This window comes from Sulfitobacter sp. THAF37, from assembly GCF_009363555.1.
Classification (GTDB): Bacteria; Pseudomonadota; Alphaproteobacteria; order Rhodobacterales; family Rhodobacteraceae; genus Sulfitobacter.
The window spans coordinates 1-57294 of the sequence record NZ_CP045378.1 but is presented as its reverse complement, the minus strand read 5'-3'; the positions used below and the strand labels follow the sequence as shown (position 1 = coordinate 57294).

General features: G+C 59.3%; 55 protein-coding genes and 1 pseudogene (1 of these 56 only partly in view). 33 read left to right on the top strand and 23 right to left on the bottom strand.

Annotated elements, in window-relative coordinates:
• The 7 genes from FIU94_RS20600 to FIU94_RS20570 form a co-directional block, all read left to right on the top strand.
• A protein-coding gene (locus FIU94_RS20600; RefSeq protein ID WP_009827025.1) for an NAD(P)/FAD-dependent oxidoreductase crosses the window boundary here: on the top strand, positions 1-1161 show its 3' portion. Its footprint begins 477 nt before the window's first position; the window shows 1161 of its 1638 coding nt (coding positions 478-1638); its start codon lies beyond the left edge, outside the window; it ends in the stop codon at positions 1159-1161.
• A gap of 72 nt (positions 1162-1233) precedes the next feature.
• Positions 1234-1989 (top strand): SDR family NAD(P)-dependent oxidoreductase, encoded by a 756-nt coding sequence (locus tag FIU94_RS20595; protein ID WP_037954867.1) that lies wholly within the window; start codon positions 1234-1236, stop codon positions 1987-1989.
• A gap of 76 nt (positions 1990-2065) precedes the next feature.
• On the top strand, positions 2066-2824 hold the full coding sequence (locus FIU94_RS20590; RefSeq protein WP_009827023.1) for an electron transfer flavoprotein subunit beta/FixA family protein: 759 nt from the start codon (positions 2066-2068) through the stop codon (positions 2822-2824).
• The gene (locus FIU94_RS20585) at positions 2824-3750 is read left to right on the top strand and encodes an FAD-binding protein (protein ID WP_009827022.1); all 927 of its coding nucleotides are present in this window, start codon (positions 2824-2826) and stop codon (positions 3748-3750) included. Before FIU94_RS20590 ends, FIU94_RS20585 begins: the two co-directional genes overlap by 1 nt.
• Complete coding sequence (gene pcaF, locus FIU94_RS20580; RefSeq protein ID WP_007120599.1) at positions 3747-4946, top strand: 3-oxoadipyl-CoA thiolase; 1200 nt, start codon at positions 3747-3749, stop codon at positions 4944-4946. The genes FIU94_RS20585 and pcaF overlap by 4 nt, the downstream gene beginning before the upstream one ends.
• A gap of 323 nt (positions 4947-5269) precedes the next feature.
• Positions 5270-5479: a helix-turn-helix domain-containing protein gene (locus FIU94_RS20575; protein ID WP_007120600.1), complete on the top strand. Its 210-nt coding sequence runs from the start codon at positions 5270-5272 to the stop codon at positions 5477-5479.
• Positions 5480-5555: 76 nt separating this feature from the next.
• Positions 5556-5756, top strand: coding sequence for a hypothetical protein (locus FIU94_RS20570; protein ID WP_007120601.1), 201 nt, complete (start codon positions 5556-5558; stop codon positions 5754-5756).
• Here FIU94_RS20570 and FIU94_RS20565 read toward each other — a convergent pair.
• The gene (locus tag FIU94_RS20565; protein WP_007120602.1) at positions 5750-6328 is read right to left on the bottom strand and encodes a hypothetical protein; all 579 of its coding nucleotides are present in this window, start codon (positions 6326-6328) and stop codon (positions 5750-5752) included. The two genes, FIU94_RS20570 and FIU94_RS20565, sit on opposite strands and share 7 nt — an antisense overlap.
• Before the next feature lie 132 nt (positions 6329-6460).
• Here FIU94_RS20565 and FIU94_RS20560 point away from each other — a divergent pair, with 132 nt between their 5' ends.
• The 17 genes from FIU94_RS20560 (at position 6461) to FIU94_RS20480 (ending at position 21978) form a co-directional block, all read left to right on the top strand.
• Positions 6461-6775 carry a hypothetical protein gene (locus FIU94_RS20560; RefSeq protein ID WP_007120603.1) on the top strand — a complete coding sequence of 105 codons (315 nt, stop codon included), beginning with the start codon at positions 6461-6463 and terminating at the stop codon, positions 6773-6775.
• A 79-nt stretch (positions 6776-6854) separates the two neighbouring features.
• Complete coding sequence (locus FIU94_RS20555; protein WP_007120604.1) at positions 6855-7412, top strand: lytic transglycosylase domain-containing protein; 558 nt, start codon at positions 6855-6857, stop codon at positions 7410-7412.
• Between the two features lie 16 nt (positions 7413-7428).
• A complete protein-coding gene (locus FIU94_RS20550) occupies positions 7429-7710 on the top strand; it encodes a TrbC/VirB2 family protein (RefSeq protein WP_007120605.1) in 282 nt (93 codons plus the stop codon).
• Positions 7711-7725: 15 nt separating this feature from the next.
• Complete coding sequence (locus FIU94_RS20545; RefSeq protein WP_038070148.1) at positions 7726-8004, top strand: type IV secretion system protein VirB3; 279 nt, start codon at positions 7726-7728, stop codon at positions 8002-8004.
• The gene (locus tag FIU94_RS20540; RefSeq protein WP_007120607.1) at positions 7979-10372 is read left to right on the top strand and encodes a type IV secretion system protein B4; all 2394 of its coding nucleotides are present in this window, start codon (positions 7979-7981) and stop codon (positions 10370-10372) included. Before FIU94_RS20545 ends, FIU94_RS20540 begins: the two co-directional genes overlap by 26 nt.
• Positions 10369-10578: a hypothetical protein gene (locus tag FIU94_RS20535; protein WP_007120608.1), complete on the top strand. Its 210-nt coding sequence runs from the start codon at positions 10369-10371 to the stop codon at positions 10576-10578. The genes FIU94_RS20540 and FIU94_RS20535 overlap by 4 nt, the downstream gene beginning before the upstream one ends.
• Entirely contained in the window at positions 10575-11687 is a 1113-nt protein-coding gene (locus FIU94_RS20530; protein ID WP_007120609.1) for a lytic transglycosylase domain-containing protein, read from the top strand. Before FIU94_RS20535 ends, FIU94_RS20530 begins: the two co-directional genes overlap by 4 nt.
• Positions 11684-12451, top strand: a complete 768-nt coding sequence (locus FIU94_RS20525; RefSeq protein ID WP_007120610.1) for a type IV secretion system protein — start codon at positions 11684-11686, stop codon at positions 12449-12451. The genes FIU94_RS20530 and FIU94_RS20525 overlap by 4 nt, the downstream gene beginning before the upstream one ends.
• Positions 12452-12459: 8 nt before the next feature.
• Positions 12460-12885, top strand: a complete 426-nt coding sequence (locus tag FIU94_RS20520) for a hypothetical protein (RefSeq protein ID WP_007120611.1) — start codon at positions 12460-12462, stop codon at positions 12883-12885.
• The gene (locus FIU94_RS20515) at positions 12886-13899 is read left to right on the top strand and encodes a type IV secretion system protein (protein WP_007120612.1); all 1014 of its coding nucleotides are present in this window, start codon (positions 12886-12888) and stop codon (positions 13897-13899) included. It abuts the gene before it with no gap.
• Positions 13900-13916: 17 nt separating this feature from the next.
• Positions 13917-14597, top strand: a complete 681-nt coding sequence (locus tag FIU94_RS20510) for a virB8 family protein (RefSeq protein ID WP_007120613.1) — start codon at positions 13917-13919, stop codon at positions 14595-14597.
• Positions 14598-14602: 5 nt separating this feature from the next.
• On the top strand, positions 14603-15325 hold the full coding sequence (locus FIU94_RS20505) for a TrbG/VirB9 family P-type conjugative transfer protein (protein WP_007120614.1): 723 nt from the start codon (positions 14603-14605) through the stop codon (positions 15323-15325).
• Between the two features lie 2 nt (positions 15326-15327).
• Positions 15328-16770, top strand: a complete 1443-nt coding sequence (locus FIU94_RS20500) for a TrbI/VirB10 family protein (RefSeq protein ID WP_007120615.1) — start codon at positions 15328-15330, stop codon at positions 16768-16770.
• A gap of 82 nt (positions 16771-16852) precedes the next feature.
• Positions 16853-17848: a P-type DNA transfer ATPase VirB11 gene (gene virB11, locus FIU94_RS20495; RefSeq protein ID WP_007120616.1), complete on the top strand. Its 996-nt coding sequence runs from the start codon at positions 16853-16855 to the stop codon at positions 17846-17848.
• Positions 17849-18196: 348 nt separating this feature from the next.
• Positions 18197-19054, top strand: coding sequence for a DUF1837 domain-containing protein (locus tag FIU94_RS20490; protein WP_235859527.1), 858 nt, complete (start codon positions 18197-18199; stop codon positions 19052-19054).
• Complete coding sequence (locus FIU94_RS20485) at positions 19051-21672, top strand: DEAD/DEAH box helicase (protein WP_084353841.1); 2622 nt, start codon at positions 19051-19053, stop codon at positions 21670-21672. The genes FIU94_RS20490 and FIU94_RS20485 overlap by 4 nt, the downstream gene beginning before the upstream one ends.
• A gap of 18 nt (positions 21673-21690) precedes the next feature.
• The gene (locus tag FIU94_RS20480) at positions 21691-21978 is read left to right on the top strand and encodes a DCL family protein (RefSeq protein WP_007120620.1); all 288 of its coding nucleotides are present in this window, start codon (positions 21691-21693) and stop codon (positions 21976-21978) included.
• 231 nt (positions 21979-22209) lie between these two features.
• Here the strand turns inward: FIU94_RS20480 and FIU94_RS20475 are convergent, their stop codons facing one another.
• Entirely contained in the window at positions 22210-22485 is a 276-nt protein-coding gene (locus FIU94_RS20475; RefSeq protein ID WP_007120621.1) for a WGR domain-containing protein, read from the bottom strand.
• A 174-nt stretch (positions 22486-22659) separates the two neighbouring features.
• Here FIU94_RS20475 and FIU94_RS20470 point away from each other — a divergent pair, with 174 nt between their 5' ends.
• Positions 22660-23625 (top strand): DUF2235 domain-containing protein, encoded by a 966-nt coding sequence (locus tag FIU94_RS20470; RefSeq protein ID WP_254702718.1) that lies wholly within the window; start codon positions 22660-22662, stop codon positions 23623-23625.
• A 78-nt stretch (positions 23626-23703) separates the two neighbouring features.
• Here FIU94_RS20470 and FIU94_RS20465 read toward each other — a convergent pair whose 3' ends face one another.
• The 4 genes from FIU94_RS20465 to FIU94_RS20450 all read right to left on the bottom strand — a co-directional run bounded on the left by FIU94_RS20465 (position 23704) and on the right by FIU94_RS20450 (position 27922).
• On the bottom strand, positions 23704-24693 hold the full coding sequence (locus tag FIU94_RS20465; protein WP_083545780.1) for a TniQ family protein: 990 nt from the start codon (positions 24691-24693) through the stop codon (positions 23704-23706).
• Positions 24639-25496 carry a TniB family NTP-binding protein gene (locus FIU94_RS20460; RefSeq protein WP_071974414.1) on the bottom strand — a complete coding sequence of 286 codons (858 nt, stop codon included), beginning with the start codon at positions 25494-25496 and terminating at the stop codon, positions 24639-24641. Before FIU94_RS20460 ends, FIU94_RS20465 begins: the two co-directional genes overlap by 55 nt.
• Positions 25474-27102 (bottom strand): Mu transposase C-terminal domain-containing protein, encoded by a 1629-nt coding sequence (locus FIU94_RS20455; protein ID WP_093455154.1) that lies wholly within the window; start codon positions 27100-27102, stop codon positions 25474-25476. Before FIU94_RS20455 ends, FIU94_RS20460 begins: the two co-directional genes overlap by 23 nt.
• A 187-nt stretch (positions 27103-27289) precedes the next feature.
• Positions 27290-27922, bottom strand: a complete 633-nt coding sequence (locus FIU94_RS20450) for a tyrosine-type recombinase/integrase (protein WP_040701957.1) — start codon at positions 27920-27922, stop codon at positions 27290-27292.
• A gap of 384 nt (positions 27923-28306) precedes the next feature.
• Here FIU94_RS20450 and FIU94_RS20445 point away from each other — a divergent pair, with 384 nt between their 5' ends.
• From FIU94_RS20445 to FIU94_RS20420, 6 genes are all read left to right on the top strand, one after another.
• Positions 28307-29158 (top strand): transketolase, encoded by an 852-nt coding sequence (locus FIU94_RS20445; RefSeq protein WP_152467648.1) that lies wholly within the window; start codon positions 28307-28309, stop codon positions 29156-29158.
• An 11-nt stretch (positions 29159-29169) separates the two neighbouring features.
• The gene (locus tag FIU94_RS20440) at positions 29170-30198 is read left to right on the top strand and encodes a transketolase family protein (protein WP_050770463.1); all 1029 of its coding nucleotides are present in this window, start codon (positions 29170-29172) and stop codon (positions 30196-30198) included.
• Positions 30199-30247: 49 nt separating this feature from the next.
• On the top strand, positions 30248-31000 hold the full coding sequence (locus FIU94_RS20435; protein ID WP_007120918.1) for an SDR family NAD(P)-dependent oxidoreductase: 753 nt from the start codon (positions 30248-30250) through the stop codon (positions 30998-31000).
• Between the two features lie 73 nt (positions 31001-31073).
• Entirely contained in the window at positions 31074-32039 is a 966-nt protein-coding gene (locus FIU94_RS20430) for a TRAP transporter substrate-binding protein (protein ID WP_040701884.1), read from the top strand.
• Positions 32039-32611, top strand: a complete 573-nt coding sequence (locus FIU94_RS20425) for a TRAP transporter small permease (RefSeq protein ID WP_007120920.1) — start codon at positions 32039-32041, stop codon at positions 32609-32611. Before FIU94_RS20430 ends, FIU94_RS20425 begins: the two co-directional genes overlap by 1 nt.
• A 12-nt stretch (positions 32612-32623) precedes the next feature.
• Positions 32624-33880, top strand: a complete 1257-nt coding sequence (locus FIU94_RS20420) for a TRAP transporter large permease (protein ID WP_007120921.1) — start codon at positions 32624-32626, stop codon at positions 33878-33880.
• On the opposite strand, the gene FIU94_RS20415 is transcribed toward FIU94_RS20420, so the two are convergent.
• The 11 genes from FIU94_RS20415 to FIU94_RS20365 form a co-directional block, all read right to left on the bottom strand.
• Complete coding sequence (locus tag FIU94_RS20415) at positions 33877-34863, bottom strand: LysR family transcriptional regulator (RefSeq protein WP_007120922.1); 987 nt, start codon at positions 34861-34863, stop codon at positions 33877-33879. The genes FIU94_RS20420 and FIU94_RS20415 overlap by 4 nt on opposite strands.
• Before the next feature lie 404 nt (positions 34864-35267).
• Positions 35268-37181, bottom strand: a complete 1914-nt coding sequence (locus FIU94_RS20410; RefSeq protein WP_007120923.1) for a type IV secretory system conjugative DNA transfer family protein — start codon at positions 37179-37181, stop codon at positions 35268-35270.
• A 15-nt stretch (positions 37182-37196) separates the two neighbouring features.
• Positions 37197-39125, bottom strand: coding sequence for a relaxase/mobilization nuclease domain-containing protein (locus tag FIU94_RS20405; protein ID WP_007120924.1), 1929 nt, complete (start codon positions 39123-39125; stop codon positions 37197-37199).
• Positions 39118-39840: a helix-turn-helix domain-containing protein gene (locus FIU94_RS20400; RefSeq protein ID WP_007120925.1), complete on the bottom strand. Its 723-nt coding sequence runs from the start codon at positions 39838-39840 to the stop codon at positions 39118-39120. Before FIU94_RS20400 ends, FIU94_RS20405 begins: the two co-directional genes overlap by 8 nt.
• A 522-nt stretch (positions 39841-40362) precedes the next feature.
• Positions 40363-40539: a hypothetical protein gene (locus tag FIU94_RS20975; RefSeq protein ID WP_254702717.1), complete on the bottom strand. Its 177-nt coding sequence runs from the start codon at positions 40537-40539 to the stop codon at positions 40363-40365.
• Positions 40540-41175: 636 nt separating this feature from the next.
• Positions 41176-41514: a DUF736 family protein gene (locus FIU94_RS20395; protein WP_027238662.1), complete on the bottom strand. Its 339-nt coding sequence runs from the start codon at positions 41512-41514 to the stop codon at positions 41176-41178.
• 704 nt (positions 41515-42218) lie between these two features.
• Positions 42219-44102: a UvrD-helicase domain-containing protein gene (locus FIU94_RS20385; RefSeq protein WP_152467647.1), complete on the bottom strand. Its 1884-nt coding sequence runs from the start codon at positions 44100-44102 to the stop codon at positions 42219-42221.
• Between the two features lie 2 nt (positions 44103-44104).
• Entirely contained in the window at positions 44105-46072 is a 1968-nt protein-coding gene (locus FIU94_RS20380) for an ATP-dependent endonuclease (protein WP_152467646.1), read from the bottom strand.
• An 85-nt stretch (positions 46073-46157) separates the two neighbouring features.
• Entirely contained in the window at positions 46158-46706 is a 549-nt protein-coding gene (locus FIU94_RS20375; protein ID WP_152467645.1) for a GNAT family N-acetyltransferase, read from the bottom strand.
• Complete coding sequence (locus FIU94_RS20370) at positions 46696-47010, bottom strand: DUF1778 domain-containing protein (protein WP_152467644.1); 315 nt, start codon at positions 47008-47010, stop codon at positions 46696-46698. Before FIU94_RS20370 ends, FIU94_RS20375 begins: the two co-directional genes overlap by 11 nt.
• Positions 47011-47162: 152 nt before the next feature.
• Positions 47163-47378 carry a hypothetical protein gene (locus tag FIU94_RS20365; RefSeq protein WP_152467643.1) on the bottom strand — a complete coding sequence of 72 codons (216 nt, stop codon included), beginning with the start codon at positions 47376-47378 and terminating at the stop codon, positions 47163-47165.
• A gap of 1029 nt (positions 47379-48407) precedes the next feature.
• Here FIU94_RS20365 and FIU94_RS20360 point away from each other — a divergent pair.
• Entirely contained in the window at positions 48408-49349 is a 942-nt protein-coding gene (locus tag FIU94_RS20360) for an XRE family transcriptional regulator (protein WP_152467642.1), read from the top strand.
• Positions 49350-49386: 37 nt separating this feature from the next.
• On the opposite strand, the gene FIU94_RS20355 is transcribed toward FIU94_RS20360, so the two are convergent.
• A complete protein-coding gene (locus FIU94_RS20355; RefSeq protein WP_152467641.1) occupies positions 49387-49986 on the bottom strand; it encodes an SMC-Scp complex subunit ScpB in 600 nt (199 codons plus the stop codon).
• Between the two features lie 2 nt (positions 49987-49988).
• Positions 49989-50873 (bottom strand): DUF1403 family protein, encoded by an 885-nt coding sequence (locus FIU94_RS20350; RefSeq protein ID WP_152467640.1) that lies wholly within the window; start codon positions 50871-50873, stop codon positions 49989-49991.
• A gap of 156 nt (positions 50874-51029) precedes the next feature.
• Here FIU94_RS20350 and FIU94_RS20345 point away from each other — a divergent pair, with 156 nt between their 5' ends.
• Positions 51030-52127: a tyrosine-type recombinase/integrase gene (locus FIU94_RS20345; RefSeq protein ID WP_084353840.1), complete on the top strand. Its 1098-nt coding sequence runs from the start codon at positions 51030-51032 to the stop codon at positions 52125-52127.
• Positions 52128-52224: 97 nt separating this feature from the next.
• On the opposite strand, the pseudogene FIU94_RS20340 reads toward FIU94_RS20345, so the two are convergent.
• From FIU94_RS20340 to repA, 4 genes and pseudogenes are all read right to left on the bottom strand, one after another.
• Positions 52225-53583 (bottom strand): annotated as a pseudogene (locus FIU94_RS20340) (ParB/RepB/Spo0J family partition protein); the annotation flags it as partial.
• Between the two features lie 179 nt (positions 53584-53762).
• A complete protein-coding gene (gene repC, locus FIU94_RS20335) occupies positions 53763-54974 on the bottom strand; it encodes a plasmid replication protein RepC (protein ID WP_037954835.1) in 1212 nt (403 codons plus the stop codon).
• A gap of 213 nt (positions 54975-55187) precedes the next feature.
• A complete protein-coding gene (gene repB, locus FIU94_RS20330; RefSeq protein WP_100161449.1) occupies positions 55188-56117 on the bottom strand; it encodes a plasmid partitioning protein RepB in 930 nt (309 codons plus the stop codon).
• Positions 56101-57294 (bottom strand): plasmid partitioning protein RepA, encoded by a 1194-nt coding sequence (repA, locus tag FIU94_RS20325; RefSeq protein ID WP_009827042.1) that lies wholly within the window; start codon positions 57292-57294, stop codon positions 56101-56103. The genes repB and repA overlap by 17 nt, the downstream gene beginning before the upstream one ends.

Sequence of the window (57294 nt, the reverse complement as noted above, 5' to 3'; positions counted from 1 at the left end):
TTCAAGGGCATCGATGATTTCAAAGGCCGTATCTTACACACAGGTGCCTGGCCCGACGGCGTGGACTTGAGCAACAAACGCGTGGGCATTATTGGCACTGGCTCGACCGGTGTGCAGGTTATTACAGCAACGGCACCAGTTGCAAAACACCTGACTGTTTTTCAGCGCTCTGCACAATATGTCGTGCCGATTGGGAACACCCCGCAAGACGATGCTACCATCGCAGAGCAAAAGGCAAACTACGATAGTATCTGGAATCAAGTGAAGAATTCTGTTGTGGCCTTCGGCTTCGAAGAAAGCGTCAAGCCCGCCGAAACCGCCTCCCCCGAAGAACGGGAGCGGGTCTTCGAAGCCGCCTGGCAGCGCGGCGGTGGTTTCTATTTCATGTTTGGCACCTTTTGCGATATTGCGACCAGCCAAGTGGCCAATGATGCGGCCGCTGACTTCATCAAGGGCAAAATCAAGAAAATCGTGAAGGACCCCAAGGTCGCAGAGAAACTGACGCCGAAGGACCTTTACGCCAAGCGCCCGCTTTGCGGAAACAACTATTACGAGGTCTACAACCGAGACAACGTGACCCTCGCCGACGTTAAGGCCGATCCGATCGCAGAGTTCACTCCGAACGGCATACGTCTCGAAAGCGGCGAGGAGCATGAGCTTGACATCGTAATCTTTGCCACTGGCTTCGATGCGGTCGACGGCAATTACGTCAAAATGGACCTCCGCGGACGCGGAGGCGTGACCATGCGCGACACTTGGAAGGAAGGCCCGCTCGGTTACCTCGGCATGATGGAGGTCGACTTCCCGAACTTCTTCATGATCCTTGGCCCTAATGGCCCCTTCACCAACCTGCCCCCCAGCATTGAGACGCAAGTCGAATGGATCGCTGACACGATTTGCACGGTGGAAGAAGAGGGGGTTCGAAATGTGGAGCCAACCGTGGAAGCGCGCGATGCTTGGGTTCGCACCTGTCGTGAAATCGCCGACATGACACTCTTCCCCAAAGCTGAAAGCTGGATCTTCGGCGCAAATATCCCCGGAAAGAAGAATGCAGTAATGTTCTACATGGCCGGGATTGGCAATTACCGAAATGCCATTAATGCAGTGAAGGAGGAAGGTTATACATCCCTGATCCGCAACCGCACTGCCGAGAAGGTGTAAAGAATTCCGCCGGGCATCAAGAATCCCCGGCGGAACCAATTAAATTTGTTCATGAAAACTAGGGAGAGAGATTTGGGAAGGGTATTCGGAAAAGTCGCACTGGTAACAGGTGGAGCGATGGGCATGGGAAAAGCCCATTGTGAAACGCTGGCACGTGAAGGTGCGCATGTATTTGTAACCGACCGTGACACGGAAGCGGCTGAAAGCGTAGTGAAAGGTATCATTGAAGCCGGAGGGAAGGCGGAATTCATTCAACATGACGTGACGCTTGAAGAAGATTGGAAGAATGTCATCTCTACGGTGCAATCAAGTGCTGGTCGGCTTGATGTGCTAGTGAACAACGCTGGCATTCTCATTCTTAAGCCGCTCCACGAAACCTCGCCTGACGAATTTGACATGACGTTCAACGTCAATGTACGCGGTATTTATCTCGGCATCCGAGCCGCGGTTCCATTGATGAAAGAGGCCGAAAAGGCATCTATTATCAATATTTCTTCAATCTATGGGATTGTTGGAGCCGCTTCGGCGGGAGCCTACATTGGATCCAAAGGCGCCGTACGGATGTTGACGAAATCCTGCGCAGTCGACCTGGCTGAAAGTGGCATACGCGTGAATTCGATCCATCCCGGTGTCATCGATACTCCCATGACAAAAGATCTGCTACACGCCGACGAAGTTACCCGGCAGGCAATTCTGGGGGCGACGCTGCTCAAGCGACCAAGCAAACCTGAAGAGGTTTCGAATGCGGTCCTGTTCCTCGCATCGGATGAGTCATCGTTCGTTCACGGAGCAGAGATTGTAGTAGATGGCGGTTATACTGCGAATTGACAGGGACCCATCCCGAGTAACGGCTCGGAATCCGGGCCGTTACCACCATTGCAAATTTTGAAAACGATAAAAGCCAATGAAAATAATTGCTCCTATAAAACGCCTAATTGACCACAACGTGAAGGTTCGCGTTAAGGCGGACGGGAGCGGAGTTGATCTCGCGAATGTGAAGATGTCGATGAACCCGTTCGACGAGATTGCGGTCGAAGAGGCGATCCGGCTGAAGGAAGCGGGCAAGGCGGACGAGGTTGTCGTCGTCTCGATCGGCGTGAAGCAGGCGCAGGAAACGCTGCGCACGGCGCTGGCGATGGGCGCGGACCGGGCGATCCTGGTTGTGGCCGCCGATGACGTGCACCAGGACATCGAGCCGCTGGCGGTGGCCAAGATCCTGAAGGCCGTGATCGACGCCGAGGCGCCGGGCCTGGTGATCGCGGGCAAGCAGGCGATCGACAATGACATGAACGCCACCGGCCAGATGCTGGCGGCGCTGCTGGGCTGGGGCCAGGCGACCTATGCCTCCGAGGTCGGGATCGAAGGCGATCATGCCGTCGTGACCCGCGAAGTGGATGGCGGGTTGCAGACGATCAAGGTCAAGCTGCCGGCGATCGTCACCGCCGATTTGCGCCTGAACGAGCCGCGCTATGCCTCGCTGCCCAACATCATGAAGGCCAAGAAGAAGCCGCTGGATGAGAAGACCGCCGCCGATTACGGCGTCGATGTCACCCCGCGCCTGGAGATTGTGAAAACCGCCGAGCCCGCCGCACGGTCGGCAGGCGAGATGGTCGGCTCGGTCGACGAGCTGGTGTCGAAACTGAAAGAAAAGGGGATCGTGTAATGGCTGTTCTTCTCCTTGCAGAAATCGCCGGTGGCGCGCTGGCGCTGGACGCCACCGCCAAGGCGGTGACCGCTGCCAAATCGCTGGGCGATGTGACCGTTCTGGTTGCGGGCCCTGCTGCTGCGGGTCAGGCCGCGTCGCAGATCGACGGCGTGGCGAAGGTTGTGGTCGCGGATGACGCGGCCTACGCCAACGGCCTGGCCGAGCCGGTCGCCGATCTGGTGGTCAGCCTGGCAGGCAATTATGAACATATCGTTGCTCCCTCCACGGCAAGCGCGAAAAACATCCTGCCGCGCGTTGCGGCGCTGCTGGATGTGATGGTTCTGTCGGACGTGACGGCCATCCTGGACGGGTCCACGTTCGAGCGCCCGATCTACGCGGGCAACGCGATGCAGACGGTAAAGTCCAACGATTCCAAGAAGTTACTGACCGTCCGCACCACCGCCTTCGACGCGGCTGGCCAGGGTGGCTCGGCCGCCGTCGAGGCCATCGCAGCAGCCGGCAACGCGGGCCTGAGCGCCTGGGTCGAGGACAAGGTCGCGGCGTCGGATCGTCCGGAACTGACCTCGGCCAAGGTCGTGGTCTCGGGCGGGCGCGGCGTCGGTTCCGAGGAAAATTTCGCGATTATTGAAGCACTTGCGGACAAACTGGGTGCTGCCGTCGGCGCCTCGCGCGCGGCTGTGGACTCTGGGTTCGCACCGAACGACTGGCAGGTCGGCCAGACCGGCAAGGTCGTGGCGCCCGAGCTGTATATCGCGGTCGGGATTTCCGGGGCAATTCAACACCTTGCGGGGATGAAGGACAGTAAGGTCATCGTCGCCATCAACAAGGACGAAGAGGCCCCCATCTTCCAAATCGCCGATTACGGCCTCGTCGCAGACCTCTTCGACGCAGTCCCGGACCTGACAAAGGCACTCAAAGAATGACAAACGTCTATATCTGCGATTACATCCGCACACCAATCGGTCGCTATGGCGGCGCGCTTTCTTCTGTGCGAGCCGACGATCTTGGCGCAATCCCACTCAGGGCCTTGGCCAGCCGAAACCCGGGGCTAGATCTAGCGACCATTGACGAAGTGATTTTTGGCTGCGCCAACCAAGCGGGAGAGGACAACCGTAATGTTGCTCGCATGTCGCTTCTACTAGCTGGATTTCCGGATTGTGTACCGGGGACAACAATGAATCGGTTGTGCGGGTCGGGCATGGATGCGATAATCACGGCCGCCCGCGCTATCAAATCAGGAGAGGCCGATCTCATTGTCGCAGGTGGTGTGGAAAGCATGTCGCGTGCTCCGTTTGTGATGCCAAAAGCTACAACAGTATTCTCGCGCGAGAATAGTGTGGAAGACACCACCATCGGCTGGCGCTTCGTCAATAGACTGATGAAGAGCCAATACGGCGTCGACAGTATGCCTGAAACGGCCGAAAACGTGGCTGAAGTCTTCGGCATCAACCGCGCCGACCAAGATGCTTTCGCCCTACATTCCCAGCAAAAGGCGAGCGTTGCTATGGCGAACGGTCGTTTGGCCCGTGAAATTGTCCCGGTAGAGATTCCTCAGCGAAAGGGGGAGCCAAAGATCGTCGTACAGGATGAACACCCTCGCGCGAGTACGACTTTGGAAGCGCTCGCCCAACTGAAAACTTTCGTAAAAGCGGATGGCACGGTAACCGCAGGGAATTCTTCAGGCGTGAACGATGGTGCCGCAGCATTGATCCTTGCCACCAGCGACGTCGCAAAAAAATTTGGCCTCACGCCGGTCGCAAGGGTCTTGGGCGGCGCAACCGCCGGCGTTGCACCGCGCATCATGGGTTTCGGGCCGGCACCGGCGTCGAAAAAGCTGATGGCGCGACTTGGACTGAAACAAGAAGACTTCTCGGTGATCGAACTTAACGAAGCCTTTGCTTCGCAGGGTCTGGCCACACTACGGCACCTGGGGATCGCGGATGATGATGCCCGCGTGAACCCAAACGGCGGCGCTATTGCTCTCGGCCATCCGCTTGGCATGTCGGGTGCCCGCATCACCGGCTCAGCGATGCTGGACCTCAAACCTGGAGAAAAGTCGTTGTCGACCATGTGTATTGGCGTGGGACAGGGAATTGCAATCGCACTCGAAGCTGTCTGAGGTGCCGTGACAGCCTAAAAATTACCATAATCATGATTACGCGATTATTGGTCGACCCCAAATTTTCCGTGTAGAATTCGCCCTCTACCACCTCCCTGTGGGCGATACCCTGGCGGTACCGGAACCTCTCTCCGGTGCCGCCCTTTCCTGAAAGAACGATTGAACGGCCCATAATGTTTGCGAGACGGATCATCACGTGACCTGCGTTTCGGCAGGCATTCCATTCCGGCGATCTCGCGCCATCCCAAGATTTCTTCTCTGCACTTCCGAATGTAACATATATCGCGTGGCGATATTTCGCGCATCGTGTCCGTTTCAACGGCATGAACTTGCGGGACCGTGTAGCACTAAACATCCAGGAATTGAGACGCGCCCGCAGCCTCAGCCAGGAGGAGCTTGCTCATCGGGCCGATGTGAGTCGCGGCCATATGGGCAAGCTCGAGAACGCCAAGTTCGCGGCCTCCCTCGACCTTCTCGAACGTATCGCCAAAGCACTGAACGTAGATCCAGCAGAGCTCTTCACAAAACGCTAGCCAGTTTTTGCCAGCCCCTGATGCGTCCTGGAGCGGAACGTCTCAAGAGGTAGTCAAATGGAGTGCAGAGAGTTCGATGGGTAAGAAGAAGACAGGCTGGCCCTTCCAGAACGGGTTTCTGAACGACGGTGCGCAGGAGATTCACCTGTTCACCGATTACCGTTGGAATGATGGCTCGGTGAGCCGCCGCTGGCATGTCGATCCAGAACGCTTTGATGCTTGTCTGGTCGAGCTTCGCCCAGTTTCCCTGAAGGCATCAGACCGTTCGGATCAGTAGGAGAACCACTCCGAGTGGCCCATGTTGCCCTCGTAGTCGCCGTATTCAACCATGATACTGCGCAAATAGAAGTACGAGGAACCTCCGCCGGTCGGATAGGCGATCTCCTGACCGCCTTCCGATACGAATGCCTCGGGCCAGGGCGTGTGGGATCGGTAGACCCGCTGGATGTACCGGCAGGTGCGGTTCTCTCGGTCGCAGGAACGGAGAGACCAGTCCCAATACTGTTCACCTCCCCTTTCTCTATAGGCTTGACCGGTGAACCAGATCACATGGGTGCGGTTCAGCCATTCGTATTCGGGCAGAGTGGTGTCGAGCTCGCCCTCCCCGCCGGGCCCGCCCAGCTCGACCGGCACATGTGCGAAGGTGCAGACCCCGAAGGGCGGCAGGCTCGGCCAGGGCGTGATGCGGCGGATCATAGTGCGATAGGCCCGTGCACAGACTGCGCTCGGTGGGAAGCCGCCAGCCATGCAGAGCATGATGGCGCAGTCGATGTCATAGGCCTGCGCCTTCCCCGGGGCTCCGAACACCGCCATCACCCCCATCGCCGCTGCCATCGCCTGTCGCTTCATGTCGCTCTCCCGCAAAAGTTGCGCAGACTATCGCGCAATATGTGTTTATCTGCAATATGTCGTATTGACTCCATATGACTTTATGGATTTAAGCGCAGGAAGTAGAAGGGCTCTCGTGGGGAGAGTCCGAACATGCCGATAGCGCGCAACCAGATCCTGATCACCATCGATGGTGTCAAAGACCTGTCCGAACAGGGCATCGCGTTCCGCTGCCGGTATGAACTCGTGGGGTTCACGGACGATGGCAAGCCGCGCTACCAGTGCATCTACCTGCGCGAGGGTGAGCCGGAAGCCATTCTGGTCTCGACCCGGATCACCCCGCACGGGCCTGAGCCGCGGTATTTCAACATATGGCCAGGGCTCTTCAAACATCATCTCGAGTTCGGTGACGGGCGCGATCTGCGCTTTGGTCCTGACTACAGCATCACCCTCGAGGAGCGCGGCTGACGTTATCGCCTTCGGCCGCGACGGCACAGCCCGGACTTCGGGCTGGACCTTTCACGGTGAGCGCCCTGCCTGGGCTGGTTTGGAACATAGCGCTGAAGCCGAGGTCGTTCTGGCCTCGTTGGACGCCACGCCGCCTTCCAGTCGCGACGACACCCTCTCCCTGATCCGCACGACTGCCGTCCGCCACCAGGGGAACCGTGCCCTGCGGCAGGTCAGCCTTGATGCGGACGACTGGCAAATTCTGTTCCGCGCCCTGGTCGAGGCTGAAAGCAGCTACAACCCGACCGCCGTCAGCCCGAAGGATGCCTATGGTCTTGGCCAGCTGATGCCGGATACTGCCCGTGCGCTCGGCGTCGATCCGCGCGATCCCTCCCAGAACCTCGACGGCGCGGCGCGGTATCTGCTCGCACAACTCGGAACGTTCAAGGACATCGACTTGGCGCTCGCGGCCTACAATGCCGGACCGCACCGGGTGGTCGAGTATTCCGGCATCCCGCCTTTCATCGAGACCCGCGACTACATCGCGCGCATCCACCGGATCCGGTCCCGACTTGCGGGTACACCTGTTTCCGCGCCGGACATCCGCGTCGCAGACCGGGTTCCAGCCCGCGCGCCGGTCCTCATCGATCTTCAGTAAAACAAGGGAACTTCGCATGCTTCGACATCGCCTCAGCCGCCTCTTGCCTGCCACCACAACCTTGGCGGCTCTCGCAAGCCCTGCCTTCGCGCAGGACTTGTCGCCGATCCAGACCATGCTGGAAACCGTCGAGGCCGCGCTGACCGGTCCGATTGGGATCGCGGTTGCCACACTCGCCGTCATCGGCACTGGTTTCATGTGCATGATGGGGCGGCTGAACTGGGGCTGGTTCGCCTCGGTCATCATCGGGATCGTGCTGATCTTCTCGGCCGGCACCATCGTCGACGGCTTCTCCTGAGGTTGGAGAATAGAGTTGGCAGAACGATCCCCCCTTTTTCTGGGCCTCGCCCGACCGCCCAAGTATCTGGGCCTCCCTGTCGGATACCTCGTGGTGCTGGCGACCGGGGTCGTTCTGCCGTTCATCTGGACCAAGTCCATGGTCTTCTTCCTGATCGGCCTCGTCGCCTATCCGATCCTCTGGTTCGTCGCCGACCGCGAGCCGCATTTCTTCGAGGTCCTGCGCGTTTCCTACGGCTCGGTGCGCCCGACGAAGAACCGCGCCCTGCATGGAGGCGACAGCTTTGGCGCTTGATGCGGGCACACTTTCCACTCACGGAACCGCTCTGCTTCAGGCTGGCGGCGGGGAGTTCGCGCGGGAGAGCTATCTCGCTGATCACCTGCCGTATTTCGCGCTTGCCGATGACGATGTGATGGTGCTGCGCGAGGGCGATCTGATGGCGACCCTGCGCCTTGATGGTCTGAACCCGATGACCAGCGAAGACGCACGGCTCGATGCGCTCAAGCGCGCGGTTGCCGCCATCGTCGCCCAGACCGGCAATGCCTTCGGCTTTTACATCCACCGCATCTCCGTGCCACAGGATCTGGGGATGCGCCCCATCGAGGGCGACAGCTTCGCCGCCGCGATAGATGCCCGCTGGCAGGCCCATGTGAAAGACCTGCGCCCGGCCAAGCGCCAACTCTATCTCAGCGTGATCCGGCGCCCCGATATCTCCGCGCGCATTCCATTCCTTCGGACGCTGGCCCGCAAAGCCTGGGTCAAGGACCGCGCGACGCGCCTGCAGGAGCTGAACGAGGTCATGGGCTTTTTCGAGGTGGCTCTGTCTTCGGCCAACCCTGTGCGCCTGACCCGCACGGGTGGTGAATGGCTGGGCTATCTAAACACGCTGAACGCGGGCAGCTTCTCCCCCATAGCCTTCGGACAAAGCGCTCTGCCTCTTTCACATATTTTGAGCAATTGCCGCGCGACCTTCGACGGCGACGTCGTCACCCTGACCGACGCCGTGACTGGGCGGGTCAAATACGGCGCGCTCTTTTCGATGAAGACCTACCCGGCATTGACCGATGTGACGCTGCTCGACGCGCTCGACCTGCCGCTCGACATCGTGCTCACGAACTCCTTCAGCCCGATCCCGAACAACATCATGGCCGAACGCATCCAGCGCATCATCCGCCAGATGCAGGCCTCCGACGATGCGGCCGTCTCCCTGCGCGAACAATTGGGCCAGGCTGCCGACGACCAGGAGGCAGGACGCATCGCCTTCGGGGACCATCACCTCTCCATCGCGGTCTACGCGCCGGACCGCGACACGCTCGAACGGGCCGCCGCCCAGATCAAACGCGTGGGTCAGGAGATCATGTCCGTCATCGTGCGCGAGAACATGGCGCTGAAAGCCACCTACTTCGCACAATCCCCCGGCAATTTCGGCTACCGCGCTCGCAAGACGCCGATTTCCTCCATCAATTTCGCCGACTTCGCAGCTCTGCATGGTAGCGTCGAAGGACGCGGTCCTGATCAGTCGCCCTGGGGTCAGACCATTTCGGTCCTGCCCACGGTCGGCACCTCTGGTTATCGCTTCAATTTCCACGAGGCGGGAGCCCCAGGCAAGGAACCGACCGTTGGCCATACGCTGGTTCTGGGGCGCACCGGGACCGGCAAGACGCTCACCACTGCCTTTCTCGCAGCGCAGGCGCAGCGGGTCGGCGCACGGCTTTTCTTCTTCGACAAGGATCGCGGCCTGGAGATGGCCGTGCGCGCCCTCGGCGGGCGCTATAACGAAATCCGGGCTGGCGTGCCGACAGGTCTGAACCCGCTCGCCACCGAAACCGACGAGCGCGGCCGCGCCTGGCTCTCGGACTGGCTTGCGACACTTCTCACACGGAATGGCACGCTCTCGGGCGAGCAATCCCGCCATATCCAAAGCGCGGTCGGCCAGAACGCCGATGCGGGGGCGGCGCTGCAGCGTTTCGCCAGTTTCGAGACCCTGTTCCAGTCACTCGATGATGATGGCGAGCTGCAATCCCGCGTTGCCGAATGGGCCCCCGGCGGGCGCTATGGCTGGGTGTTCGACGAGCCCGAGCGCGGCGCGGGCCTCAAGCTCACGGGCGACATCGTCGGGTTTGATATGACCGAGATCCTCGACATGACGACCGAGCGCATGGCGGTACTCTCCTACATCTTCCGCCAGATCGAACGCGTGGTCGAAGACCGCCGTCCCACCATCATCGTGCTCGACGAAGCGTGGAAGCTCTTGGACGATCCGTATTTCGGGGCGCGGCTGGAAAACTGGCTGGTGACGCTTCGCAAGATGAACTGCGTCGTCATCATGATGACGCAGTATCCGAGCCAGTTGCGCGACAGCCGCGTCGGCAAAACCATCGTCGAGACGGTGCCGACGCAGATCCTCTTCCCGAACGATCGCGCCACCGTCTCCGATTACGATTTTCTCCGCGTCAACGCCAAGGAGGCTGCCCTTCTCGTGCAGCCGACCATCGGCCAGCGCATCGCGCTTATCCGCTCGGCGGGCGACAGCGTCTTCGTCGATGCCGATCTCTCCGCACTTGGCGACCTCCTTCCCATCCTTGGCGGCGGCGCCACTGGCGAGGCCCGCGTGCCTGCCGATTGGCGCGCCAATCCCGATTTCTGGAGACATGTGATATGAGTTCGAAACCCCTCCTCGCGCTTTGCGCCGCCGCGAGCCTTCTTTCCGCTTGCGAGAAATACACCGAGAAAACCTCGCCCTGTTTCGGACGCAATGGCGAGCCGCAAGTGACGCGGTCCGCCCTGTCCTTCTCGACCATGGGCGCACCGGTGCAGGAGACGGCCAAGCCTGACTGCACCTTCGAGCCCCTGCCCCGTTCGGAATGAGCCGCGCCGCGATCATATCCGCCGGGCTCTGCCTCGGCCTCAGCGCCCTGCCTGCGCATGCCCAGGGCGTGCCGACACAGGACAATTCCGCGATCGGTCGCGCCATCGCCCGGGTGAGGGCATTGGCCGAGGATCTAAGCGTCCAGCAGGACAAGGATCGGACCGAGTCCACGCTGGCGGATGTGCAGGCCGACCAGCTGCGCGTCCTCGAGGAAATGACCGCTGCCATTACCGGGCCTGGCTTCGACATCCGTGCGCTCGAGGGCAATGCGGATTTCGGGGTGGCGGCGGTCTATCCCAATACCGATCCAAGCCCGATGAACAGCCGCCTCTTCGGCGAGGGCCGCGAGACGGTCGAGATGATGATCGTCGAGGTCGCCGGCGAGTTCGCAGGCGCGCCCGGTGTGGCCCGCGCCGGTCTCTCGGCCACCCAGTGGCGCTGCCTCTTCCAGGCTCTGATTAAACAGGAGAGTCGCTTCAACGTCGCCGCTGAAAGCCCGGTCGGGGCTTATGGCCTGACCCAGCTCATGCCTGGCACCGCCTCCGATCTCGGCGTCGACCGCTATGACGTGAAAGACAACCTCCGCGGCGGCGCGCGCTATATCACCACCCAGCTCAACCGCTTCGGCAACATACCCCATGCGCTCGCGGCCTATAACGCGGGGCCGGGTCGGGTCATCGAATACGGGGGCGTGCCGCCCTTTGCCGAGACCCAAGGCTATGTGCGCAACATCTCGAAATTCTACAACGAATACCTCGCTGTGGTGGGCGGTGCCGACGCGCTTGGCACGCTCTCGCCCTCGGATTTTGCGCTCGCCGAATATGCCAGCATCTCCGAGGCGGGCGTCTATTACGCCGCCGACAGTTCGGCAACGACCGAGCAAGTGATCAACCGCCTCCGCGCGATCATCCTGCAGATCGATGCGCAACCCAATGCCAAGGCGGCCTGGGAACTCAACACCTACGCCAAGGCCGAGATTGGCCGCATCCTCAACCTTCGCGTCCGGCTGATGGCCGCCAACCAGCAGCGCGAGGCGGTCTATGCGCAGCACCTCGTCGCAGACCGGTTGGCGGAGCGCGACTTCATGCAGATGGGAGTTCCCGAATGAGACAGCTTCTCCTGACCGTGGCCGCGGTCGCCACACTCGGGTTTACCTCGCCCGCAACGGCCCAGGGCGTCCCAACCTTTGATGGCTCGCAGCTTGGTCAACTCGTGGCGCAGCTCGAACACATGGCCGAGGACCTGAATGTCCAGATGCAGCAGCTCGCCACAATGCGGCTGGAACTGGAAACCCAGCTCTCGCAGCTCACGAACCTCGAGGCGCAACTGACCTCGCTCATTGAAGGCAGCGGGCTCGGAGAACTCTTCGCCACGGTCGAAGAATTCCGAGCGCTGCGCGGCAAGCTGGTGGCGCCCCTCAATACCGCACAATCGCTGGCAAGCGGCGATTTTCTCAGCGGCTTCAATCCGGGTGCAGAACTCTCGGCCTCGGTCGAACGGGTGCTTTCGGGCAGCGGGTTTACTTCGGAACGCCTGAGCACGCTTTCTGGCTCGGATGAGCCCGCCGATAACCGCATCGCCGCTTCCGCCGGGGCCAGCGCCATGCTCTCCGTCGCGGCACAGGAAAGCCACGAAGAAGCGGGCCAAAGCCTTGAGCGGCTCGAGACCATGGTCGGGCTCATCGACGATCAGGACGGGCTGAAGGCTGCCGTCGATCTCAACACCCGCGTCACCGCCGAGCTTGGCATCATCCTGACCCAGATTTGGCGGCTGGAAGCGGCGCAAGGCGTGAGTGCCGGCCAGCTTGGCGTTGTCGATGCCGCGACCCTCGCGGATGAGCGCAAGTTCCGCTCGATGGCGGTGGATCCATGAGGCAAACCATGACCCGCAGCTTGGCTCCAGGCCGGGCGCTCGGTCTCGCCGCCCTTGTCTTGAGCATCCTGCACAATGCTGCGTCGGCCCAGACCCCGAGCACGAACCCTTCCGGCGACACGCCCTTCAACTCGATGGCCATCGCGCGGGATCAAACGGATGAATGTCGTGTTCCGAAACCCCCTACCGATCTGGCCGAAACCGCCTATCTGCGCAATGGCTACCGCGCGATCTTGCGCATCCTGATTGCCGAAGAGGCGCTCGCTTCGGAAACCTGCACCTGCCTGCTGGATCAGTTCGCCTGGGATCAGGCGCTTGCCGCCCTGCCCCGGTTCCAGACCTCGGACAACCCGCGCCTGCCCTTCAACGTGCTCGAGCTCTACGCCAAGGCGGACGCGCTCGAGGCGCAAGTTGTGGAGGCCTGTGCGGAGTAAATGGGGGTCATTCGCGACATCCTTGGCCAAGTCGACGCCGCGGTGAACACCGTGGCGCAGGACGGCTTTATCTCCTCGGCGGCCTCGGTCGGTAATGTCATCTCGGCGGGCGCGACGCTCCTTGTCGTGCTCCTCGGGATCAACGCGGTCATGCAGCTCCGCCCCCTGCCCTTCGGAACCGGGTTTGCCTTCGGGATGAAAGTGGCCCTGGTCGGGATCTTCGCGCAGAGTTGGGATAATTTCAGCGTCATCTATGACATCGTCACGCGCGTGCCCGACTCCGTGGGCGCCTCGATCCTGGCGCTTACCGGCTCGGGCGACGAGGCAGGGGTCTATGAGAGCCTCGACAATATGGTCGCCCGCATCACCGCCTATGGCGATACGATCGGCGACCGCGCGGGCTGGGTCTTCGGCGCGGTTCTGGGTGCCATCTTCTTCGTCCTCTCCGCCGTCTTCGCCGCCGTCACCGCAGGGATCATCGCCTTCGCCCGCATCGTCTTCGCGCTGATGATCGTCATCGCCCCCTTCATGATCGTGACCTCGCTGTTCAAACCGACCCAGTCCCTCTTCGAGGCCTGGACCCGCGCCACCATTGGCTACGCGCTCATGCCGGTCGCCGCAGCAGGCGCCGCGGGCATCATCGTCGCCATCGCCGAAGCGATCGGGGACGCCTCCGCCGATCCGGGCGATGTCGAAACCGTCAGCCTGATCCTGCCCTTCCTCGTCATTCTGATCCTCAGCGCCGGGATCATGGCCTCGGTGCCCTACATCGCCTCCAATCTCACCGGTGTCGTCGGCATCGCGTCCAATGCCGTCGGTCTCACGGGCCTTGCGCGCCAGGGGTTCGTGAACACACGGGAGTATGGCGCGGGCGCAACCTCGCGCCTCGTCACCGGCAAGTCCCCGCATGAGCTGAACCAGATGGCCAATGCGGGTGTGGTGAAGACCGGCGAGCTGATCCGGCAAAGCCCCGGCGCGCTTCTCTCCGCCGCCAAGGCCTTCCGCAAACCCTGATGTGAAAGACGACGACTTTGAAGAAGCTTGTGACCAGTTCCTCCGCGCCTGACCGCGACGCTTTCGAGGCGGATTTCATCTACGGGCCAAGACGGCGTGAGCGTTTCGCCTGGTTCGTTGCGGCGGCAGGCGTGCTGGTTGGTGTTGCCGGCATGGTCGCGGGCGCGAGCCTCTTTCCACTCAAATCGACCGAGACCTTCGTCGTCGTGGTCGACAAGGAAACCGGAGAGATGGACCGGGTCGCCGCCGTACAGGCGCTGACGCTTTCCGAGAGCGACGCCATCATCCAGGCCAATCTCGTGGCCTATGTCGATGATCGGGAAACCTATGACCTGACCGATGGCGAGCAGCGTATCAACTCGGTGCTCAACCGTTCCGATGGCGATGCCGCCCGCACGCTGCGCGATCTCTGGTCCTCGACCAACGAAGACTACCCGATCACCGTCTATGGCCGCGACGCCAAGATCGAGGTGGTGATCAAGTCCGTGAACCAGATCGAGCGCGGCGTGGCCCAGGTCCGCTTCACCCGCACGCTGCGCCGTCCCCGCGACACCCGCACCGTCACCCGGTCCTATGTCGCTACCGTTGGTTATGACTTCCAACCTGAAACCCGCCAGCGCCTTCAGGACGTCTGGGCCAACCCCTTGGGCTTCGTGGTGACCTCCTACCGCGTCGACGCCGAGACTCTGGAGAACTGACCAAGATGAAATCTCTGCCCGCGCTTTTCCTGGCGCTTGCCCTTCCTGTTGCCGCAAACGCCGAGGCCACGCCGCAAGGCGGCCCGCTCGACATCCGCATCCGCACCGCCGTCTATAGTGAAAACCAGGTCTATCGGATCGAAACCGATCTGAGGCATTCGACCACGATCCATTTCGGGGCGGGCGAGCGCTTCGAGGCCGTGATCGTCGGCGACACCGAAAGCTTCCAGGTCGATCCGATCCCAGAGCTTGGCAATGTGCTGACCATCAAACCGCATGTGGCCAATGCCTCCACCAACATGACGGTGATCACCAACCGACGCACCTATTCCTTCCACCTGCGCGAAGGCTCGATCCCGAACCGCACCGGCATGTTCTTCGAAGTCCGCTTCCGCTACCCCGATGAGGAACGTCGAGCGACGGCGGCTACCCAGCCCAAAGGCTTTGAGGCGCCCCGCAACTACAACTACCGCGTCTCGGGCGAAGGTGATTTCCGCCCCAGCCATATCTATGACGACGGGCGCTATACCTACTTCGTCATCCCGGAAAACGGTCGCCAGCCCGCCCTCTTCAAGGCCGATGACCAGGGCCGTGAGCGCACGGTCAACTGGACCCAGCAAGGCAACACGGTCCGGGTGCTTGGGGTGAACACCTACTGGTCGCTGCGTATCGGCGATGAGGCGATCTGCGCCTGGCGCGACGAGAGCGCCATCTACGTGAGCAACTGACCATGGCCGAACAAACCCCTCCCGACCTTCAGGACCGTCTCGACCAGTTCAGCCAGCGCGGCAAGTCCAAGCCCCGCGGAAACAGCCTCGGGGTCGGCGCGCTCGCGGCCGCCCTCGCCCTTGGCGGGGCCGGGGTCGCGTATTTTCTGGCCACCGGTCTGCAGGAAGGTGACAGTGCGCTTGAGACCTCCGATGTCGAGACCTTTCAGGACCGCCGCCCCGGCTCCGGCGGGCGGCTGAAGTTTCCGCCCGACGAGACCGAGCAACGGGTCAATGACGCACTGATCGCCGTCGAGGAAGCGCTCGACGTGCCCGCCGCCCCTGCCCCGGAACCGAGCGCCGAGGTGCTGGCCGAAATCGCCAAGCTCCGCGAAGCCCTCGCCGCCAGCCAGGCTGCCCGCAACTCGGAAATCCAATCCGCTGTCGCGGACCTGCGCGAGGCCTTCGACGAGCAAAAGGCCGCGCTCGAAGCAACGCTCGCCGCAAAGGAAACCGAGCTGGCAAACCTCCAACGCCAGACCGAGACTCGCATCGAGGGGCTGCAGGCCATGCTCGATGCCGAACGGGCGCAGCGCGAGGGGCTTGAGGCCGAGCTCGATCGCGAAGGGGTGATCGCCGATCAGCGCCTTCTCGAACAACGCCGGCGTCAGGAAGAGGAGCAGCGTCTGCGCGAGGCCGAACGCATCGCCGAGGAGCTTCTGACTGCCCAGATCAAATCCCCCGCCGTGGTCTATGCGGACGGTCCACGTGGTGGTGCGAGTGGCGCGGCGGTGGCCGATCCTGCCGCCGCTGGCGCAAGTGGACCGGCCCTCTCGGGCAACGAGCAGTTCTTGCAGAGTGCGCGACCGCTCGAGGTGCAGGAGGCCGCCCGCCTCATCCATCCCGAACGCACGCTGACCCAAGGATCCGTCATCCAGGCGGCGCTGCAAACCGCTATTAACAGCGATCTGCCCGGCTCCGTTGTCGCGGTGGTCTCCGAGCCGGTGCTGGCGTTTTCCGGAGACCGGATCCTGATCCCCCGGGGCTCCCGCCTTTTTGGCCAATACCGCTCCGGGATCGAAATGCACCAGAAGCGCATCCTGATCCTTTGGACCCGCGTCCTGACCCCGGACGGCACCTCGATGGAAATCGCCGCTGTGGGCGGCGACCAGCTTGGCCGCTCGGGCCTCACTGGTCTCGTCGACACCAAGTTTGCCGAGCGCTTCGGCGGGGCGGCGCTGATTTCCGTGATCGGGGCGGCGCCTGCCGTGGCGGCGGAGAGTGCCAACAACGAGACGACAAGCATTGTCCTGGGCGATGTCAGCAGCGACCTGCAGGACGCTGTCGGGTCGGTCATCGCCGATCAGGTCTCGATCGCGCCGACGATCTATGTCGATCAGGGCGCCTCGGTCACCGTGCTCGTGGACCGGGATGTGGTGATCTACGGGGGTTCCGGTTCACAATGAAAAAGAAGCATCAGGTTTCGCGTTCGAGCCGCAGGCGAGAGGCAGCGAAACCAGGTTCAATATTACCGGAATCACCGAATTGATGGATCAGGCCTCGCCAGCCTCATACCTCGAGCGTTATCTCGACCCGTTCCGCGATCTCCTGCGGCGTGACGACGTGGTCGAGATCGCGATCAACCCCGACGGCAAGGTCTGGCTCGAGGTCGCGGGGGATGCCAGCATGCGCCACGAAGGTCAGACCGTGGATCGGACCACAGCCCTCAACATGGCCCAGACCATCGTCGGCGATGCCAAGGCCCGCGTCTCTGAAAAGAACCCCCTCGTCTCCGGCAAGGTGGAATATGCGGGCCGCCCGCTTCGGGTCCAGGTCGCCGTGCCGCCCGCCATCGATCGCGGTGCCTCGATCACCATTCGCCTCTTCGCCTCTGGCAGCATTAGGGACTACGCCCCGGCTTATCTCTTCGGCAAGGCCGTCTCGCTCGACGCCCTCCGCGCGGAGAAGATGAAAAACATCGCCAGTCTAGCGGAGGAGAACCTTGAGGCCGCGCTGCAGACTCTGGTCGAGGCGCGGCTCAACGTCCTGATCAGCGGCGGCACCTCGACCGGGAAGACCACGTTCGCCCGCCACCTCCTGACCCATGTGAGCGAGCACGAGCGGCTGATCACCATCGAAGACGCTTTTGAGCTCTTCCCCGGCCAGCCCAACACCGTCGCCCTCCTTGCCGACCGCGGTGCCGGTTCGCAACGCAGCGCCAACGCTCTCCTTCAAGCCTCCCTCCGTATGCGACCTGACCGGATCATCGTCGGCGAGCTGCGCGGTGCCGAGGCCCTGACCTACCTCGAGGCCATCAACACCGGCCATGGCGGGTCGGTTTCCACCATCCACGCGGAAACCGCAGAACTCGCAATCGATCGACTGGCGATCATGGTGCTGCAGGCCGGCACACCACTGACCTTTGCCGAGGTTCGGGAATACATCCGGAAATCCATCGATGTGATCGTCCAGCTCGGGCGGGCCGAGGGGAAGCGGGGGATTACGGAGTTCTATCTGCCGGGGTCGAGAAAACTACCGACATAGACGGCGCGATGCAGCCGTTTGCAACGCTGAACTGAACTTCCGCAAGGCGAAGTGTAGCGTTCACGCCAAAAGGAGACAGCTGACGTATTATCAACGGGCAGCGGTGACACTCCGGACCTTGGGGCGTTGAAGGAGTATCGCACAATTTCTTTGACCGCAGCGCGAAGAAAAACCTAACTATTTGAATTACGTATGATACTCTCTATGCGAGCAGCAGCGGGGTCGGCACAACCACCCTAAAACGAAAGGAGGCGACCACTGACTCAAGTACTTCCAGAAGATTTGGTTAATATAGTTTCGGGCGATCCAGAAGAGTTGGGTGTTCATCTCCAGCTTGTTAAACGGGACGTGCTCTTGAAAGATTGCGTGGCCCGTCTCCACTGTCATTGCCTGACTGTGGATGGGAACGGACGCGTCAAGCCGGAGCGTCTTGCGGAATTTATGCGCAACTCAATTATCGATTATGCCGTCCCGAAATCGCGGTTGGATGATGCGCGGGCGCGGGACGCCAGATTCAAGTCCGGAAGCGCGGTTGCAGCCCTGCACCACGAGGCAATCGGCACTTTTACGGACCTTGCCAATACTGGCGAAGGCGGCGAGATGCTGCTCTTCCTACTCGCAGAGCGCTTTCTCAAGGTTCCTCAGGTGCTCTGTAAGATGGACCTTAAGACCGACTCTCACATGCACTATCATGGTGCGGACGGCGTCTATGCTTCCGTAAACGAAAACGGCCTTCTCAAACTTTTCTGGGGCGAGTCAAAGGTGTATGGCGACCCTACAGCGGCCATAAGAGATTGCCTTTCATCACTTGCCCCTTTCCTCGTGGAGACGGACCACGAAGGCGCTGATCGCGAGCGGGATCTCGTGCTCCTCAGCGACAAAGCCGATCTCAGTGATCCGGAACTTACGGCCGCATTCCGGAAATATTTCGACCGAACCTCACCGCTATCGAACAGGGTCGAATATTGCGGGATCGCGCTTATCGCCTTCGATGCGGATTTCTATCCGAAAGATGATGCAAAAGGCATCGGGGAGGACATCCTGAAGGCGGCGAATGACGAAATGGAAAAATGGGTGAAGAATGTAAAGAACAGACTATCGGTGGAGAAACTCGACAAATTCGACATTCAGTTTTTCTGTGTGCCAGTGCCTTCGGCGGATGGGTTTCGCGCATCGTTCCTTAAGGCGCTGGGTATTAAGAAATGAAAGATACCGAACTCTTTGATTGGCTGTCGGGTGAGGCGCTTCGTGATGATATTATCAGGTTGACTCAGATCACAGTGGCGACTGAGATAACAAATCTGGACGCAATCCATGAATCCGCTGACCCAAAGAAGAGCTTTGACTGGCAGCAGCTTCTTTTGGCCGGAAGCCTTTTGGCCAGATCAACCGAACGAACGCATCAGGAGGCGGCGCTGCGGATCGCAACCGCTGCCGTCACACTCGAAACTTCGCCGGAAGTGCGGGATGCGGGGGCTGTCCTCCTCGAAAAGCTGTCCAATCGCAGGTCCGTCGAGCTGGCAATACTGCGAAACCGGATCGCTCCCGATCTTGAGGGCAGACTGGGCGTGTCGATGCGCCTTGAAGCCAACAGAAGACGTTTCGAGGACTCGATACTCCTTGAATCGAGCGGAAAATGGATAGGCGTCAACGATTTTCAGAAAGAACTATGGGCGGGCGCCTCTTCCGGCGCCGGCTGGCTTTCAGCGTCCGCGCCAACCGCGTCCGGAAAAACTTACCTCGTTTTGCAGTGGCTGCTCGATCACGTTCGCACGAGCAAGACAAAGATCGCCGTTTACCTTGCCCCAACCCGGGCTTTGGTGAGTGAGATTGAACTCAGTCTGAAGGAGCTATGTCAGTCGGACACCGGCATCGAGATCACGTCGCTACCGCTGACGGAAGTTTATTTCTCATCTACGACGGGAGACAAGAAAGCCGTCTTCGTATTCACGCAGGAGCGTTTGCACCTGCTTGTCAATCTTCTCGGGGAGGACTTCAGTGTAGACCTTCTCATTGTTGATGAAGCGCACAAGATCGGAGACAATCAGCGTGGTGTAATACTGCAGGATGCAATCGAGCGGGTGTCTCGGCAGAACCCGATGATGAAGGTCGTGTTTGTAAGTCCTTCGACACAAAATCCCGGAGAACTGCTTGAGGATGCGCCGAACGATATGCCGAAAACGTCGGTCAATACCGATATGCCAACCGTTCTGCAGAACGTGATCCTAGCCGAGCAAGTGCCTCGGAAGCCCAAGGAGTGGTCGCTGGACCTTGTCTGGGGCGATTCACCCATACCACTGGGCACGCTTAAACTGTCAAACAAGCCTGCGGGCCTGAAAAAAAGGCTGGCGTTTATCGCAGCGGCGGCAGGCGGTCGCGGCGGCACACTGGTTTACTGCAACGGCGCGGCTGAAGCGGAGGACGTCGCGCTCCTTATCAGCCAGTTGGAAGGCTCGGAGAAGACAGATGATCAGGAATTGCTGGACCTGGCTGATCTGGCCCGCAAAGGGGTCCACCGTAATTATCAGCTCGCGCCGCTGGTCGAACGTGGTGTCGCTTTTCACTATGGAAACATGCCCTCTCTCATCCGCACCGAGGTTGAGAGGCTGTTCCGCGACGGCAAGATAAGATTTCTTGCCTGCACCTCGACGCTGATTGAAGGAGTAAATCTCTCTTGCAGGACCATCGTTGTGCGCGGTCCCCGGAAGGGCCGTGGGAACCCGATGGAGCCGCACGACTTCTGGAACCTCGCGGGACGGGCCGGTCGCTGGGGAAACGAATTCCAAGGCAATATTATCTGTATCGATCCAAAGGATGAAAAAGCATGGCCCGTCGGCGTGCCGAAGCGCTCACGCTACCCGATCAAGAGAGAAACTGACGTCGTTATATCTTCCACCGATGAACTGGCTGCGTATCTTGAGAACAGAAACATCGACTCTTTGGCCGATCTTGCGCAAGGCGAAGAATTCGAACAGGTCGGGGCTTACCTCCTCAATACATATATTCGTCTTGGTACGCTTTCCGATGCCGCATTTGCGAAACGGCATTCTCCAGATGCGCTCCGGAAACTCGATAGAAGCCTCGAAGGTATTTCGGCGCTGATCAATATTACGCAGGATGTTCTAGTAAGACATCCAGGCGTCAGCGCGGTGGGCCTGCAGCGTTTGCTGGAAGCTTTTCGAAAGTACGAAGGCAATATCGAAAATCTGCTGCTCGCGCCTTCGGAAAGCGTCGATGCGTACGACAGGTACGTCACCGTCATGCGACGGATTAACGCAAATTTGTATCCTGTCTTCCTGCCAGACAGTCTCATTCCCCTGCACGCGCTCGTGGTTGTCGAGTGGCTGAAAGGATTGTCTTTGGCTGCAATTATCAGGAAGCGTATAGAGTATCAGCAACGAAACAACAGATCGTTCAAGCTTCCAGTGCTCATTCGCGAAACGATGAGCATGGTGGAAGAGACAGCAAGATTCAAGGCACCGAAGTATATTTCCGCCTATATGGATGTCCTCCGCCTGTTCTTGACTGAAGCCGAGCGCGAGGACCTGATTGATGAAGACTTTGACATCGGGATAGCGCTTGAGTTTGGCGTCTCCAGCATCACGCTTCTCTCATTAATGGAACTAGGGCTTTCCCGCATGTCTGCGGTGGCCTTGTATGAGAAGATTGCGCGCGACGATCTGGACAAGGAAGGTTGCCTGGCCTGGATTAATCAGCATGGCCCGAATTTCGCCGGGATGGACCTGCCTAACCTTATCGTCAGGGAAACGCTGCAGGTATCGGGCCTTGATGATCCGGAAGCGGGCCACGAATTCAGCGAATAGAGTAGAGAGGAAGCGATTATGCCCGCAAAGCCAGTAGAGATCGGATCGCTCTCATTCGCGAGGAAAGGAGACGCAAACGACTTTTTTAGGGATATGCTGTACAAATATGAACTGGGTGACAAGGTAACCAATGAAGACGCCGAAATACTAACGCATCTCATGCATATGCATCCCGAAGCCGCCGAAAAGATCGGCCCGGGAATTGAAAGCTTCAGTGTAAGAACGGCGGATTACGGAACGCGCTGCTTCTGGGTCAACCGCGTCGATGGAACGACAGAAAAATTCTCCTTTCGAGCGTGTTACTGATCATCAACACAGAGCTGCCATCGGCTATCGCTCATTAATTGGCTCGTATTCGAGTTTATGCTCTTCCTGGTGTGCGGTGACCTGCCACTGGGCTCTGATCCAGCCATGACTGGTGCCCGGTTGGTCTTAAGCTGCCTACGGATTCTGGACCGCCGAAAGGTGGAGGATCCGGTTGCCGAAAACAAACGCGAAATACATGCTATGCGAAATCTTCTTCTCTAAAATTCAATCTTAGTTCTGCGCCACGGCTGCCCTATACCCTCGCTGCTTTTTGCTAGCATGGAGCTTCATGAGCGCCGTGACAGCCTTGCCCTCGTCATCATGAAATTCGATCATCATCTGCCCTCGAAACCCGATACGGCCCCATTCCCGCACGAGGCATGCGCCGCCAAACAGGTCTGGTTGAACACTCATTCTATAGAAGCGCCGCATGTTGATAGACAGGTCGACCCGCTTGAGATCGACTGTCGTCGGGAACACTTCCATTTGCTGCATCGTATCCAACATATTGGGCAATCCCTTCTCATGTGTCACAATATCAGGTAGACATATGTGTTTCCACTATGTTCTAATTTTTCCCGACTCGGGCGAAACATTTCCGCTGCACTCTCTCCTAGCTTGGCAGAACTGCTGCAGGTTTAGGATTTTGACTGTACTTCGTGTTCTTGAATAGGGCGACAAATGGTAAAGAACATCTGCATATTCTCGGACGGAACCGGCCAGATGGGTGGCGCCAGGCCAGACCAACGGCTGTCGAATGTTTACAAGATGTATCGAGCCATGCGTCCCGGCCCAGATTCACCAATTAGCCCTAAGGACCAAGTGGCTTTTTACGACCCGGGCTTGGGAACAGGAGAACGCGGTGGGTTTTTCGGTCGGATCAAGCCCATCCTGGAAAGCGCCGTCGGAACTGGCATCGACCACAACATAATCGATTGCTACGAGCAGATCATCGCCCATTACGAGCCCGGCGACCGTGTGTTGCTGTTTGGGTTCTCGCGCGGGGCCTACACAGTAAGAGCACTTGCAAACGTTATGAACCTCTGCGGTGTCCCGACGCAGATGCCAGATGGTTCGCCGGTCCCGCGTTACGGCCCCGGATTGCGCAAGATCGCCAAGGACGCTGTAAAATTCGTGTATAATCACGGTGCTGGAAAACCGCGCGGACAAGATCCTTACTTCAAGAACCGTGAAGAACTCGGCAAGCGATTTCGCAAGAAGTATTCGAGCTTTCCGCTCGTAGGCGAAGAAAATCAGGGAAACGTTCAGCCAACATTCATCGGGGTCTTCGACACGGTGGCATCACTGCGAACGGCAGTTGTCCGCACCTTGGTCTGGGGCGTCACGTTCGGGGTCGGGGCGGCTTTGGCCGCAGGCGTTGCACTCGGATGGTCTTGGCTTTTGGTTGTTCCGCTTGGCGTACTTCTAGTCGCGCTTCTTTGGCAGCTAGGTTCCCTGTTGCTCGACAACTTCAAGTATTTCTCGGACGATCCCGAGCGCAAACTGAAGCTCTGGCGCCCAACCGATTGGCCGCAGATTCTCAAGACGGGTCATTTCGCGGCTTGGAACAAGCGCAACTACGACAAGTGGCTGGATCCCGATGTCCAACACGCCCGTCACGCCATGGCGATTGTCACTGTACCCTAATTAATCAGATTCTGCGGATTGGAAGCGTTTTCGGCAGATTCTGTACCCTTAATTGCAATATATCCACAGGGCGCTGCGTCAGTGGCTGACACAGCTTTGGCGCTTCCAGATTGCATCGGCTCGTGCCAGAAGCGCTTGACGATCTGCATCGGCACCGAGCTCGGAGATGGCCTGACGGGCAGCGTCTAGGGCCTGCGCAGACGTCTTTTTGGGCGACGTCGCCCTGGCAGATCGGTCAACGGGACTGCTTTCCTGCCGACGTCTTCGCGGAAGTCGCATATCGAGGTTCATCGACAGCTTGCGCACCTTCTCAATCAAACGTCTGCGCTGAGGAAAGGCGCGTCGGAGATCCCAGAATGCTTGTTCATTTCCGCGCAGCAAGATGGCCACTCCCAATAATGGACGGGCTGAGCAGACATCGACAGCTGCGAGTGCTATTGACCGCTCCAGTTGACACCGCGACGTGAGTGGCACGCTGTATACCAACTCAAGTACTTGTAAGAGGCACAGCGTATGGCTGATCCGCTGCATGTGCCTCAGATCGGCGGCGGCAACCGCCGTCTTCAGCAATGCCGCGCCCCGAGCGGCGCGGACACGTAGCCTGTTTGATAGACCATCGGCCGGATGCCTCGCCACAAGAGGTCGACCACAGTTTTCGCAAGTCAGCGACCAGGCGAAGCGCCAGTGGCGCAGGACCAGTCCCGAGGTTTGTTTCGAGCAGTTTGCGCAACTTTGGAAGTCATCGCTAGATACGCATTGAGCGGGATGATGCGTCGTGTCCGGGAGGGTCATGGCCGCGATCTCATCCCGGGTCTGCTGAACCGCCGGACATAGCCGAGCCCAGTTCACATGCCCAAGGTCACCCGCATGCTCCGGCACCCTGCCCTGCCCCAAACCGAGATAGCCGCAAAGCTCTTCGACGGAACAATGATTGGCCCGGGCCAACCGCCCGATCCAGCTCGAGAGAAGCTCGTCGGATACCGGTGGCGGTCGACGCGGCAATGGGTTCACGGTCACCCGAACTCCGCGATGGGTTGGCGCGGAATGCTCCAAGCATGCTTCGCCCATACCGGCTGCCAGGCCTGAACGGCCTCATCGGTGATCCGCTCCTCACCCGTCTCGATCGCATCGATGGCCAAGGACTTGATCATGATGAACACGCGCGAGGTCACACCGCCCGTCACTTTCAGGATTGTCCGAAGCGACGCAACCGTGAGGCCCGACCGCTGCTCAAGTGCCATCGCGGCAATCAGCGTTTGGATGAGCCGAGAGAACTCCACGTCGTCCTCCCAGAGCGGCAGGTAGTGTTCGTCCAGGCGACGGGCCAGTTGGTCGTCACCGCGGACGGCCTCGAGCGCTTCGTTGACACCGAAAACGACAAGCGAGGCACAGAGATCGTTGGCCAAGAACCGCAGCATGTTCAGGAACCGGCGTTGCTCCCGGTAACTACCGGCAAGCAGATTGTGCACCTCGTCGATCATCAGCATCTTCAGGTCCATATCCCGAAGATGACTGAGCGCGCGGACCTCAAGTTCGGACACGGTATGCCGCCCCCACATCGGCGCCCCGATCGTCGAAAGGATGTGCTGGTAGAAGCGTCGCTCGTCCGGCGCTGGCGGCGCCTGAACCAGCAGGATGGGGGTCTTCGTGATGCCCAGTTCTGCGTTGTACTGCGTCGGATACTTGCTGGCCATGCGCTTGGCGATCATCGTCTTGCCAATACCGGAACTGCCATAGACCATCAGGCCAGGCATCCGGCTCTGCTGCGGCATTTCCATCAGGGACGTCAATCGGTTGAGAACAATCGTGGCACGGTCGAATGCGATCCAATGATCGCTGCGGATGCGGTCAATTCTTTCTTCTGGGGTCATCAAACTCTTCAATCGGATAAGTGGGGAGGTCTGGGTTACCAGTGTCGATGGCGAACATTTCTCGGGACGGATCGCGGCGCGGCTGGTGCTTGGGAAGCCGCGTCTCGCGTTCGCTCTCCAGACGGGCGGTCCTTGTCTTCTGACGCGCCGCCTCGGCCAGTCGTCTCTGCGCGTCGATCACCTGGAACAAGGCCTTCTCGTTGATCCGACCGCCATGCCTGTCTTGCCATTCCTTCCGCGCCCGACGACTTTCCCAAAGCGATATCCGAGGGTGGCTCAGATCCCGATACCGAGCCGGGATCATGCGGCCATCATTGACGAGAACCCAGACCTGCGACAGGTCCCGCGGGTCGTACTTCACCTGCACCTTGCCGCTGCCCCGTCCGACCAACGACGCGAAGGCATCACTCCAGTAGTGCACCCCAAAGAGAGTGATCCCAGTGCGCCCGAGCTGGCGCAACTCAAAAGGCAGGAAGCTTGTCCGGAAGGCTTCGACATCGACAACCTGCCGCCCCGCAGTGTCTCCGCCCAAGTCAGCCCAAGCGGCCAGCGGCGTTCGCCCGAGGGCTTCGTGGCGGGTATTGTGGTAGCGGCAAATCTCCAGATGAAGCCAGTCCTCGAACTCGGCCAGGGTCAGAGCCGCATGTTTCTCGCTGTCATAATCGCCCTTCTCGGCAGCGGAGGATTGCGTGGTCCCGGGCAAAACATGAACAGCCCCCATGGCCGTTCCGATCAAACGTTCGATATGACCTCCGAAGTGCGTTGCACCAGGCGGGCGGTACTCGACGGCAATGCCCCAATCTTCGCAGGCCGATGAGAAGGCGTCGCTGTGGAACTCCTGCGCGTTATCGACATGGATCGCCTTCGGGATGCCGGATGTCGGCCAGACCAATTCTTCCAGCTTCCCTGGGACGTGGATCGATTTCCGACGCACACAATGATCGAGGCAGAGCGCGATCGAAAGAACTGATGGTGCATCAAAGCTGACGAAGACCCCGAGAACGATCCGGGTTGCAACATCGATGGCTACCGTCAAATATGGGCGCGCAAGCGGTCGCCGATCCACGTGATCGACCAAAATGATGTCGGCCAAGGTGTGATCGATCTGAACAATTTCCAGTGGCGTTCCAACCGCAAGCCGGCCCGGACGTGCCGCAAAAGTCTTGTTCGCCTCCTTGGCACCACGGCGCTTTCTAACAATCTCTTTCTCGTCCATTGCATCGAGCCGAGCTTTCAGCGTTTTTCGTGCCGGTGGCTGGAAGCCCTTTGCCTCGCATTCCGAACGGATCTCACGCCAAATTCGCAGAAAGCTGGAGCGTTCGCGGACCAGATAATAGCGCCGTAGGCGTTCATCGATGAGGTCTTCGACTTCTCGCGCGATCCGTTTCGACCCCGGTTTCGGCCCCCGGCGACTGAGTTCCAGTGCTGCGGCCCGCCCATCGTTCTCGCGCAAACGGCGGTAAAGCGACCAGGTGTGGCTCTTCGCCAAACCTAGTTCCCAAGCAGCATCTCCGATTGCCGCACTGATCGGCTCACCCTTCTTCTCAAGTTCCAGGATCGGACGGAGGACTGCTGCTCGATGTTTTGCAAGACGCTCGCTGACCACGCCAATCCCTGCCCTATTCCTGTCAGCACTTATCCACAGAACTGACCGTATGCTAATAAAGGGTACAGTATGGCAATTAACGGTACAATATGAAAATTAAGGGTACATCGTGCCGCTGAAAACAAACGATAATTTTAAAGGCAATTCTGATTAATGAGGGTACAGTGACACCGTCCGCCAACGTGGCTCAAATGTCGATCTGCTCGGCGATGCTCAGAGCGTCTTCCAGCTCAACGCCAAGGTAGCGCACAGTGCTGTCCACTTTGGTGTGACCAAGGAGCAGCTGAACTGCGCGAAGATTGCCAGTCTTTCGGTAAATTTCGGCCGCTTTCGTCCGACGAAGCGAATGGGTGCCATACCCGCTCGGTTCTAAACCAATCGCGGTCACCCAGTCGCGGACGAGCCGACCGTACTGGCGCGTCGAGATGTGTGGGCGGTCATGGAACCGACTCGGGAACATGTACCGGCACGCAAACATCTCGGGCGACTTGACCCAAGCCAGGACAGTTTGGCGCGTGTTTTCCGTCAGTTCGAATTGAACGGGCCGCTTGGTTTTGCTCTGGATCACAGAGACTCGCTCCCGCACGCGGTCATCTTTGACCAGATCAGCAACCGCCAGTTTCACCAGATCGCATCCTCGCAGTTTGCTGTCGATGGCCACGTTGAAAAGCGCAAGATCGCGCAGGTTGCCCGACAGTTCGAGCCGCGCGCGGATCGCCCAGACCTGTTTCGGCAACAGTGGTCGTTTCTGGCCGATGATCCGGCCCTTGTTCCAGGGTCTTCGTTTCGGGGTGACAGCGGGAAGTTGGACTCTTGGCATATTACGCCCTCCAATCCTCCCGCCAAACCCAGACATCAGCACCGCGCTGACACCTAAATTTTACAGGCAGTTTGAATGGCCGTTGTCAGGTCGCCTGTTTTTTGGGACACGCCGCAGACGCATTCGGCAGCAAAGAGCGCATTTTGACCAATGCTGCGTCGGGCGCGAACTGGTACAATCCGTGTCAGACAGACATTGCAGCGGCCAAACTTGGCCGATGCCAACGACCTGATTTGAGAGCGGCCGGTCTGGCTGTAGTCGTTCCGTAGATTATGAAAATCATTTAAGCTGAGCTAACAAAGTCTGTAAATTTAGATAAAAGACCGGTGAAGTGTGCTCTGCTATCAATTCCTCCGACGCCCAACTGGGCAAAGGGAGGAAATCATGGAAACAGTCCGTCGACATTCTGAATCCAACGTCTCGCTCGAGCGACGCGCGTGGAACATCCGGCGCAAAGCGCTCTTGATGGGCGAGGTTCAGGGACAAGGCTATATCGGCCAGGCTCTCGGCGTGGCGGACGTACTTGCCGCGTCGTATTTCCATGCACTCGAATACCGGCCAGAAGACCCTGAATGGGAAGGTCGGGATCGCTTTTACCTCTCTATCGGTCACTATGCCATCGCGCTTTATTCGGTGTTGATGGAGGCAGGAATCTTGCCGGAGGACGAGCTTGAAACCTATGGTATGGACGATAGCCGGATGCCCATGTCTGGCATGGCGTCCTACACGCCCGGTATGGAAATTACCGGTGGATCGTTGGGTCACGGTCTGGGCATCGCTGTCGGCGCGGCTCTTGGCCTAAAGCGCAAGGAAAGCCCCGCCTTCGTCTACAACCTCATGTCGGACGGCGAACTGGGTGAAGGATCGACCTGGGAAGCGGTCATGTCTGCCGTTCAGTGGAAGCTCGACAACCTGATTTGTCTGGTCGATTTCAACAATCAGCAGGCTGACGGGCCGACGCGCGCGGCGCTGGCGCAAGGGGATGAAGAGAAAAAATGGGCCGCCTTCGGCTGGCACGCGCAGCGGGTGGATGGAAACGATCTTGATGCCGTCGTGACCGCATTCGATGAGGCACGCAACACCGACCATGCCGGACCGCGTGTCATCATTTTCGACACACGCATGTGCAAGGGCGTAGATTTCCTGGAAAGCCGCGAAATCACCCACTTCGTGCGCGTGGAAGCCGACGAATGGTCCAAAGCCCTGGCCAAGCTGGAAGAAGGAAAGCCGCAATGACCCTCGCCTCGATGAAGCGCAAATACGAGCCGCGCACGGTCCGGCTGGGCCCGGACGGTCAGAAGGTTGCAACGACCGCGATGATCGCCTCCTTGGCGGCAGAGGGCTATGACACGGTGGCGGCGCCTTTCGGCCTTGCCCTGGTCGAGGCCGCCCGGAAAGACGACAAGATTGTCGGTCTGTCCGCCGATCTCGCCAAATACACAGATCTGCATATCTTCGCCAAAGCGATGCCGGACCGGTTCTACCAAATGGGTATGGCGGAACAGTTGTTGATGTCGGCCGCCGCCGGGCTGGCACGGGAAGGTTTTAATCCCTTTGCCACGACTTATGCTGTCTTCGCCTCGCGGCGCGCTTATGACTTCATTGCAATGGCGATTGCCGAAGAAAACCTGCCGGTCAAGATCATTTGCGCCCTTCCAGGACTCACCACTGGCTACGGTCCCAGCCACCAGGCGACAGAGGACCTGGCGATTTTTCGGGGCCTGCCGAACATGACGATCATTGACCCGTGTGATGCTGACGATATCGCAGGCATGGTGCCGCAGATTGCTGCGCATAACGGTCCAGTTTATTCGCGACTGCCACGGGGCAAGGTTCCGAGCGTTCTGACTCGCCACAAACCAGACTACAAGTTCGAGCTGGGCAAAGCGCAGATCATACGCGACGGGAAGGATGCCTTAATCATCTCGACAGGTTTCATGACCATGCGTGCGCTGGACGCCGCCGTCCAACTTGAGGCGGATGGGGTAGAGGCTGCCGTGCTGCATGTCCCGACGATTAAGCCGCTGGATACCCAGACAATCCTTGCGGAAGCGCAGAAGGGCGGTCGTCTGGTCGTTACGGCCGAAAACCACACCGTTGTTGGCGGGCTTGGTGAGGCGGTTGCGCGGACCCTGCTGACGAACGGAGTAACCCCGACGTTCCGAATGATTGGTCTTCCAGACGAGTTCCTTGAAGCGGGCGCTTTGCCGACTTTGCACGAGATGTACGGCATGACAGTCAGCCAGATCGCGGCGAAGATCAAAGATTGGCTATGACGAATTAGGGTTTAGTCAGTCCAACACAATTTAAGGGAGGAGAGAGGCTATGGGGCTTCTGAAGAACAAGTACGCCATTGTGACCGGCGCGGCCTCGGCCCGAGGTCTCGGCAAGGCGACAGCGCAAATGTTCGCCGAACACGGCGCAACAATTGCCATTCTTGATCTCGACGCTGACGCGGCAAAGGCCGCAGCGGCGGACCTCGGTAAGGGTCATGTCGGTCTCGCCTGTAACGTCACTGACAAAGATGCCTGCAATGCGGCAATCCAGACGCTGATGGACAGCTGGGGCCGGATTGACATTCTGGTCAACAACGCCGGGATCACCCAGCCACTCAAGATCATGGAGATCGAGCCGCAGAACTATGACGCGGTGACAGACGTGAACCTGCGCGGCACGCTTTATGTGAGCCAGGCCGTCATCCCCGGGATGATAGCGCAGAAATCCGGCTCCATCGTCAACCTGTCGTCCGTCTCTGCGCAGCGCGGCGGCGGTATTTTTGGCGGGCCGCATTATTCCGCAGCCAAAGCCGGTGTCCTTGGTCTGACCAAGGCAATGGCGCGTGAGCTGGCCCCCGACAACGTGCGCGTGAATGCCATCTGTCCCGGCTTCATCGCCACTGACATCACAGCAGGTAAGCTGACCGCTGATCAGCAACAGATGGTGCTGGACGGCATTCCCATGGGCCGAGCCGGAGCGGCGTCAGACGTCGCCGGCTGCGCCTTGTTTCTTGCGTCCGACCTTTCCGCCTACTGCACAGGCACTGAGGTCGACGTCAACGGAGGCTCTTTGATCCACTGATCCCCGAGCTAAAAGCCGGCGTCATGAGGAATGGCGCCAAAACCTGAAGTCTTCTCAAAGGGAGGAACCTACAATGAAGACAACACTAATGGCCGTTCTGGCCACCACGACCATAATCGCGGGCACCGCACAAGCGGACGAGATCATCTTCGCCCACGGCTCCAACCCAGGCAATCCGCGCTATGTCGCAGCAGAGAAGTTCGCCGAACTTTTCACCGCGTGCACGGGCGGCGAGCACACCGTGAACGTGGCAGCCTCTGCTACGATGGGTGACGACTCCGAGATGCTAACCTCTGCCACGGCAGGTGTCATCAACATCACTGCGAATAGCCAAGGCGCAATGAGCCAGATCGTACCTGAAGTGGGCCTCTTGGGGTTGCCCTTCCTGTTCAAGGATCTGCCGACCGCTTGGGCCGTGCTTGACGGGGAGGTCGGTGATATGATCGACGCACGCGCCAACAACGCAGGCCTCAAGGTTTTGGGTTTCTGGGACAACGGCATCCGGAACGTCACTCATACTGAGAAGGGCGTTCCAACCCCTGCTGATCTGTCGGGCATGCAGATCCGCACCCCCCCCGATCAGATGACGGTCGACATCTTCGAGGCTCTGGGTGCATCTCCAGCTCCTCTGGCATGGTCAGAACTGCCGACCGCGCTGCAATCCGGCGTCTTTGACGGGCAGGAAAACCCGCTTGTGAACATCTACTCGGCCAACCTGCACGAAATTACCCCCTACGTCACGCTGACCGGCCACAAGTACGAATCCACGCCGGTCGTCGCGGGTCTGGCTTGGTGGTCGGGCCTTGACGAGGCGACGCAAACCTGTGTCACCGACGCCGTGGCCGAAGCTGGCGAGCTTCAACGAAATCTGGTACTGGCCTCTGACGAGGAGCTTCGGCCGACGATGGAAGCCGAAGGCGCGATCTTCGCCGAAGCCGACAAGGCGGCATATCAAGAAGCAACGCAGTCCGTCTACGACCAGTACGCGGAGCAGTACCCTGAGCTCGTTGCGGCACTACGCGAAGCGGCGGGCCTGTGATGTCCGCCGGGGACCGCAAGTCCCCGGAGAATGGCGGGAAGGGGCAGAACAGCCCCTTCCTCAGCCTGGCTCGCGGGGCTACTAACGTACTGGACTGGAGCGGCCGGATCATCGTGGCAGCCTGTCTCGCGTCAATGTTCGTAGCACTTCTCGTCAATGTGATCCTACGCTACGCTCTTGGCTCCGGCATCCCATGGGCTTCTGAAATACATGCGATCCTGCTGCCTTGGTTGGTGGCTGGTGGGCTCGTGATTGCTTCAGCGCGCGGGCGCAATATTGCGATCACGCTGCTTTCTGATCTGCTGAAAGGCCGGGCGCTTCTCGGGCTCAATCTGATCATCCAAGCGATTATCCTGATCATTGCCATCAGTGTTCTCTGGAGTAGCCAGCCAATCCTGAAGGCCTCGCAGTTCCAGACCCTGTCGACCCTCGGCATAAAGCAGGTGTGGGGGTATTCGAGTCTTGTCTACGCTTTCGCGGCCATGGCGCTCATTGCCGCGCTTAACCTCTTTAGGGCGCTGTCCGGCGAAGATGTTGCCAATCACGATCCCCAACACGCAAGCCTGAGCTGAAAGGAGACCATCATGACCGCTCCCCTCGTCTGGATTTTCTTCATTCTGCTGGCAATTTCGGTCCCTGTCGCCCATGCCATGCTGGGCGGGGTCGCTGCTGCGCTCTGGCTCGACGGCAAGCCGATGGCGGTGATCGCACAGCGACTCTATACGCCGACACAAAGCTTCCCGATGCTGGCGATCCCGTTTTTTATCCTCGCTGGCAACCTGATGATGTCGGGCAAGTTCGGCGTCTATCTCGTCAATATCGCACGACTGATTGTCGGCAATTTCAAAGGGGGTCTGGGCCAGGTCTCGATCATCGGTTCGGTGATGTTCGGCGGCGTCTCTGGCTCGGCGGTGGCCGATGCCTCCGCGCTTGGTAATGCGCTGATCCCGGTGCAGAAGAAAGAAGGTTATCCGGCCGGGTTTTCGGCCGCGATCAACTCGGCCTCGTCAACCGTGTCGGTCCTGATCCCGCCGTCTATTCCGCTGATCCTGTTTGGCCTCGTGTCCAATGTCTCAATCGTTGACCTGTTCATCGCCGGTATCCTGCCGGGTGTCATGCTCGGCGTTGGTATGTTCGCGGCAGTCGCCGTGGTGTCGGGAATAAAGAACCTGCCGCGCTCGCCGCTCGAAGGCGGATTCCGGGCGTTTAAGTCGCAGATTTTCGCAGCGATCCCCGCGCTGCTTATGCCTATCTTCGTGATCGGCACCCTGCGCTTCGGCGTCGCCACGCCGACCGAGGTCAGCGTCATGGCGGTGGCCTACGCACTTCTGGTGTCCGGTCTTGTCTATCGCGACCTCACATGGCGCGGAATCTGGCAGGCTTCGGTCGACACCGGGCTGATGACCGGCGCAGTCATGATCATCATCATGGCATCCTCGACGATCCAGTGGGTTCTGACAGCCGAGCGAGTCCCACAGGAGCTTGCTGAATGGGTACAACTGACCTTCTCAGAACCCTGGATGGTTATCCTTGCCTTGAATGTGGTGATGCTGATCGTTGGCGCGTTTCTCGATCTGCCTGCCGCAGTTCTTCTTCTCGGCCCACTATTCGTCACGATCGGCAATGCGATCGGTCTGGACCTTGTGCAGCTTGGTCTGATGATGGTCGTCAACTTGGCGATCGGTCTTTACACCCCGCCTGTTGGCACGACTTTGTTCATATCCTCGGCGATCTCGGGTGCGAGTATTGGCCAGACCGTGAAGTGGTTGCTGCCGTTCTACGGTGTGGCAATCGTGGTCCTTTTGCTCATCTCTTACGTACCCGCCTTGACGATTTACTAAATACCCCAAGGTTTCACATCGATCAGTTCCGGCCCGGATTCGGGCCGAAAGCTGCACCCCAAGCCGGTCAGAAACTTGCGCGCGCCGGCTTCGTGCTCGTCTGCACTGGACTGAAGCCAGCTCGCAAATCGGCTCACGATACGGCGGTTGAAGTGGCGTGGCGGACAAACGAACCAATAGGCCGGGAAATCTATAACGTCGAAATTCGTCGAGAACGGTACAAGCTCACCGCGCTGTAATTCCGGCAGGCAGAGCGTCACGCTGTCAAGCGCAAGCCCGCCGCCCTGCTTTGCCAGTTCAATCGACATCGAGGATCGGTCGAAGCGAAAAGGATATGTCAGGCCCTCGATCTCGATCTTGTTCGAAGCAAGCCATAGATCCCAACGATACAGCATCTTCACGCTGTCGATCAGGCGCGCCGCCTTGATCTGTTCGCGCGGATCGTCGGAGTGTTCCTGCAACGAAGCAAGGTAATCCGGACTGCACAGCGGAAGCACAAGATCATGTATGACGTTGTTGACTGTCAGGCCCGTCCAACCGCCCAAACCGTAGCGCAGGTCAAAATCGACCGCCTCGGTATCGAATGCGGTGAAGTCGGGCGTTGCGTCAATGCGGATGTTCCAGTCGGGATTTTCTGTCGCAAAATTTGCGATTTTTGGACCAAGCCAACGAACGCCGAAGCTGGGGCTGACCCGAAGGGTCAGATTGCGTGTATCCCGCTGGCGCGAGATCGCGCCTCGGGCGTTTCGGATGGCACTGAAGGCCTGGGTCGTGGTTTGAAACAGACGATCTCCGTCCAGTGTCAGAATAAGCCGTCGCTTTTCGCGGCGAAAAAGTTTGACGCCAAATTGCTCTTCTAGGATTCGTAGTTGCTGGCTTACGGCCGATGGCGACACGCCGAGTTCCTGCGCGGCCTTCGTAACCGTCCCGAGCCGCGCCACGGATTCGAAGTATTCGGTTGCTCTGATGTTTATGTCACGCATTTGACGCCGGACCCTGAGGACTTAGAGAGTAGAGTCTATTAAGATGGGCTGAAATTGTCGAGTAGCACTCCTAACAAACGAAGGGGCGGCCAATACGTTGGGATCTCGTGGAGCGCTGCCCGACCTACATCTAATGCAGTCGCGATGCTCATCGACCGGCCGTTGTCGCGCATGCAGTGAATTCACCCTTTGTTCGCAACCTGTGAGTTGCCGCCTCAATCTTTGCTGCGCCTTGCACCAATGGCCGGTTTTCCCGCCGCCTTGCAGCGCCATGAGCAAAGCTGATGCAGCGATTTTCTTGCTGCGAGCGCGCGCAGCGAGAAATAGCAATGACCGCCTCGGGCTCGAATTGTGAATCCGCTACGGCTTGCTCCAACGTCCGCTGTTGTTCGCGACAACAGCCTCTAGTACCCTAACAATTCCTCGATAAGCTCTTCCCGCATATCCAGCGTCTGCTCCCAAGCCTTCGGCACATCCGCCTCTCGCTCGAGCGCCTCTGGCGCAGGCTGCTGTTCCATCTCAACCCCTTCACCCATCACCCGCATCCCCCGCGCCTCGCGCCGTTCCGCACGATCTCGCGCCGGCGGATGGCCCCCGGTTTCATTTGCCCCCTGCGCTCTGTTCTCGTCACTCCCAACACCCCATGGCCCAACACCTTCCACACTTGGCGGATAAGGAAACGGCTTGTCCTTCTGTTTGGCGTCCATCGCCTTAAAAAGCGGATCATCGTAGTACTTGATGCGCTGCGCTTTGATCGGATGCTGCGGCGACGCCAAGATTATTACCTCGTCGGGATCCATCAGCCGCGCCTCTGTCTCCGATAGCAGCGGCCGCTCCTCCAATCGGGCAGATGTCGACGTCGCACCAAGTATCCCTTTGTTCCGCCCGTACATCCGCGTCACCGCTTCCCGTGTCGTGCTGCCCACAGCCACCGAAACCTCCTTTACCGTGCGCTGATCCCGCGGCGTAATGTAAAGCTTCAGCCCTGCACCGTTCTCCAAACTTTCACGGCCCTCGGACCCATAGATGCGATCCAACGATGCCAGCGACTGCGCGATCATCGCTACCCTGCCCCCATAGCTCGCCAGCGAATGGATCGCGCGTTCCAAATACGGCATTGCGCCCATCTGCTGGAATTCATCAATCATCATCATGACTGGCCACGGCTCATCTTGTTCTGGCTCTTTGAGACGGATCGATGCAATCAAGTCCGCGAACATCAGCCGCAATAGTGGTGCCAGCGTCGCGATGTGGTCTTCTGAAACCGCGATGTAGAGTGACTGCGGTGTTTTGCGGAACGTCGCGAAATCGAAATCGCTGACTTGAGTGGCTGAGCGGACCGCCGGATTGTCCCACTGTTTCAAGCCCGCCGTCATCAGCGCCTGAATATTTGAGGTCAGCAACCGCGATGACGCGCTGGCCGCGTTGGTCCAAAGTTCGCGCAGAATAGCTTCCTCCGCCTCATCGGCATAAGTCTTGTATTGGGCGTTCTTGTACTCACCACCCGCAACGATCTTGTTCACCTCGCCAAGGTTTGCTGTGCCGCGCTGGATCGCCAGCAGACAGGCTGCCACAAAGATCGACTTGCCTGCCTCTGAAAACGTATCCAGCGTCTTGTTGTCCTTATCGAGGAACAGATCAGCCAAGATGCTGACTTCCGTAAACCGCTGCGCAAAGGTTGGCGCTTTGGCGATGCGCGACAGCGGGTTGTAACGGTGCGTGGCATTGGACCAATCAAACGGGCTGAAGCGATAAACCTCATCGCCATTGAGTGCACGCAAGCGGGATGTTTTCTCGAAGTTCTCGCCTTTGACATCGAGGACCACCACAGATCCTGCGAAGGCCATCAGGTTTGGGATCACGAAGCCCACACCTTTACCCGCCCGCGTTGGCGCCACCATCATCACATGCGGGATTGCCGCAGAAGAAATAAATCCGCCCTTTGACTTTGGCAGTCCGAGCTTGCCGCAAACAAACCCCTTCCCCGGCTTATGCAGCATGTCGTTTTTCATAAGCTCTGGTTTGGTCTGCCAATGGGCCGAACCGTAGTCATCCCGTTCTTTCTTCCAGGTCCAAGCAAGTGCAAGGCCACCGAGCCCGATGGATCCAAAGCCAACTGCACCGTAAGCCACCTTGAAGGCTTCAGGGTGTGCCGCGCGCAATCCAGGACTGGCGTTCCACACAGCCAGCATGTCGAAATTGCCAAACCCCGTTCGCAGCGCCAATGCCAAATAGAAGCTTGCGACAATGGTCCCGAGGATCGCACCGCAGATTGCGCCAAAGGGCAGTGCGGCCCAAAGAGGAAATGCTTTGTTCATGTGTTCATCCTCGCTCTAGAATTCCATCTCGTCGTCGAGACCACGATCACGCCCAAGGTCTTTGCCTAAGGTCTGCGCCTCTTGCTGCCCTTTGAGCTGCGCCACTTCGGTTGCCTTGTCCTGCTGCAGACTGGATGCACGATCAGTGAAGACCTGGTCGCCGGTTTCTTCAAAGGTCATTTCTAGGAATTCTTGTGTGACGGTGATCTGATCGATCTTGCCCGGCAGCACGTCGTTGAGGACTTCGTAGTTCCCGCGCCGCAGCTCGCCGAGGCCTTCCTCGCCCAGCTCTTTGAACAGCTCAGCCTGCAGAGTGCGCTCAACAGTTTCTTCCTGAACTTCTGACAACTGCCCATCGCGCAACATATCCGCCAGATCCTGCAGATAGGTATTGGGGCTGCGATCATCCTCATCGATCAAGGGCAGATCTGCCGCCTCTTCCTCTGCAAGGCTCAACCCGATTGCGACACCGAGTTCTTTGGCCCGCTCGGTCAGGGCTTCCATCACCCCATCGACACGTTCCAACGCCCCATCGAGTTGCTCATCATTCGCACTCTCGACCGTCAGTCCATCTTTGCTGAGGACGGCATTCATGTCCCGCTCAACCCAGTCTTGCGCCATGCCGTAATTCTTCGTGCCGCCAGCTGTAATCCGCGCCACCAACTCATTGCTATCCATGCCCGCCTCATCGGCTTGCGCTAGGACATCTTTCAAAGCGTCGTCATTGCCAGACTGCAGCGCTGCGGTCAGCACCTCGTTTCCAGCACCGGGCGGATAGGGCTCTTCAAGCTGCTTGCCAAACCGCGCGCGCAGTTCTGGATCGGGCACCATCTGTGACAAGTCCGCAATGACGGGAGCGGCCTTGGCTTCAAACGCGGCGCGCTCGGTTACATCAAGCTCTTCGGCTTTCAGCCGCAACGCTTCGATCGTGCGCTCGGAATAGTCGATGGCATCACCAACGGTTTTGATGTCTTTCATATCGATCTCTCCTTCGGTGAATGTCCAAGGGGTGCCAGTGCCCAGATTGGCGGCCATACCGCGCACGGCGCGGGCCAGATGGCGCTGGTCCATGCGGTCCAGCAGCTCGGCAAACTCTGTGTAGTCTTTGGCAAAGCCCACGACCTGCGCTTGTGCGACGGCGGATTCCTCGGCCGTCATGATGATCTCGCGCGGCAAGCGCGCTTCTTCTTTGGCGCGGTAGATTTCAGCAAGACCCGCTGGCTTCTCAAAGATACCCCGCTCGAGACGGGTCGTCGCGTCGAGTATGACGCCATAGCCTTCTGCGATCTCGGCCTGCTTTTCGCGCATTAGCTGCGGCGACATCACGCCCTCAGCCCAGCAAGAAAACCATGTGCCCTGATCGAGCCCACGGTTGTTCAGAATGATGTGCGCATGTTTGTGGGCGCGGTCGTCATGTACGGCGAGAACGTAATCCCACTGATCACCGTACTCACCGCTCTCGAAAAAATGCTCCGTCCAGTCCATCGCGATGTCGCGCACCTGATCGACGGTGACGTCTGTCGGGAACGACAGCAGCATGTGTGAGGTGAACCCGAGCTTGGTCGATCCGCGCCAGGTCTCCGACCAAGCCTCGATGATATCTGACTTCTGATCTTCAGACAGCACCGCGTCATCCGTCAGCGCATTGGTCATGGTCGAATAAGTGTAGACGGCCTTGTCATTGATATAGGCAAGCTGATTGCCAAGAGAGGCTTGTGTTTTGCACCCCCCTGCCCTGATCCGCTTGAACACAGCCGCCTGGCTCTGGCCACTGGCAGCCTTGGCGACGTTGCGCGCCGACATGGATCCGACGCGCCCAAAGCTGCGCCCTTGCCGCCGGCCCGCGATACGCGCATCAATCCGCGCCGCGGCTTTGCCCCGGATCCGCTCATCCTCCCAGAGCTTCCCCATGACGGAACTGTAAAGAGCGAGCGGATCAGCCATTGGAGATGTTCCGATCAATCACGATCGCGCCCGCTTGCAGCGCAGACCCGCCGTTCGGAACCAAAGCAGCCGATTCCCGCACCCCTTCGCGGCCACCCTCCCCTGCCACCAATCTCAGTCCCGATGCCACGCGCGCAGTCTCATCTGGATGCGCCCGCAGGGTGGCATCCCCTTCTTCCTTTAACGGCCAATCCTGCTTGCGTCGGACCTGCGCTGCATACTTCATCTGGCCGAGCTCACGGCTCATGCACTGCGCAAGATCAAGCAGGTCTACAAGCAATGCGCGGTCCTCAAGCGACACGGAAATCTTGCCGCGATGCACAGCCTTTGCGAGCGCCAAACCAGCATCACTGACGTCCTTGGCTTGTCGCCAACTGGCACAGAATTCAGCAACTAGATCGCGCGGCACATCAAGGAACCCACACCGTCCGCGCAGCACTGCATTGAGGGCTTGGGAGCGGTTGGCGAAACCACGTGTCTGCCACTCTGCATCAAAGGCTGCGAGCTCTGACGCTGAGGCGCGGAAACTGACCCGTTCAGAGGGATCACGCACCGCCAGTCCTTCGCCCTGCTCTTCCTTTGCAAGCCGCGTCACATGCCTGCGAGAGACGCCATAGGCTTCCGCCAATACCTTTGGGGTTTCACCTGCATGATAGCGCCGCGCCAGCTCAATGCGCTGCTCCAGCTTGAGGCGTTTTGGTCTTCCTGTCTTCATCACAAGTGCACCTCGCTACATTCAAAATCAAATATCCGGCGGCGCGTGCGAGGCAGCGCTTGCTTGCAAGCGCGTTCGCGCGTGTTGGTGGATTCTTTCTTGCGTGGCACGCTCTCAGACCCCTCGGACAAATGTCGCAGACAAGTGGCATATCCTGCCAACGTCTTCCTTCTCTCCTTCGCTTATACTTCAATATATCACATTGCACAATATGACGTTTTGCATGTCGTGTCTTTTTGATTGAATTGGGGTACACTCAAGACCGCTGCGCAGCGCGACATAGAACGCCGCCGTCCTCATCGATGCGCGGCAATCTGGTCGAATTAATCTGCTGAAATTTGCGCTCAAGCAGTACGCGACGACGAGCAGTCCGAGCGCCCGAGCCGGTCACGGATCGAGCGCTAGGAACACGAAAACGACCCGCGCGGGATGGCGCGGATCACACCATCCGAGGGCGGCACGATGCTTCAGAGTGACGGCGTCAGACCCCTGCGGATCCGAAGACCCGCAGGGGTGTCTGGGTCAGTGACCCAGTCCCAGAGTGCGCAGATCGTCGTAGCGGTTGCGGGCGATCAGCGCCTCGGTCTCGAGGCTGTCGAGTGTCTCGGGATGGGCGTCTTCATCAAAGGCGGCGAGGTAGGCTTCGAAGGCCATGTCGGCTTGCAGTTCGGCGAGGTCGATGGATTGTTCGAGTGTCATGGTGTGATCCTTTTCGTTGATCGTCGTTGGACGGATCGTGGAAAAGACCGGGGGCATGAGAGCGGGCAGCACCCGGCACGGGGCGGAATGAAATGGAGCACGCCGGGGGCAGGTTTGTTGTGAGCGATGCCCTTCAGCGATCAAGGCGCCAGCCGCCCAGAAACCTGCCCCCGGCGTTGCCGACCGCTCGACCCCGGGCTAGCGATCTGAAAGGCCAACAGGTCTACGGAAAGGCGCGCGGCGGTGGCCCTGGCGTGAGACGTCGTCCCCCGGAGGCATGGCGTTGATCTGCGGTTTACACCCTCGTGGCAAAGGGTGAGTTTGGCGCCCCTGGGAGCTTCGCCAAGATGACCCAGGCACGGGTTGCTCGACTGAGAGAAGGGGTGCGCTTGCCTCGCTCAGTGGGCTCCCAGTTCTCCCTACTGACTTTCGGATACGCCTCGGGTTGGCGCGATCCACGCTGTCACAGAACAAAAAGATCGGAGCCGTATCAGCAACCGATCCTGCCTGACGACCCGGCTCTGCCTCCGCGTCCGAAATATGCCGCGTTCTTTCGGACACCGATAGTGCGCCCGCCCAGAGCGAGTTCCCTGGAACGAGAAAGAGCCAGACCGCCGGAGCGGTCTGGCTGATGGCTTAGGCTGCGTCTTTGGGACCCCAGGGGATGACGGCCTGCAGGGACAGATCGTCCTGGTTCGCGGCCTTGCCGAGGTTGGCGTTGAAGCCGTGGTCGCGGATGGTCAGCGTGTAGTAGTCGGCGCCGGTCTCCTTGTTCTGCTTCTTCCAGATGCCGCCGCACTCGACCAGCTTGCCGCGCGGGGAGCGGCCGAGGACGCGGTGCGTGGGGGCCATAGGGTTGGCGCTTGCGACAGGTTCGACCGTGATGTCGAGGTCGAAGGTCAGGGTCGAGATGGAGCCGGTGCCCTTGGCGGTTTCGATGTCGGCGCTTGTGAATTTGATGCAGTTCGTGGTCATTGCTCTTCTCCTTGTTTGCGTTGCAACGATGGTCACCTTGCAGCTGGCCAAGGCCCGGCCACACCGAAGGCGAAGCGCAGCGGAGAGGGGCAGGCACCGGTCTTTTTGGTGCGCGCGGAATGACCCGCAGGGTCAGGGGAAAAAGATCGGTGACAACCTTTGTGGACGGGACGACAGCTGCGACCAGCATCTCATGCAACACAGACACCCGGAGAAGTGCGGTGGCCGCGAAGGAAACTGGGTGAACAGCCGAGCGAGATGCACGGGCGCGCGCCTTACTTACCCTTTTGCCCCGATCCGAACCCGGACGAGACAGCGCTTTGCCTGACCGTGTCTCATGTGCTGCGACGGCTGGTTCCCGTGGCAACGCGATGTGCGTTGTCTGGAGGAGCAGCAGGGAGACCGTCGAAGCCTCGATACCGTGCTCGGCTCACCCGGATTTCTAACGGACCCTCTACGGCACCCCGATAACTTGCGATCCGCGCATCACGACCATCAACGGCCTGATACCAGCCGCGGCCAATTCAATCTGGCGGTCGTCGAACACAGCTAGCGACCCATGATGACGGGGCGACATAGCATGTCCGGCAAAGCGACGAACAACACTGGCCGAGATGCGAAGTACGAGATCACCGATGGCAGACTGACAGCGGCCAGCGCTGGCATCAAAGGCACGCCGCATACTTGAAAAACCTCTTCGCCCATCATATCGCGATCTCTGCCACTCCGGCTGCCGTGAGGAGTTGGTAGAGCTCAGCGACGTTGTTTCGTTGGCCGCGTTGTTGGCAAAAAGCGAATATAGCGCGCTGCTTCGCACGGGAGAGGGCGACAAAAAAAGCGGCAACGCCTTCGGGGTCGCCGGGGGTATGGGCCCACCAGGCTCGGTCGTCGAGGCCCAAGAAAACTATCGTGTCGAATTCGAGCCCCTTGCTCTTGTGGACAGTCATCATCGGGATCTGATTGACCCCCTCAAACGCGTCCAAGCATGCAGTCCAATTCGGCGCGCCGTCGACAGATGCCAAAAAATGAATGCAAAAAGCTTCAAGTATGATCTTGAGCAGATCGCCAACGCCATACTCGGGATACGCGCGAGAGATCGCATCGAGGTCCAAGTAGTCGAATATCCGTCTGATGAAGTCGAGAGCGCTTTGCTTCGACGGAGCAGTTGCCGCCATGTCGGTGCGCAAAGTAGCGAGAAATGCGGTGAGTTCAGCCTCGACTCTGGTTGCGCGTGCGTCTTCATGGTTTCCAACGGCGCGTAGTGCCAAAACAGATGTCGCGACCTGCTGCCAAGCAGCCGGTGCACGGCGGGTCGTGCCAAGCCGAAGGACAGCGATCGCCAGGCGGGACAACTCGTCGGAAAGCAAATCCTGAAGAGAGGTTTTCCCAAGTGCATGGCTCTCGTTGCGGATTTGCAGACCATGAGCCGCAAAAGCTCCCGCGACTTCTTGCTCGTATTCATCGGATTTCTGCTTCACGAGGAGTGCGTAGTCGCGCGGCGCGCGGCCGCGTGAGACCATATCGTTGGCGATCCATTGAGCCAGGTGAGCAGCTTCCGCCTCCTTGGTCTCGCTTGTCCAAACCTGGGCCACGTCGCCATCGACTTGGCATACAGTTTGAGCGACCGTTGGTGCGGCATCCGGATCCAGCGCGCGCGCGACAACGTGCTGGATAGCGACCAAGTCGGGCGAGGAACGGAAGTTGAAGAGGAGGGGAAAGCGTGCGCCTCCGAAATCGGTCTGCAACCGCTGAAAAGCGTCATGGCGTGCGCCAGCGAAGACCATGATCCGCTGCTTGTCGTCACCGACGCCGGTGACGACAGTCTGTCCACCATGGAAGGCAGACAACAGAAAGTCGTATTGCGCGTAGGTGGTGTCTTGGAATTCATCGACAAACACGAAGGGATATGTGGCGACAAGCGCCCGACGGATGTGGGGATTGGCACGGAGCAGCAGCTCCGCGAGCCGATTGATGCCAACGAATGTGAGCGAAGAGGTTTGCCCAGGCCGTAATTGCGCTGCCCACCAGCGGGCGACGGCGAATTCAGCGGCATTTTTAGGCGCGATGGGCCCCATTGGCAGGCGATAACTACCGACGACCTTGGGTTCAAAGTTGCTTGGGCCATAGCCAGCGATTTCCGAATGCCATTCTGGCGGTGCATGGAGTCGGGCGGCGGTGAGGAACCCCTCAATCGCCTTGTGCTTTGGAAAGGCGACTTCATAAGGCCGGGTCGGGCGCCAGTCCGCCGGGATAGCGTTTAGAAAGCGATCCACCAGACTCTTGGTGAAAGCATCAAAAGTGACCGACACGAACCGGTTGGCAAACTCTGGAGGGCACCTTTGGCGGACACGCGCCGCGAGATTGTTAGCCGCATCGGTTTTGAAGGAAATCGCCAGCACGCGATGCGGTGCGCGGCAGAGGCCCGTCTCAAGCAGATAGTCGGCGCGTTGTGCCAGAAATTCGGTCTTGCCAGCGCCAGGACCAGCGACGACGCAAGCCGAGCCTTCGTGACGCAAGGCATTCCATGCCTCTGGTTCGAGATCATCAATGCCACTGGGGCGCCAGTCTTCTGGTCGAATAAGGCGCATGTTCAGGCTGCGGGGGGAGGTGGCGGGGCAAGCCGAGCTGCAATCGAGGTAAGGAGCGCGCGCAACTCTTCAGGAGCGGCGGCCGCGAGAGCAGCTGGATCTTGTCCACTCAGAACCCGAACGTGGGTGCTCGGCTTGCCGCGGCCCAAGAACAAGTAGCGATACCAGCGCATCAAGACATCCTGGTCGGTAGCATAGAGATTAGGCAAACCGTCGTCGCCGAGCACCGCCGTGCGAGGCTCACCTGCAGGCGAAGGCCCATTGCGACCTGACTCAACTATTTGGTAGGCGAGCGGTAGGGCCTTCAGCATCGAATAATCGAGGTCGAGGGGCGTGCAGAAGAAGACGTTGAATTGGCGCAGCCAATTCATCCAGTTATTGATATTCTCAGTGTCCTCGACCGCCCACGCATCGAAAGCCGCGAGATTGGCATCTGGTCCCTTTGGGTCAAGATGCTTTCCAAAAATGTCCTGCGGTGCGACGTTATTTGCGAGCAACTGAGTACATGCAGTCTTGATACGTCCCCACCCACCACCAGCTCGGCCCCAATCAAGATCCAGCAGCGTCGCGTATGGAATGTCGAGGTCGGTCAGCAGTCGCCAGAGATGGTTCACATGGCGCCCGCCCAATGGAACAACCGAGACGAAGGAACGATCAATGTCGAGACCCATTGCATCGGCGAGGCGCGGGAGAACGACTTCTTCGGATGCTCCTTCCCCAAGCACGACGAAGCGCGCAAAATAAAGTTCGGGGTAGGTCCTGACCGCTTCACGAATGAACTTCGACGCCTCTTCCTCGCCAGTCGGCAGCTTAATCGGACGGATGTGAGCCGTGCGATCAAGAGGATCAAGGCGAAAATGTCGAACCTCGGTAGGGTCGACGCGGGCAAGGATGCTCGGAGAATGACTGGATACCACGGCCTGCGCCTGTGTCGATTTCGTCAGGTCTTTTACCTGACGAACGATGCGGGAGAGATAGAAGGGAGCAAGATTGTTTTCAGGCTCTTCAATCGCGATGAAGGTGAGCGCCGGCAGGGGAACGCCGCCAGCCTGAAACCCGGCGCCCTCAGGAGCTGCGGCGATACCGGCTTCCACATCCAGAGCCGCAGCGGTCATAGCAAGGTGAAAGAGTGACCTTTGTCCGTCGCTCAAGTCATCAAGAGCTCGCTCCCGTCCGGCCTCGTCCGGGCGGAAGACCACTTCAACCTTACGGATGAATTGCTCAAAGCGGAGATCAAGCGGGCGGAAGACCGGCGTAGTATCAGTTCCCGCAGTGTGCACTTCTTGCCACCGCCGAGTCACCGCGGCGGCAATGACATCAACGGCCGACTCTACCCCAAATGCGCCGTTCAAGGTTGCGCCGGTGTTCGTGAATGCGTCGCGTACGCCTTGCGACCAGTTAATAGCACGCCACAACCTTCCCCGCAAAAATGCCGTCACCTGCGATGCGCCGTCTCGCGTCGCCGGCACGTAAAGCATTTGGATCCGCGCCCTGTCGGTTGCCTTCAGATCAATGCAGTCAGCGTCAGTGAACGCGCCGAAAGTCCTGATCGCCCAATATTTCTGTTCAACTGCACCATCGAGCGTACCATCATCGGTCCATGTCGCTTCAAGTCGAAGGCGGCATTTTAACTTTCCGGCTTCATCAGCGGCCATCTGGTGAAAGAATTCCGGAATTGCCACGCCATCGCCGCCGTCAGCATCTAGCTCTGGGAAGGCAATAATTGCCTCGAGAACGAGGTTCCTCTGAGCCGGCACGACCAATTCGGAGGTAGGGATGTGAAAATCCTCACGCCGCAGTCGTCTTTGATCGTTCGTCACTCCAAAGAGGCGCTGCAAGGCCTGCATCATGGCAGTCTTTCCTGCGCCATTGATGCCGACAAAAGCAGTGAGACCAGGGCCCAGATCAACGCTTGTCTCAACTGGTCCGTAGCAACGAAAATTCGTTAGAGTCAGTCTTTCAATAAACACGTAGTTTAATCCTTCCCCTACGAGATTCCTTATCGCCGTTCCGATATGACTGCGAAATAAGATCGTGGCTTCATGACGTGAACTTTTAGCCCGACAATGTCCGCACGGTTTGTATCGGCATGAAAAGGCGCAAAGGCTGATCTGGCAAAGGAATAAACCCGAAGGACTCGTAGTATGCTTTTCGGCGTGCCACCGTTCCGGGGTTTCCGCAGTCGAACACATCGAGAAGGACAGCACAGGTCCCTATCTCGTCCGAGACGCGCCCAATTCGGCTGAGCGCATCAGCAAGCAGCGCGCTGCCCAAGCCCTTCCCCTGCATCGTTTGATCGACGCCTATCATAGAAATGAATGCGGCTGGCAGCATGCCATGCCTTGGCGCCTTCTTTGCCAATTCTTCCGGCATGTCTTCCGCGACGACGGCGTGCATGTTGATTCCGTAGAACCCAAGGGTGCTTCGATCTTCGTCGAGCACGACCCAGATCCGGACGACATCAGCCTTCGACCCCTTCTTTGCCGTCAGCTTCAAGTAATTGTCGATTTGAGGAACACCACAGGAAAAAGCCGTTCGATCCTGGCTCTTGGCATCGAACGGCTCGATTGTGAACTTCGTGTCTAAGGCGGCGTCAGTCGGCATTCGCGATCAGTGTCTCGCGCAATGCAAAAGCCTGCTTCAGCCGATTATTCGGCTTCGGAGGGTTCTCAAGAGCGCCAAAGAACGCGGCACGATCCGCCTCGCTCTCCAACGCCGTCAACTTGTGAGCTTCAATCGTCGTTTGCGCGGCCTTGTATGCAGCGCTCACAACAAAGGAACTCACCTCAACACCGCTTAAGGTTGCTGCGCGACTGATCGCATCCTTCACCGAAGGCTGTGTACGCGCTTCCAGCCGAGCGCTCTTGGGCTCGTCGACAGCGAAAGTGCTATCCTCAAACGCCAACATGGTTGCCTCCTTGATCCGAAACGACGTCAAGCGGTAAGACACCGCTCACATGCAGCTATGTACGGCATATCGTCGTACATGTCAAGTGTACGGCGAATTTCCGTACGCCAAGACAAGGCCTGGCTAACACGTTCGCTGGGCGAGAGGCAAACTCACTTTTCTCGAACGGTCGTAGCCGGATTCGCTTTGCCATGCTTTGCCGTCACGAAGCGCCCGGAAATTGCGCTCCGGTAGCTGCCGCCGGTAGAACCGCTCTTGCCGGGCGCTTCTTTTACCGTGGTGCGCGGATGTGACTTCCCATAAGCCTTTGTCACGTACTGCCCCGATTTCGCGCTGCGATAGCTCCCGCCGTTGCCTTTGCCTGCCATCTGAATTCTCCTTCTCAAGTCTGCCGTGTTATTGGGTCCCTCCGAGGCGGAGGGCTGGTTGGGTTCCAAACAAACCGAAGAACCTCCACTGGAGGCCTGCGGGTCTTCATTGCAAAATCCAGTAGCTCAGAACCGGAGGTGTTCTTCTGGTCAGATGACCGACAGCACTGGGCGTATTTCCCGAATGGATGTTCACATCCGCAAAACTCTTCGTCGCCGAGTTCGAGCAGTCTCTCAGCTGCAATCGGCACAGATTGCCGGCCGGGCCATTTTCCGTATTTCTCGAGGTAGAGATGCCGCACGGCCCAGAGGCTATATAGGTCGAGCAGTCCGGTCACCGAACCGCCGGGAAGCCATGTCTTGTCTCGTGGCTCGAATGCGCAAATCGAGCCATCGGGAAAATTCGTATGCCTCGGCCCGATCCAAGTCTTGCTGACAGCCGTGGTCCAAAAGCCCCAGGCTCGAACCGGCTTGCTGGTGGTGTAGGGAAGTTGAATGGCAAATGCGGCTCTTCTACCTAGGCCTTCGATCAGATCGCTCTCAGCGAAGAGCCACATCTGCCATTCTTGAGGAAACGCGAGGAGACCCGGGTACGCGTCCCGGCATTCCCCTATGCCTTCCGCATAGCGAGACCGTAGTCCTGACTGGACGAACGGTGCTCCGGAAGCGGGCGACCGGGATTGTCCGGTCGTCCCTTGCCCTCCGGCGGGCCGTTCCCACGGTCTGGTTGCGGATCGTGTCGATTGGTGCCGTGCATCGGCTTTCTCCTGGCCCGAAGGTTTCAAGACAATCGAGGAGTTGTCGGGCCGGATGACCCCCCGATTGAACACCGTCGGCAGAATGCCGGCGTCGAGGCCTAAGCCGATGGCTTTCAGGTCGTCCTCGATGCTCTTCCTCATTCCTACCGCCCCTTTCCAAAGCCTTCGGACCGAGGCCCGGACACTTGATGTTGTGCGACTCTGTGTTAAAAGCACACTATGGGAGGACTGCGCGCCGTGTCAAGGCGTGCAATTAGCACGGCATTAACTTATGAAAACAGACAAGCAGGCTTTGATCAAAGCGCTGAAGAAAAAGCGCGAATCTGAAGGGCTTAGCATCAGGGCTCTATCTGAGCGCGTCGGTATCAGCTTTTCCTCGCTGGCTCGGATTGAGCGCGGCGAGGGTGAACCGGACAACAATTCAACGATTCGGATTATCGAGTGGCTCGGTCCGGATGCCCAAGATGCTGGTCTAACCTTCGACAGTGTGGCGTTGGTTCACTTCCGCGCAGCGAAGAACGTCCAGTCAAAAACGGTACACTGCCTCTTACAGGCGGCACAACAACTCGTACGAAACAACAGCAACGCTTTCCCTGTCAGCGAGGACTTCGCCGAAACCGACTCTGAGTTGGCCGGGTCAGTCGCATTGTCCAAATCCGAAATGGAAGAAATGGCGAATGGACTGCGGGACGACTTGGAGGTTGCCTTAGATGCGCCACTCGACGCGCTGAACATTCGAATTGATGGCGTGGATGTTTACACCGTCTCCGATGTTCACGGCCTTGGTGCCGAGTGCGCTAAGTTCTTGCTCGGAGCAGGCGGTCGCGAATGGTCAGCCATGAGCGTTCCTCTCGACATTACAGAGGATAGGTGGGCAATCCTGCGGAACGACAGCCACACACCGGAACGTCAGAAAGTTACATATCTTGAAGAGTGTTGGCATATCCTCCTTGGTCACAAGCTAACCCGGATTGCAAAAGTCGCCGACGCGTTCGGTCGGACTTACGATAGTACTGAAGAGCACGATGCGTTCTACCTCGCTTCAGCAACCATGCTCCCGGAGGTCGAGGTGAGATCCCAGGTCACCGCGGGAAAGTCTGCCGCTGAGATTGCGGCATGGTTTGGCACCTCCCCTGAACTTGTCGAGTATCGCATCAAGCGTCTGGGGCTTTGGCGCATCTACAAGAACAAGGGTGTTGAACTAAGCGACTAGAGTTCAGCCAACTCTTCACCCGAAACAGCATCAATCGCTACTTGCTCATGTGGGATAATCCCGCATCCACCAACTGCTCCCGATCGGGAAGATCCCGAAGGCTCTCCAACCCGAAGGCAACAAGGAACTGCTCGGTGGTGACGAAGGTGTAGGGAGCGCCGCGCCGAGGCGACCTTGGCCCGGTCCCGATCAAGTCGCGCGCATGCAGCCGACCGATCAGGTCGCGGCTGATCTCCTTGCCGAAGATATCCTTCAGCCCATCGCGCGTAATCGGCTGGTGATAGGCGATGGCCGCCAAGACCGCGACGTCGACCTCACTCAGGTCCAGCAACTGGTCCCCGACATCCGCCGCGACCCGGATCGCGGGGGCATAGGTAGCACGCGTGCGGAATATCCAACCGCCAGCGACCTGGGCGATCTCGAAGGCCCGCCCTTCCAGATCGGCGGCGAGGTCCTCGACCAGAAGGTCGACCGAAGCCCCCTGCCCCACCACGCGGACCAGGTCCTCGCGCGGGACCGGCGAAGCCGAGGCAAAGAGCACCGCCTCGATCCGGCGCATCCATTCCCGCCAACGCAGCTCCGGCGGCAGGTCGGGTAGCTCGCGGTCCAGGTCTGGTTCAGAGCGATCCTTCACCATCCCTATACCCCGTAGAGCCGGAAAGTATCGCGCCCGGTCAGTTCGCGCACCGCGCCGAGGTCGACCAGCCGGTCGCAGAGCCGCCGCGCGGCGCGATCCGGCAAGGGCAGCACCGAGGGCGCGACTGCATCGCGGGTCAGGAACATCTCGACCGCGTCGCCCGCCCCCTTGGCGCGAAGCTTCGGCGCGACCGCCTTCAGGTGCGCAGCGCGGCGTGCGAGGTCGGCGGCCTGCCGCACGGCCTCGATCGCCGAAGAGATGAGCGCCCGATGACAGGCCAAGCGAAGGTCGACGCCCTGCTTGCGCAGGTCGGCGCGTTTCAGGGCTGCGGCCAGCAGTGGCGCGAGATGATCCCAGCCGAGTGCCTTAGCCAGGGTCGCATCCGCGAGGATCAGCGCAGCTTCGTCAGCACGTGGCGCCTCGCGCAAAACGGCTTCCAGCGCCATCGCGGCCCGGGTCACCGGCGCCCCTTTCCCGGCATCAAGCCACGCGGCAATCTGGCCCGGCTCGAGGGTCGGCAAGGCTCGACCCAGAGCCTTGATCGACACCGGCCGCTCCGCCGCACGCCGCCAGGCGAGGTAGGTTTCGCCCGCCGGTCCGGGCAGATCGCCGGGCCGCAACAGGTGCACCGCATCGCGCAACTCCCCTGCCCGCTCGGACCGTCCTAAGAACGCGACGCAAGCCTCGGCCGCACGCAGCGCGAGCCGGTCCCGCAACAAGGCTTGGGGCACTTCCTGGCATCCCAACACAAGATGCAGGTGGTTGAGCGTCGCGCCCGACAAAAACGCAACATCTTCAAGGGTTTCAGCGCGTGCAGAGGTGACCCAGGCGGGCATCTGGGGTAACGTGTCGAGGTCGCTGGTGTGATCCAGGCGGGCAAATGTCATGCTCAAAGTCTACACTTCCGCGGCGCTTTCTGCCAGAAAATAGCGATCTAACCGCCCCGCCTTACCGTTCTCAATTATGTCCAATAAGTTTGCCTTATCGGACATCAAGAGATATGCTAGGACGCAGTTTAATTTCACCACCGGATTCACTGGAAAATGCCCTCAGAGGACGAGAAGTCGACATCATCAAACTCTGGTGCGTTTTGTATCGCTCAGAACGGCGACAGCGATCAAGAAAAAAGCGACGACATCTCCCTACCCGCCCACGTCGCGGGATCCGGCAGCCTTGATCGCCTGGTCGACGCCGCCCGAGATTATGCGCGCGCCGCAGCTTCTGACAATACGCTGAAAGCCTATGCCAAGGATTGGGCGCATTTCGCGCGGTGGTGTCGGATGAAGGGCGCGGAGCCTCTGCCCCCGTCGCCTGAAATGATCGGGCTTTATCTCGCAGACCTGGCGTCCGGAGCGGGCCCCTCCCCTGCCCTATCGGTCAGTACCATCGAACGTCGCCTCTCCGGCCTTGCCTGGAACTATGCGCAACGCGGCTTTGTCCTCGATCGTAAGAACCGCCACATCGCAACAGTGCTGGCCGGGATCAAACGCAAACACGCCCGTCCGCCGGTGCAGAAGGAAGCGATCCTGGCCGAGGACATCCTCGCGATGGTCGCCACCCTGCCCTACGACCTGCGCGGGCTCAGGGACCGCGCCATCCTGCTCCTCGGGTACGCCGGCGGGCTCCGCCGCTCCGAGATCGTCAGCCTGGATGTCGGAAAGGACGACACGCCCGATTCAGGCGGCTGGATCGAGATCCTCGACGACGGCGCCGTGCTGACGCTCAACGCCAAGACCGGCTGGCGCGAGGTCGAGATCGGTCTGGGATCGTCTAACTCCAGCTGCCCTGTGCATGCGCTCGAGCAGTGGTTGCACTTCGCCAGGATCGACTTCGGGCCGGTCTTTGTCGGCACCACTCGGGGTGGAAAGAAGGCCCTGGAGACAAGGCTGAACGACAAGCATGTCGCGCGGCTGATCAAGCGAACGGTCCTGGACGCCGGCATCCGATCCGAACTGCCCGAAAAGGAACGCCTGGCACTGTTCTCTGGCCATTCTCTGCGCGCAGGTCTCGCCAGTTCGGCCGAGGTGGACGAGCGGTATGTGCAGAAGCACCTTGGCCACGCTTCGGCACAGATGACCCGCCGCTACCAACGCCGCCGCGACCGCTTCCGCGTGAACCTGACGAAAGCCGCTGGATTGTAATCTTGCGAACTGTCATCCTGTCATTAATCCTTGGCCGGTCTGAGCTGATGAAGTCAAGAAGATCTGCATCTTCAGCCTGCTCGGTGTCGGGAACGGGCTCAGGCAAGGGCTTCAACGCACCATCGTCCTCGTCGTCGCGTGCGTTCGCGCCAAGCGCTTGACCAGCAGAAGTGATTTCCGTACCGTGGCCGATACCATCCGCGTAACTCCCCGTTGAAAGCTCAGCGCCCTGCTGTCGGTTCACAGCTGAAGACATCAGCGTATTCCCGAGGCTCATCCTCGGGCCGGACAAAGCCGCGATTAACGACAAGCTCGCCATGCGATAAAGCGTCACAAAAGCCCCTGCCCGCGCGATCTCTTCATCGTCGAAGATCAACGGCCGAGTCTCGAGCTTCTCCATCGCAATTTCCAACTCGCCAAGTCGCGCGTCGACTTCCTCGGGGAATTCATCCTGGCCCTCGTATTCCTCTTCGAGCGCCCGGTATTCGGCAAGAAGCTTGGCATGGGCCGCGCCTTCGTCATCCGTCATCGGTGCCGGGTCTCCGCTCAGCCGCCGCAAACCGTGGCTGTAGCCATAGGGCAGGTCGAGCGAGACCTCGATCCATTTCCAACCTTCGGTCGCAATGGCTTCGGCTTCAGCCTGAAGCTTCTCGCTGACCAGACGATCGAACAGGGCGGGGTCTTCCAGCCAGCCGCCGTCATCGCCCTGGAAGAGGTCGTGCAACATGGTGCCGCCAGCAGACTCATAGGCATCGATGCCGACAAAGACAGCACGACGATCGGATGCCCGCACCGAGGTTTCCGTCAGCATCCGCCGGATCTGATAGGGCTCCTTGTTCCAGGACGAGCGGATCGCCTCCCAGACCTGAACCTGGCGCTCATGATCCGGGTTAACCGTCAAGGCCATCAGCTGCTCCAGCGTCATTTCATCCTCGGCATAAAGCTCGAGCAGGGCAGGGGCCACGACGGCGAGTTTCAAGCGCTGTTTGATCACCTGCGGCCTGACGAAGAAGGCGGTTGCGATCTCTTCGTCGCCCTGACCCTTCTCCTGCAGCGCCACGAAGGCGCGGAACTGATCGAGTGGATGCAGGACAGCGCGCTTCATGTTCTCGGCGAGCGAGTCGTCTTCGGCGAGGATCGTGGACTTCGCATCCCGCACGAAGCAGGGAATGGGCGTCGTCTTGGCCAGGCGCTTCTGCTTCACCAAGAGTGACAGGGCCTGGAAGCGCCTACCGCCAGCGGGTATTTTGAACTTGCCTGTCTCGGACCCATCATCCGCCAGAACGGGCCGGACGCACAGGCTTTGCAGCAACCCGCGGCGGGCGATGTCTTCGGCCAGTTCCTCGACCGAGATGCCGGCCTTGATGCGCCGGACGTTGGACTGGCTCAGCACGAGCTTGTCGAAGGGAATGTCCCGGAACGGGGACTGGGTGACTTTCTGGGCAGGTTTCGCCATCAGATCTCCTCCACGACGGGCGCCGGAAGCCACTCTTCCGATCTCACTTCCCGTCACCCTCAAACCAACAACCCTTTCCCTCTCATATTCTGACGCTCGCGAGGCAGGACTTTAACAGCTGTTAAGTCGACAGTCCCGAGGTGGCGGAAAAGTACGCAGTCTCTCAACCTTAACAGCTGTTAAGCTGCAGATCGTCGCCCAATCAATGCCATGACCATCGGCCCACAGGAGAACTCGCCGGCCGCAGCTTTGGCAGTCAGAGCTCGCAAGTATCCACCAGGCGATCTTATGTCGGCGAAGCGTTCCAGCATCGCAGCAACGACGATCGACGCTTGCTCCGGACCCATGAACCGCTGTGCTTCTTCCCATGCAGACGCACTGATCCCCATGGCTGGCCGCACATGGCCCGCCGCATCGAAAAGCTGATGCCAATGCCGGATCTCACCTTGGTAGAAGGTCTTCAGCGAGGGACATGCCGCTATCACTAGGTGAAGCGGGATCTTTGGCAGATGTCTTGTGTCCTGTTCATCAACGTCAGCCACCGGCTCATTCGTATCCACATCTGGCACACCCGCCGCCGCCCCGCTTTTTTCTAAAGCCGGCTCAAAATCTATAGATTCTTTATTTGAATTATGATGGTGACGCTCAGATTGGGCATCATTGGTGTTCATTTCTTCTGTTTCAGGGCCATCAATGATGTTGCGTGCCTGGTCAAGGAGAGCTTCAAGATCGGCTCGATAGGCCGCGAGGTCCTCAATTGAAAGCTTGCGGCGAAGCGCGCGGGCTGTGAGGGCAGCCTTGTCGCGAAGCTGATCCCAGAAGCCTAGGCCTGGCTGCATCTCGTCTCCGAACTCGGCGAGGGCCGCGAGATCGCGTCGCATGAGGCTTACGACCTCTCTCAGGCGCCTGACGCGCTCCTCAGCCTCACGTACGGCCTCTGCGGCCCGTGCTATCTCCTCGGACTGGCAGTAGAGCGGGGAAAGATCGAAGCCAAAGGCGACGCGGTCTTCGCCGTGCTTGCGGACGTAGCGCTTCCCATTGGGGCTATCGCGCCGCTGGAGCAAGCCAGCCTCGACGAGACGCGCGAGGTGACGACGCATCGTTGAGCACGGCATGCCATTCAGGCGCTCGCAGATCGCCTTGTTCGAGGGGAAGACGACCATCTCGGCGTTCCCGCCAAGCGCATCGTCCGGAAAGAAGCTGAGGAGCCCCTGCAAAACAGTCAGATCACGTTCCGAGACCCCAAAGGCCGCTTGCGCCTTGGAGAGCTCGCGCAGGAGTTCCCACTTGTTAACGGGTCTGGCCGGAACAGATGCCTCGGGTCGCTCGATGACGCGCAAATGAGCGTGCGAAATCGGCCGCATAAACGGCGAAATTGGTGTGTACTCCATGAAAATGTTCACGAAGACAAAAATTCTAGGGCCCGCGAATCGCTTTGCGCTTGCGGGGTAGGGGCCAGAACGCTACATTCAGAAGTGCGAAAACTGAGATTTTGTAGCGGGCTGATCCCGGTGCGAAACCTTACAAAGGTCTCGTGAAGCTAGCTTCTCGGGGCCTTTTTCTTTTTGCCTGTATCGTGCCTCCTTCTTGTTGGTTGCTCTTCCTCAGTCTTCTGAACGCTTCCAGCGCTCATGAAGCTCGGTAATCAGCTTTGGGGCATTGCCCTCCAACCAGCTGATAAAATCAGGTTCATCCGTAGTCAGATCGAGTTTAAGCTGCTTGCCTTGGCGGCTGGTCTTGACCGTCGCAGCTCCGACACCGGGGATCGCCAAAGCAGGCACGCCTTTTCTAGACGGGCTTGCTTTCTTCTCTGCGCTCTTCGCGGCTGCCAGAACTGCGAGAAACGCACGCTCAGAAACCTCATCGACCGAGCCGGAACTTTCGGACTTGGCTGCATGAGCTACGGCTTGCAGTTGGTCTCGATCACCGTCGTAGGCACCCAAAGCCTTTTTGAGCTCTTCCCATCTCGGGCGACCAATCCCGGGAGCCGCACCAATTGCCTGGATGAGTTCCTCGCCGACCGTCCGAACGACACTCAAGAGTTGTGAAACCCCGGCTTCGTGGAGGTTAAGGACTTCGGCGACACCTCGATTGGTGCGCTCAGCCCCTTCCAAATGATCACCGTCCAGAAGTGCCGTCGCAACGAGCGCACGCTCAATAAAGCTCAGATCACGACGCTCTTGGTTCTCGAGAAGCTGATCTCGAAGCGCTTGATCACTCTCAACCTCTGTGACGATGGCTCGAACTTTGATACCGAGTTCGCGACATGCTTCCAAGCGTCTGCGGCCATAGATCAGGTTGTAGCGATCGCCTTCCAGTGGGCGCACCAAGACGGGCACACGCTGACCGTTCTTGGAAATAGAGTTCTTCAGGCCCTCAACTTCAATCTGAAGCCTGTCATCCAACCGTCCTTCGGTAAGGATCTGCGCCGGATCGATCTCAAATACACCGCCACGCAGTCGGCGCCCTTCAAGAGCGTCAGGAGCGTTGCGAAGGGTCTGCAGCGGCAGGCCAAGTTTAGGCTTTCTTGCCATTCCGACCCCATGTGTTCTGGATGATTTCAGCGATCTCATCGTTCACTGCGTTCATGGATTCGATCGCACGATCAAACGTCTGACGCGTGAAGTCCTTTTTGTCAGCTTCGTAGAGCGTTTGCTTGGTCAAGCCGGCATCAGATATTGCGGTCGATTCAACCATGTGATTGGTCAGGACCGACCTCCCAAACAGCCCGCGAATGAAGGCGATGACTTCGGTTTGTGGCGCGTCGCCGACTTTGTATCGCGTTGGCAAGAAGCGCAGCCAATCGAAGCGCAGATTTGCGCCTGCATCCCTGATCACTCCCAGGAGATCCGCAGTCATTCGCAGGAATTGAGACATCGACATGAGGTCAAGCATCTGCGGGTGAACCGTCACGAGGACACCCGAGGACGCAGAAAGTGCTGACATCGTCAAGAAACCAAGCTGCGGCGGGCAGTCGATCACAACAACGTCGTAGTTTGCTTCAACACTATCGAGTGCGTCATGAACTCTCGCGAAGAACGCCTTCGCTCCGCCTCGCTGGATAGCAGCAGGCGTCTCGTGCTCGAACTCCATGAGTTCAAGGTTGCCCGGGATAAGATCAAGGCCGCGGATGTAAGTCTTGCGGATCACTTCGGCGATCGGAACCGGATCGTCGTAGCGAACGGCATCATAGAGGGTTCCGCCCTCCATAAGGTCGAGTTCTGGCTGGATTCCATGAAGAGCCGAAAGAGATGCTTGGGGGTCGAGATCGATCGCAAGAACCCTGTACCCCTTTAGCGCCAAGCGCTGAGCGAGGTGAGCAGACGTCGTCGTTTTGCCGGAGCCGCCCTTGAAGTTCACCACTGATATGACTTGAAGCTCGTCACCGTCGCGACGCCCAGGCACGTAAGTTCCAGACTTTTTTGCATTTCCTTCAAGCGTCTGCCGGATTTCCCAGATATCGTCGAGCGTATAGCGGCGATGACTTCCCGCCGTCGTCTCGACGTCAACGATCTTTCCTTCTCGATGAAGCTTCCGAAGATAGGTATGGTCGACGCCAAGGAGCTCAGCAGCTTCGCCGCTGGTCAAAGTGCGCATCACCTTCTTTGCATCTGGTGGGAAGTGCGCAGCGCGCTGAGCATGCAGGTTCGACGCGAGAAGTTCCGCGTAGTGCCCGATGGCGATATCAAGATCCTGTTCTGCTTCGCTCAT

Excerpts from the sequence above, each read along its gene's own strand:
- FIU94_RS20400 (WP_007120925.1), bottom strand. The coding sequence starts at position 39,840 with ATGAAGACAGGAAGACCAAAACGCCTCAAGCTGGAGCAGCGCATTGAG.
- pcaF (WP_007120599.1), top strand. The coding sequence starts at position 3,747 with ATGACAAACGTCTATATCTGCGATTACATCCGCACACCAATCGGTCGC.
- FIU94_RS20350 (WP_152467640.1), bottom strand. The coding sequence starts at position 50,873 with ATGACATTTGCCCGCCTGGATCACACCAGCGACCTCGACACGTTACCC.
- FIU94_RS20375 (WP_152467645.1), bottom strand. The coding sequence starts at position 46,706 with ATGCCGACTGACGCCGCCTTAGACACGAAGTTCACAATCGAGCCGTTC.
- FIU94_RS20570 (WP_007120601.1), top strand. The coding sequence starts at position 5,556 with ATGGGTAAGAAGAAGACAGGCTGGCCCTTCCAGAACGGGTTTCTGAAC.
- repA (WP_009827042.1), bottom strand. The coding sequence starts at position 57,294 with ATGAGCGAAGCAGAACAGGATCTTGATATCGCCATCGGGCACTACGCG.
- FIU94_RS20395 (WP_027238662.1), bottom strand. The coding sequence starts at position 41,514 with ATGACCACGAACTGCATCAAATTCACAAGCGCCGACATCGAAACCGCC.
- FIU94_RS20385 (WP_152467647.1), bottom strand. The coding sequence starts at position 44,102 with ATGCGCCTTATTCGACCAGAAGACTGGCGCCCCAGTGGCATTGATGAT.
- FIU94_RS20520 (WP_007120611.1), top strand. The coding sequence starts at position 12,460 with ATGACCCGCAGCTTGGCTCCAGGCCGGGCGCTCGGTCTCGCCGCCCTT.
- FIU94_RS20365 (WP_152467643.1), bottom strand. The coding sequence starts at position 47,378 with ATGGCAGGCAAAGGCAACGGCGGGAGCTATCGCAGCGCGAAATCGGGG.
- FIU94_RS20475 (WP_007120621.1), bottom strand. The coding sequence starts at position 22,485 with ATGTTGGATACGATGCAGCAAATGGAAGTGTTCCCGACGACAGTCGAT.
- FIU94_RS20515 (WP_007120612.1), top strand. The coding sequence starts at position 12,886 with ATGGGGGTCATTCGCGACATCCTTGGCCAAGTCGACGCCGCGGTGAAC.
- FIU94_RS20355 (WP_152467641.1), bottom strand. The coding sequence starts at position 49,986 with ATGGTGAAGGATCGCTCTGAACCAGACCTGGACCGCGAGCTACCCGAC.
- FIU94_RS20585 (WP_009827022.1), top strand. The coding sequence starts at position 2,824 with ATGGCTGTTCTTCTCCTTGCAGAAATCGCCGGTGGCGCGCTGGCGCTG.
- FIU94_RS20500 (WP_007120615.1), top strand. The coding sequence starts at position 15,328 with ATGGCCGAACAAACCCCTCCCGACCTTCAGGACCGTCTCGACCAGTTC.
- FIU94_RS20590 (WP_009827023.1), top strand. The coding sequence starts at position 2,066 with ATGAAAATAATTGCTCCTATAAAACGCCTAATTGACCACAACGTGAAG.
- FIU94_RS20465 (WP_083545780.1), bottom strand. The coding sequence starts at position 24,693 with ATGGGCGAAGCATGCTTGGAGCATTCCGCGCCAACCCATCGCGGAGTT.
- FIU94_RS20525 (WP_007120610.1), top strand. The coding sequence starts at position 11,684 with ATGAGACAGCTTCTCCTGACCGTGGCCGCGGTCGCCACACTCGGGTTT.
- FIU94_RS20410 (WP_007120923.1), bottom strand. The coding sequence starts at position 37,181 with ATGAACAAAGCATTTCCTCTTTGGGCCGCACTGCCCTTTGGCGCAATC.
- FIU94_RS20405 (WP_007120924.1), bottom strand. The coding sequence starts at position 39,125 with ATGGCTGATCCGCTCGCTCTTTACAGTTCCGTCATGGGGAAGCTCTGG.
- FIU94_RS20535 (WP_007120608.1), top strand. The coding sequence starts at position 10,369 with ATGAGTTCGAAACCCCTCCTCGCGCTTTGCGCCGCCGCGAGCCTTCTT.
- FIU94_RS20440 (WP_050770463.1), top strand. The coding sequence starts at position 29,170 with ATGAAGCGCAAATACGAGCCGCGCACGGTCCGGCTGGGCCCGGACGGT.
- FIU94_RS20415 (WP_007120922.1), bottom strand. The coding sequence starts at position 34,863 with ATGCGTGACATAAACATCAGAGCAACCGAATACTTCGAATCCGTGGCG.
- FIU94_RS20575 (WP_007120600.1), top strand. The coding sequence starts at position 5,270 with ATGAACTTGCGGGACCGTGTAGCACTAAACATCCAGGAATTGAGACGC.
- FIU94_RS20470 (WP_254702718.1), top strand. The coding sequence starts at position 22,660 with ATGGTAAAGAACATCTGCATATTCTCGGACGGAACCGGCCAGATGGGT.
- FIU94_RS20420 (WP_007120921.1), top strand. The coding sequence starts at position 32,624 with ATGACCGCTCCCCTCGTCTGGATTTTCTTCATTCTGCTGGCAATTTCG.
- FIU94_RS20345 (WP_084353840.1), top strand. The coding sequence starts at position 51,030 with ATGCCCTCAGAGGACGAGAAGTCGACATCATCAAACTCTGGTGCGTTT.
- FIU94_RS20505 (WP_007120614.1), top strand. The coding sequence starts at position 14,603 with ATGAAATCTCTGCCCGCGCTTTTCCTGGCGCTTGCCCTTCCTGTTGCC.
- FIU94_RS20480 (WP_007120620.1), top strand. The coding sequence starts at position 21,691 with ATGCCCGCAAAGCCAGTAGAGATCGGATCGCTCTCATTCGCGAGGAAA.
- FIU94_RS20360 (WP_152467642.1), top strand. The coding sequence starts at position 48,408 with ATGAAAACAGACAAGCAGGCTTTGATCAAAGCGCTGAAGAAAAAGCGC.
- repC (WP_037954835.1), bottom strand. The coding sequence starts at position 54,974 with ATGGAGTACACACCAATTTCGCCGTTTATGCGGCCGATTTCGCACGCT.
- FIU94_RS20565 (WP_007120602.1), bottom strand. The coding sequence starts at position 6,328 with ATGAAGCGACAGGCGATGGCAGCGGCGATGGGGGTGATGGCGGTGTTC.
- virB11 (WP_007120616.1), top strand. The coding sequence starts at position 16,853 with ATGGATCAGGCCTCGCCAGCCTCATACCTCGAGCGTTATCTCGACCCG.
- FIU94_RS20550 (WP_007120605.1), top strand. The coding sequence starts at position 7,429 with ATGCTTCGACATCGCCTCAGCCGCCTCTTGCCTGCCACCACAACCTTG.
- FIU94_RS20425 (WP_007120920.1), top strand. The coding sequence starts at position 32,039 with ATGTCCGCCGGGGACCGCAAGTCCCCGGAGAATGGCGGGAAGGGGCAG.
- FIU94_RS20435 (WP_007120918.1), top strand. The coding sequence starts at position 30,248 with ATGGGGCTTCTGAAGAACAAGTACGCCATTGTGACCGGCGCGGCCTCG.
- FIU94_RS20560 (WP_007120603.1), top strand. The coding sequence starts at position 6,461 with ATGCCGATAGCGCGCAACCAGATCCTGATCACCATCGATGGTGTCAAA.
- FIU94_RS20460 (WP_071974414.1), bottom strand. The coding sequence starts at position 25,496 with ATGACCCCAGAAGAAAGAATTGACCGCATCCGCAGCGATCATTGGATC.
- FIU94_RS20450 (WP_040701957.1), bottom strand. The coding sequence starts at position 27,922 with ATGCCAAGAGTCCAACTTCCCGCTGTCACCCCGAAACGAAGACCCTGG.
- FIU94_RS20370 (WP_152467644.1), bottom strand. The coding sequence starts at position 47,010 with ATGTTGGCGTTTGAGGATAGCACTTTCGCTGTCGACGAGCCCAAGAGC.
- FIU94_RS20540 (WP_007120607.1), top strand. The coding sequence starts at position 7,979 with ATGGAGGCGACAGCTTTGGCGCTTGATGCGGGCACACTTTCCACTCAC.
- FIU94_RS20485 (WP_084353841.1), top strand. The coding sequence starts at position 19,051 with ATGAAAGATACCGAACTCTTTGATTGGCTGTCGGGTGAGGCGCTTCGT.
- FIU94_RS20975 (WP_254702717.1), bottom strand. The coding sequence starts at position 40,539 with ATGACACTCGAACAATCCATCGACCTCGCCGAACTGCAAGCCGACATG.
- FIU94_RS20445 (WP_152467648.1), top strand. The coding sequence starts at position 28,307 with ATGGAAACAGTCCGTCGACATTCTGAATCCAACGTCTCGCTCGAGCGA.
- repB (WP_100161449.1), bottom strand. The coding sequence starts at position 56,117 with ATGGCAAGAAAGCCTAAACTTGGCCTGCCGCTGCAGACCCTTCGCAAC.
- FIU94_RS20530 (WP_007120609.1), top strand. The coding sequence starts at position 10,575 with ATGAGCCGCGCCGCGATCATATCCGCCGGGCTCTGCCTCGGCCTCAGC.
- FIU94_RS20430 (WP_040701884.1), top strand. The coding sequence starts at position 31,074 with ATGAAGACAACACTAATGGCCGTTCTGGCCACCACGACCATAATCGCG.